Annotated in this window: 48 protein-coding genes (2 of these 48 cut by a window edge); 28 read left to right on the top strand and 20 right to left on the bottom strand. The window is 56.3% G+C overall.

The features are described 5' to 3' along the window. Positions 1 to 473, bottom strand: the 5' portion of a protein-coding gene (locus tag F3J26_RS16200) for a molybdopterin guanine dinucleotide-containing S/N-oxide reductase (protein WP_286180320.1). The gene continues 1858 nt to the left of window position 1, outside the view; 473 of the gene's 2331 nt are visible here — the first part of the coding sequence; the start codon lies at positions 471 to 473; the stop codon falls past the left edge of the window. Between the two features lie 154 nt (positions 474 to 627). Between F3J26_RS16200 and F3J26_RS16195 the strand changes: the two genes are divergently transcribed. After that, positions 628 to 1290 carry an OmpA family lipoprotein gene (locus F3J26_RS16195; protein WP_039298832.1) on the top strand — a complete coding sequence of 221 codons (663 nt, stop codon included), beginning with the start codon at positions 628 to 630 and terminating at the stop codon, positions 1288 to 1290. Between the two features lie 171 nt (positions 1291 to 1461). Here F3J26_RS16195 and bcsG read toward each other — a convergent pair whose 3' ends face one another. Genes bcsG through bcsE form a run of 3 tightly spaced genes read right to left on the bottom strand, consistent with a single transcriptional unit; the run spans position 1462 to position 4890 of the window. Next, positions 1462 to 3144, bottom strand: a complete 1683-nt coding sequence (bcsG, locus tag F3J26_RS16190) for a cellulose biosynthesis protein BcsG (RefSeq protein ID WP_166994857.1) — start codon at positions 3142 to 3144, stop codon at positions 1462 to 1464. Next, positions 3137 to 3331: a cellulose biosynthesis protein BcsF gene (gene bcsF / locus F3J26_RS16185; RefSeq protein ID WP_008460596.1), complete on the bottom strand. Its 195-nt coding sequence runs from the start codon at positions 3329 to 3331 to the stop codon at positions 3137 to 3139. Before bcsF ends, bcsG begins: the two co-directional genes overlap by 8 nt. After that, positions 3328 to 4890, bottom strand: a complete 1563-nt coding sequence (gene bcsE / locus F3J26_RS16180) for a cellulose biosynthesis protein BcsE (protein WP_166994855.1) — start codon at positions 4888 to 4890, stop codon at positions 3328 to 3330. Before bcsE ends, bcsF begins: the two co-directional genes overlap by 4 nt. A 173-nt stretch (positions 4891 to 5063) precedes the next feature. Here bcsE and bcsR point away from each other — a divergent pair, with 173 nt between their 5' ends. The 9 genes from bcsR (at position 5064) to F3J26_RS16135 (ending at position 21084) form a co-directional block, all read left to right on the top strand. Beyond that, on the top strand, positions 5064 to 5249 hold the full coding sequence (bcsR, locus tag F3J26_RS16175) for a cellulose biosynthesis protein BcsR (protein ID WP_038483072.1): 186 nt from the start codon (positions 5064 to 5066) through the stop codon (positions 5247 to 5249). 12 nt (positions 5250 to 5261) lie between these two features. Then, positions 5262 to 5996 carry a cellulose biosynthesis protein BcsQ gene (gene bcsQ / locus F3J26_RS16170; protein WP_166994853.1) on the top strand — a complete coding sequence of 245 codons (735 nt, stop codon included), beginning with the start codon at positions 5262 to 5264 and terminating at the stop codon, positions 5994 to 5996. Beyond that, positions 5993 to 8602 carry a UDP-forming cellulose synthase catalytic subunit gene (bcsA, locus tag F3J26_RS16165; RefSeq protein WP_166994851.1) on the top strand — a complete coding sequence of 870 codons (2610 nt, stop codon included), beginning with the start codon at positions 5993 to 5995 and terminating at the stop codon, positions 8600 to 8602. Before bcsQ ends, bcsA begins: the two co-directional genes overlap by 4 nt. A 139-nt stretch (positions 8603 to 8741) precedes the next feature. Then, on the top strand, positions 8742 to 11135 hold the full coding sequence (bcsB, locus tag F3J26_RS16160) for a cellulose biosynthesis cyclic di-GMP-binding regulatory protein BcsB (protein ID WP_166994848.1): 2394 nt from the start codon (positions 8742 to 8744) through the stop codon (positions 11133 to 11135). 5 nt (positions 11136 to 11140) lie between these two features. After that, a complete protein-coding gene (bcsZ, locus tag F3J26_RS16155; protein WP_008460608.1) occupies positions 11141 to 12247 on the top strand; it encodes a cellulose synthase complex periplasmic endoglucanase BcsZ in 1107 nt (368 codons plus the stop codon). Continuing rightward, complete coding sequence (bcsC, locus tag F3J26_RS16150; protein WP_166994846.1) at positions 12229 to 15726, top strand: cellulose synthase complex outer membrane protein BcsC; 3498 nt, start codon at positions 12229 to 12231, stop codon at positions 15724 to 15726. Before bcsZ ends, bcsC begins: the two co-directional genes overlap by 19 nt. Positions 15727 to 15928: 202 nt before the next feature. Then, complete coding sequence (gene hmsP, locus F3J26_RS16145; protein ID WP_205246534.1) at positions 15929 to 17914, top strand: biofilm formation regulator HmsP; 1986 nt, start codon at positions 15929 to 15931, stop codon at positions 17912 to 17914. A gap of 181 nt (positions 17915 to 18095) precedes the next feature. Next, entirely contained in the window at positions 18096 to 19382 is a 1287-nt protein-coding gene (locus tag F3J26_RS16140) for a dicarboxylate/amino acid:cation symporter (protein ID WP_008460613.1), read from the top strand. Positions 19383 to 19599: 217 nt separating this feature from the next. Beyond that, complete coding sequence (locus F3J26_RS16135) at positions 19600 to 21084, top strand: insulinase family protein (RefSeq protein WP_166994841.1); 1485 nt, start codon at positions 19600 to 19602, stop codon at positions 21082 to 21084. A gap of 104 nt (positions 21085 to 21188) precedes the next feature. Here the strand turns inward: F3J26_RS16135 and kdgK are convergent, their stop codons facing one another. Then, complete coding sequence (gene kdgK / locus F3J26_RS16130; RefSeq protein WP_166994839.1) at positions 21189 to 22121, bottom strand: 2-dehydro-3-deoxygluconokinase; 933 nt, start codon at positions 22119 to 22121, stop codon at positions 21189 to 21191. 242 nt (positions 22122 to 22363) lie between these two features. On the opposite strand from kdgK, the gene pdeH reads away from it, so the two are divergent. Continuing rightward, positions 22364 to 23137, top strand: coding sequence for a cyclic-guanylate-specific phosphodiesterase (pdeH, locus tag F3J26_RS16125; protein ID WP_166994838.1), 774 nt, complete (start codon positions 22364 to 22366; stop codon positions 23135 to 23137). Between the two features lie 65 nt (positions 23138 to 23202). Next, positions 23203 to 25269 (top strand): AsmA family protein, encoded by a 2067-nt coding sequence (locus F3J26_RS16120; protein ID WP_166994836.1) that lies wholly within the window; start codon positions 23203 to 23205, stop codon positions 25267 to 25269. 88 nt (positions 25270 to 25357) lie between these two features. On the opposite strand, the gene F3J26_RS16115 is transcribed toward F3J26_RS16120, so the two are convergent. The 4 genes from F3J26_RS16115 to F3J26_RS16100 all read right to left on the bottom strand — a co-directional run bounded on the left by F3J26_RS16115 (position 25358) and on the right by F3J26_RS16100 (position 29640). After that, entirely contained in the window at positions 25358 to 26683 is a 1326-nt protein-coding gene (locus tag F3J26_RS16115) for an MFS transporter (protein WP_039288941.1), read from the bottom strand. A 196-nt stretch (positions 26684 to 26879) separates the two neighbouring features. Further along, on the bottom strand, positions 26880 to 27536 hold the full coding sequence (locus tag F3J26_RS16110) for a DapH/DapD/GlmU-related protein (RefSeq protein ID WP_008460624.1): 657 nt from the start codon (positions 27534 to 27536) through the stop codon (positions 26880 to 26882). Positions 27537 to 27626: 90 nt separating this feature from the next. Then, positions 27627 to 28685, bottom strand: coding sequence for an inner membrane protein YhjD (gene yhjD, locus F3J26_RS16105; protein ID WP_008460626.1), 1059 nt, complete (start codon positions 28683 to 28685; stop codon positions 27627 to 27629). Between the two features lie 55 nt (positions 28686 to 28740). Beyond that, positions 28741 to 29640: a LysR family transcriptional regulator gene (locus F3J26_RS16100; protein ID WP_008460628.1), complete on the bottom strand. Its 900-nt coding sequence runs from the start codon at positions 29638 to 29640 to the stop codon at positions 28741 to 28743. A 119-nt stretch (positions 29641 to 29759) separates the two neighbouring features. Between F3J26_RS16100 and F3J26_RS16095 the strand changes: the two genes are divergently transcribed. Then, entirely contained in the window at positions 29760 to 30518 is a 759-nt protein-coding gene (locus F3J26_RS16095; RefSeq protein ID WP_166994835.1) for an SDR family oxidoreductase, read from the top strand. A 160-nt stretch (positions 30519 to 30678) separates the two neighbouring features. Here F3J26_RS16095 and yieH read toward each other — a convergent pair whose 3' ends face one another. After that, positions 30679 to 31344, bottom strand: coding sequence for a 6-phosphogluconate phosphatase (gene yieH / locus F3J26_RS16090; RefSeq protein WP_166994834.1), 666 nt, complete (start codon positions 31342 to 31344; stop codon positions 30679 to 30681). Positions 31345 to 31512: 168 nt separating this feature from the next. Here yieH and F3J26_RS16085 point away from each other — a divergent pair, with 168 nt between their 5' ends. Further along, positions 31513 to 32844, top strand: coding sequence for an NCS2 family permease (locus tag F3J26_RS16085; protein ID WP_166994833.1), 1332 nt, complete (start codon positions 31513 to 31515; stop codon positions 32842 to 32844). 59 nt (positions 32845 to 32903) lie between these two features. On the opposite strand, the gene F3J26_RS16080 is transcribed toward F3J26_RS16085, so the two are convergent. From F3J26_RS16080 to rpmH, 7 genes are all read right to left on the bottom strand, one after another. After that, positions 32904 to 33470, bottom strand: coding sequence for an NADPH-dependent FMN reductase (locus F3J26_RS16080; RefSeq protein ID WP_008460636.1), 567 nt, complete (start codon positions 33468 to 33470; stop codon positions 32904 to 32906). Between the two features lie 17 nt (positions 33471 to 33487). Beyond that, complete coding sequence (locus F3J26_RS16075; RefSeq protein ID WP_008460638.1) at positions 33488 to 34246, bottom strand: 4'-phosphopantetheinyl transferase family protein; 759 nt, start codon at positions 34244 to 34246, stop codon at positions 33488 to 33490. 319 nt (positions 34247 to 34565) lie between these two features. Beyond that, complete coding sequence (mnmE, locus tag F3J26_RS16070; RefSeq protein ID WP_008460641.1) at positions 34566 to 35930, bottom strand: tRNA uridine-5-carboxymethylaminomethyl(34) synthesis GTPase MnmE; 1365 nt, start codon at positions 35928 to 35930, stop codon at positions 34566 to 34568. Between the two features lie 77 nt (positions 35931 to 36007). Next, positions 36008 to 37651, bottom strand: coding sequence for a membrane protein insertase YidC (yidC, locus tag F3J26_RS16065; protein ID WP_166994831.1), 1644 nt, complete (start codon positions 37649 to 37651; stop codon positions 36008 to 36010). A gap of 2 nt (positions 37652 to 37653) precedes the next feature. After that, a complete protein-coding gene (yidD, locus tag F3J26_RS16060) occupies positions 37654 to 37911 on the bottom strand; it encodes a membrane protein insertion efficiency factor YidD (protein WP_071530513.1) in 258 nt (85 codons plus the stop codon). Continuing rightward, the gene (gene rnpA, locus F3J26_RS16055; protein WP_008460645.1) at positions 37875 to 38234 is read right to left on the bottom strand and encodes a ribonuclease P protein component; all 360 of its coding nucleotides are present in this window, start codon (positions 38232 to 38234) and stop codon (positions 37875 to 37877) included. The genes yidD and rnpA overlap by 37 nt, the downstream gene beginning before the upstream one ends. A gap of 17 nt (positions 38235 to 38251) precedes the next feature. After that, on the bottom strand, positions 38252 to 38392 hold the full coding sequence (gene rpmH / locus F3J26_RS16050) for a 50S ribosomal protein L34 (protein WP_003849659.1): 141 nt from the start codon (positions 38390 to 38392) through the stop codon (positions 38252 to 38254). A gap of 593 nt (positions 38393 to 38985) precedes the next feature. On the opposite strand from rpmH, the gene dnaA reads away from it, so the two are divergent. From dnaA to yidA, 6 genes are all read left to right on the top strand, one after another. Beyond that, positions 38986 to 40368 (top strand): chromosomal replication initiator protein DnaA, encoded by a 1383-nt coding sequence (gene dnaA, locus F3J26_RS16045; RefSeq protein ID WP_008460649.1) that lies wholly within the window; start codon positions 38986 to 38988, stop codon positions 40366 to 40368. A 4-nt stretch (positions 40369 to 40372) separates the two neighbouring features. Then, the gene (gene dnaN / locus F3J26_RS16040) at positions 40373 to 41473 is read left to right on the top strand and encodes a DNA polymerase III subunit beta (protein WP_008460651.1); all 1101 of its coding nucleotides are present in this window, start codon (positions 40373 to 40375) and stop codon (positions 41471 to 41473) included. Beyond that, positions 41474 to 42547, top strand: a complete 1074-nt coding sequence (gene recF / locus F3J26_RS16035) for a DNA replication/repair protein RecF (protein ID WP_039298758.1) — start codon at positions 41474 to 41476, stop codon at positions 42545 to 42547. Positions 42548 to 42575: 28 nt separating this feature from the next. Beyond that, a complete protein-coding gene (gene gyrB / locus F3J26_RS16030) occupies positions 42576 to 44990 on the top strand; it encodes a DNA topoisomerase (ATP-hydrolyzing) subunit B (protein WP_008460653.1) in 2415 nt (804 codons plus the stop codon). A 101-nt stretch (positions 44991 to 45091) separates the two neighbouring features. Then, the gene (locus tag F3J26_RS16025) at positions 45092 to 45490 is read left to right on the top strand and encodes a YidB family protein (protein WP_008460654.1); all 399 of its coding nucleotides are present in this window, start codon (positions 45092 to 45094) and stop codon (positions 45488 to 45490) included. Between the two features lie 148 nt (positions 45491 to 45638). Then, positions 45639 to 46451 (top strand): sugar-phosphatase, encoded by an 813-nt coding sequence (gene yidA, locus F3J26_RS16020; protein WP_166994828.1) that lies wholly within the window; start codon positions 45639 to 45641, stop codon positions 46449 to 46451. Between the two features lie 53 nt (positions 46452 to 46504). Here yidA and F3J26_RS16015 read toward each other — a convergent pair whose 3' ends face one another. Then, entirely contained in the window at positions 46505 to 47626 is a 1122-nt protein-coding gene (locus F3J26_RS16015; RefSeq protein WP_166994826.1) for an agmatine deiminase family protein, read from the bottom strand. Positions 47627 to 47756: 130 nt separating this feature from the next. On the opposite strand from F3J26_RS16015, the gene F3J26_RS16010 reads away from it, so the two are divergent. Together F3J26_RS16010 and F3J26_RS16005 are read left to right on the top strand one after the other, a co-directional pair. After that, positions 47757 to 48632 carry a LysR family transcriptional regulator gene (locus F3J26_RS16010; RefSeq protein WP_166994824.1) on the top strand — a complete coding sequence of 292 codons (876 nt, stop codon included), beginning with the start codon at positions 47757 to 47759 and terminating at the stop codon, positions 48630 to 48632. A 45-nt stretch (positions 48633 to 48677) separates the two neighbouring features. After that, complete coding sequence (locus F3J26_RS16005; RefSeq protein ID WP_166994964.1) at positions 48678 to 49943, top strand: YidR family protein; 1266 nt, start codon at positions 48678 to 48680, stop codon at positions 49941 to 49943. Between the two features lie 5 nt (positions 49944 to 49948). On the opposite strand, the gene F3J26_RS16000 is transcribed toward F3J26_RS16005, so the two are convergent. Continuing rightward, positions 49949 to 50281 carry a YceK/YidQ family lipoprotein gene (locus F3J26_RS16000; protein ID WP_008460661.1) on the bottom strand — a complete coding sequence of 111 codons (333 nt, stop codon included), beginning with the start codon at positions 50279 to 50281 and terminating at the stop codon, positions 49949 to 49951. 314 nt (positions 50282 to 50595) lie between these two features. Here F3J26_RS16000 and ibpA point away from each other — a divergent pair, with 314 nt between their 5' ends. From ibpA to F3J26_RS15985, 3 genes are all read left to right on the top strand, one after another. Then, a complete protein-coding gene (gene ibpA, locus F3J26_RS15995) occupies positions 50596 to 51009 on the top strand; it encodes a small heat shock chaperone IbpA (protein ID WP_008460663.1) in 414 nt (137 codons plus the stop codon). 113 nt (positions 51010 to 51122) lie between these two features. After that, a complete protein-coding gene (ibpB, locus tag F3J26_RS15990) occupies positions 51123 to 51551 on the top strand; it encodes a small heat shock chaperone IbpB (protein WP_008460665.1) in 429 nt (142 codons plus the stop codon). Between the two features lie 128 nt (positions 51552 to 51679). Beyond that, positions 51680 to 53338 (top strand): putative transporter, encoded by a 1659-nt coding sequence (locus tag F3J26_RS15985; RefSeq protein ID WP_008460667.1) that lies wholly within the window; start codon positions 51680 to 51682, stop codon positions 53336 to 53338. Here F3J26_RS15985 and F3J26_RS15980 read toward each other — a convergent pair. Further along, complete coding sequence (locus tag F3J26_RS15980; RefSeq protein ID WP_166994822.1) at positions 53333 to 54076, bottom strand: UTRA domain-containing protein; 744 nt, start codon at positions 54074 to 54076, stop codon at positions 53333 to 53335. The genes F3J26_RS15985 and F3J26_RS15980 overlap by 6 nt on opposite strands. A 224-nt stretch (positions 54077 to 54300) precedes the next feature. Here F3J26_RS15980 and F3J26_RS15975 point away from each other — a divergent pair, with 224 nt between their 5' ends. From F3J26_RS15975 to F3J26_RS15965, 3 genes are all read left to right on the top strand, one after another. Further along, positions 54301 to 55923 carry an alpha-glucoside-specific PTS transporter subunit IIBC gene (locus tag F3J26_RS15975; RefSeq protein WP_166994820.1) on the top strand — a complete coding sequence of 541 codons (1623 nt, stop codon included), beginning with the start codon at positions 54301 to 54303 and terminating at the stop codon, positions 55921 to 55923. Next, a complete protein-coding gene (locus F3J26_RS15970) occupies positions 55920 to 57242 on the top strand; it encodes a 6-phospho-alpha-glucosidase (RefSeq protein WP_166994818.1) in 1323 nt (440 codons plus the stop codon). Before F3J26_RS15975 ends, F3J26_RS15970 begins: the two co-directional genes overlap by 4 nt. Positions 57243 to 57403: 161 nt before the next feature. Beyond that, positions 57404 to 57671 carry the 5' portion of a hypothetical protein gene (locus F3J26_RS15965; RefSeq protein WP_166994816.1) on the top strand. Its footprint extends 542 nt past the window's final position, so only the first 268 of its 810 coding nucleotides appear in the window; the start codon lies at positions 57404 to 57406; the stop codon falls past the right edge of the window.

Raw genomic sequence — 57671 nt, 5'->3', positions numbered from 1 at the left:
GGCATGATCACCTGCGCAGCACCGGTGGAGTAGTCGCCGGAATGCCCGGTATAGCCGCCCGCGAGGCTCATGTAGCGCTGAAGCAGCGTGGAGGCTTTGTGCAGCACGCCGTTGGATCGCCAGCCGTAGGAACCAGAGAAAATGGCCGCCGGACCGTGGCTCTCGCGAATGCGCTTGTGCTGCTGGTGAATCAACGTCAGGGCATCATCCCAACTGATGCGGACATAGTCATCTTTACCGCGAACTCCCTGCGGCTTATCCGGAGAGGCCAGAAACCCTTTTCGGGCCATAGGAAACGCCACGCGAGCTTTGCTGTGAACCTGGTCGGGCACGGCACTTTGTAGCGAGTTTTGATGACCGGTTTCAAGCGCGCCGCGAGAGTGGTAAACCCGTTGCCCGTCGGTTTCGACCAGCATGGGGCCCCAATGTGCGGCGGTGAGGATCTGTTTACGTGCAGGCGATGTATAGGCCAATTTGGGCTCCGCGATGGCAGGTGCTGGGCTGTACGCCCGCGTATTTATGTTCACTATTCAGAATTCTTACCGGAATTTTCTACACGATTTGCCGTCATAATCAATCGCCGGGCGCATATCCGGCAAAGGATGAATAAGGATAGAAGGAAATAAGATGAAAAAACGCGTCATGATTATCGCCGCCGTCGTGTGTGGCACCTTAGCGGTTTCCGGCTGCACCACCAATCCGTACACCGGCGAAAGCCAGGCCGGAAAATCTGGCATAGGCGCCGGGATTGGCTCGCTGGTTGGGGCGGGCGTGGGGGCACTTTCGTCATCGAAGAAAGATCGCGGCAAGGGCGCGCTGATTGGCGCCGCGGCTGGTGCAGCCCTTGGAGGCGGCGTCGGTTACTACATGGATGTGCAGGAAGCTAAGCTGCGCGACAAAATGCGCGGAACCGGCGTGAGCGTGACCCGCAGCGGCGATAACATCGTGCTGAATATGCCGAACAATGTCACCTTCGACAGCAGCAGCGCCACCCTGAAACCGGCGGGTGCCAATACACTGACCGGCGTGGCGATGGTGCTGAAAGAGTACCCCAAAACGGCGGTTAACGTGGTCGGTTACACCGACAGCACCGGCAGTAACGAGCTGAATATGCGCCTGTCACAGCAGCGTGCAGACGGCGTAGGAAGCGCGTTGATTACCCAGGGCGTTGAGGCCAGTCGTATTCGCACCACCGGTGCAGGCCCGGCGAACCCGATCGCCAGCAACAGCACCGCGGATGGTAAAGCTCAAAATCGCCGCGTAGAAATTACCCTGAGTCCTTTGGGTTAACGTAATGTCCGGCAGTGGGCTTGGCAGCCTCTCGATATGACGTCTTTTTCTTTCAGGAATCCATCTCGCTGAAGATTTAGACTTATTGCAGTTGTTGCACAGTATTTTCGATTTTCGCCATAAAAAAACCGGCGCACCAGGCACCGGTTTTTGATCTTCTAAACACAAACATTATTGCGGATACGGTACCCAGTCACCCCCGCTCAGGCGGACATAAGGCTTATCCTGATACTTCAGTACCACTGCCGTTGAGTTTTCTGAAACCGGGGCAGTTTGTGGCAGATTGCTGGTGAGCGCGCTCCAGTCCACCTGGTCGGCAACAAAGTTTTTGCCGTCCACCGAGCGGGAAACCAGTTCTGAAATCGCCAGATAGCTGCTTGGCTGGTTGATTTCAATGGCATCGCCGCTGTGCGGTGCTTTCATGCCGATGAATTTCACGCCTGCCGGCACGTGGGTGATGTCAGGACTCGGGATGTCACGCAGCCCGGAAACCTGCATTTTATCGCCTTTCAACGCCGCACCGTGCTCCGGCACAATCACCACCATGACTTTGCGGTTCGACTTCTCAAGCTCGGTCAGGAAAGAATCCAGCTCATCGAACAGCTTCTGCGCCCGCGCCTTATAGTCGGCTGTTTTGCTGTTGCCTGGGTAATGGTTACCGTCGTGCAGCGGCACCAGGTTGTAGAAGGTGGCCGTGCGCGGGTTCGCGCCGTCATTTTGCTCACCCTGCAGCCAGCGCTGCAGTACGGCGGTGTCGTCGTAGATTGGCGAATTATCAAATGCCAGCAGATTGCTCGGCAGCCCGCTTTGATCCATCAGTGGGACCTGAATCCCGCCGTTTTCCCGCACTTCTTTCAGGAAGTTACCGAATACGCCGTTGTGGTCCATCATCAGTTGCTGCTTGAAGCCGAGACGGGCCAGGTCATCAAACAGATAGCATTGATTGCCGGCGGGTTCATAAAGCCCTTTGTGAGACGACTGCCCGCAGCTCGCGCGGAGCAGGCGGATAGCCGCCGGGCCGCTGTAGGAGGTCGCCGAGTTGAAGTTCTTGAACAGAATATCGAAGTGTTTCCACAGCGAGTGCGAGCTGAGGCCTACCGCCTCGATGTCGGACCATGAGAGGGAACAAATATTGATGATCAGCAGCTCAAAGGGCTGTGCGTCAGCGGGCAGTGCGTCCGGGAATTTGGTCTGCCGTTTGGCTTCGCTGGCGTAGAAGTTGTTCAGCCAGGCGGTAATATTGTCGCTTGTCGGCGGGGCCGTTTGTGCCGGGATATCACCGGAAGAAGGTGCTGCAGTATTGGCGGCGGCCGTTGACCCGGCGGTAGCGCTGGCGTTAACGGAGGCCGTTGTTTGTGAGGCGGAGGGCAGTAAAGAGATAGCCGGGCCGGCCACTGTCAACACGTTGAGCCAGACCAGGATAGCCACGACAAACACCGTGACGCGCAGCCACTGGGAGACAAAAAGCCAGGCAACCAGCAGCACAAACGCCGCGCCGATCATTTGCCAGTTAATAAAGCGGGTTACCAGGTCGAGAAGATAGTCTGCACTGAAGCCAACGACCTGGCTCCCCTGGCTCATCATGCTGTCGAGGCCGGGCAGCCAGGTATCGTGCCAGAAAAGGCCGATCCCCACGGGAAGGGCTATCCAGTTACGCAGTTTGTGCAGCTTCAGCGGCGGCAGCGGGAATAACAAAAAGGCAAGAAAGACCAGGTTCGCCAGCGGGTGAAAATTCAGGTAACCGGTCCATAGCAAACCGAACTTCAACAGGAAGTAGTAGTTCCAGCCACCCAGACCACGCCAGTACTGCAGAAAATGAGCCGGCGATTTTGCCGTTTGAGAGTGATTAGTCATGTTGATGGTCTGCCCTGGCGGAAGGTCGGCGTAGCGTCCCGGCCGGTTTAACGTAGCGTGGTTTTAAAAACATCAGCCGCACCGCGGCGGTAAAGCGGGGAAGCCAGCGATGAGCGGTATAGCCCAGCGGAAAAAAAACTATCGCGCAAAGCACGACGAGCTGAATGATGTCTGTGATGTTCATCATTGTGTCTGTTCCCTCGGGGTGTCATCCAGCAGCGTCACAGGCGTGGGCTGCCTGCGCCAGCTATGCCCTTCGTGGCTGGCATGGCGAACGCTGTTCAGGTCGAGCGTGGCGGCCAGCGGTTTTACCCATTTTTCCGGGCGCATGGCCTGCATTTGGAGTATTTCGGCGGCGATTTGGCTGTCTTCAAACCACACCATGCGGTTGGTGAAAAGGTCGTTCACCGGCAGCGGGAAAATATGGTTCAACGCGGTATCGAGATCGTTAATACGGCAGAAGGAGAGGAACAGCATCAGCCGGTTTTCTCCGATGGTCACGATATCGCCCATGCGGTTTGGACGGCATAACGTCAGCGCCTGCTCAACGCGCAGGCCCGGCACCGGGCGCAGTGCGACCATCACGCCTTTGCCATCCTCCGGCAGCAGGGCGTTGTTCATCAGCGTCCCGATACCGTTGCAGAAAACGTCCCATTTCTGATAACCGCGCAGTTTTAGCGGCTGCATCTGGTCGATGAGCACGGTAATGTCTTCCGGGACATGGCGAGTGAATTTCACACCCTGCACGCTTTCGATCATCGTCAGGCAGCGTGAAAGCGGGGCGTTCCACGGAATAATTAGCGTTGCCCCGCAGCCCAGCAGAAGTCGTTCATCGGTGGCTCGCAGGCTGGCCTGGTTTTCTCGCACGATCAGTTTCAGCGCGCTGCCGCGCTGGCGGCGGAGGGCGTGAATCTGGCGGGCGATACTGTTGATTTGGCTATTCTGGGTGAGCGAGAAAATAATTGTGGCGGCCTGTGCAGTTCGCGCGGCGTCAAACAGTTGCTCATTGTTTTCGAAGAGCTGCCAGTTTTCCGACAGGGCAGGAGCACCTTCCAGAACAGCAATGTGGCTGAGGACGCTTTTTTCATCGCTGCGCGGCTGAGGCGCGCTTTCGGCATCCTCTACAACCTGCCATGCCCCGTTTTGCCAGTGGACGTTGAGCTGCTGATCGGCAGTAACGCCTTTTTCATTACACCAAAAGGCGATGTCATAGCGATGGATATCGCTTTGCGCCCGTAGGCTGGCAAGCCCGGAAAGACTGCGATGCTCGCTGACTAATAATGAGAATTGTTTATCATTGTTATTTCCAACATTAACAAAAAGCAGACTGCACTTATTGCGTTTAGTCCATTTTCCCATTATTGCGAGCCAATGACGTAAATCCTCTGGGGAAATATTTTCCCAGACGTTATCTGAGCTTAAGAGTATAAAAAAGTAGTGTTCAGGATTAATACTGCACATGAGATCGCGGCGCAGCGCGTTGAGCCCATTGAGGGATGAGGGCATGGTAAAAAGGCGTACTTTTTCTGGCCCTTTAGTCGGATCGAGCTTTATGGCTTGCCCAGACTTTGCTGACATCGAAATGACGGCAACCTTTGCCGTCGATTGTTGTGAGACAACTGTTTGATTAACAATACTTATTGCATCATCCTGACTTTCTACGTTCAGCCACCAGACGCCGCCTGCGGGCATGTGGTTCAATTCGTTCCACAACGAACGGAAGCCAAGCGAAAATATGGGTTCCATGGCGTCCCCTGGAGATAAATTAGTATGTATGTCAGTTTACTAGCGTAAGCTGAGAAAGAAACCTACCATTGAAAATAAACAGCATCAGTTTTAGCATTGTAAAACATTTTTCGTTTTCCTGGCATTTGCCGTTATCACTGCTGACGAAACCTGACCAAGAGATGACAACTAAAATGCAAGATGAAGAGACTGGCAATGCTCAGGAAAACAAGCTTGTTTATGCCTTCCAAAATGATTTTCTGGCGCTGAGTAAAGCATTTTCACTGCCCGAAATAGATTACACCGATATATCGCAGCAGGAACAACTGGCGGCGGCAATTAAACGTTGGCCGCTGCTGGCTGAATTAACGCAACAATAGGGAGTAGGCCTGATGGCTGTCATTGGGTTGCAAGGGCTGCGTGGTGGCGTAGGGACGACGTCTATTACCGCGGCGCTTGGTTGGTCGTTGCAGCAACTTGGGGAATCGGTGCTGGTGGTGGATATCTCGCCAGATAACCTGCTGCGTCTGTTTTATAATATTGATTTCGCAGAGCCAAAGGGCTGGGCGCGGGCCATGCTGGATAACGAAGACTGGCGCAAATGTGCATGGCGCTATACCAGCCATCTCGACGTGCTGCCGTTTGGCCAGCTCAGCCCGGCTGAGCATGAAACGTTCGACACGGTGGAAAAAGCCCTTGGCAACTTCAGCCATTTTCTTGCTGACCTGAAAGCGAGTCAGCGATACCAGTGGATATTACTGGACTTGCCCCACGGCTTTAAAGCCCTGACCCGCCAGATTTTAGCGCAAACTGACAGCGTGGTGACGGTGGTTAAACCGGACACCAACTGCCATATTCGTTTGCACCAGCAGGCTTTGCCTCAAGGGGCGCATATTCTGGTGAACTATCTGCAGGTGGCCAGTCAGCTGCAGGATGATATCTACCAAATTTGGCTGCAAAGCCAGCGCACGATGATCCCCATTATTCTTCACCGGGATGAGGCGATGGCCGAAAGTGCGGCGGTAAAACAGCCTCTGGGCGAATATCGTCCGGATTCATTGATTGCCGAGGAAATCATGACGCTCGCCAACTGGTGCCTGTTGAACCTTGCAGGGAAGAAGGCATGAGTCATCTGGCCTCCTGGCTGTTACTCCCCGCTGCCAGCCAGCGGCTGGGTGAGCGTTATCGTACTTTTCGTCGCAACGGTGCCCCGATGTTCAGTGCGACGCTGGGCTGCATCGTCTTGATTCTTGCCTGGGTTTTTCTGCCGCTTGAAGGCCCCCGCTGGCAGCGCATACGCGCCGGGCATGACCAGTTCTACCCGCATATCAATCCAGACAGGCCGCGCCCGCTGGACGTGGTGCGTTACGGTATCCAAAGCCTGTGGCTGTTGCTCCGCGTCAGTAAGCAAGCCGGGCGCCCGCGGGTACGCTCTTTTGGCCGGATGCAGGCCTGGCGTGAAAGCTGGCACGGCTGGCTTGATAAACTGCCGGAAAACATTAGCAACCGGACGCAGCATCTCGATGAAAAGAAAGAATTAAGCCATATCAACCACACAGCCCGGCGGATCATTCTGGGCGTGATTGTTGTGTTTTCGGCCATTCTTGCCCTGCTTTGTATTACCCAGCCGTTTAACCCGCTGTCACAGTTTATTTTCCTGATGCTGTTGTGGGGCGTGGCCCTGATCGTTCGGCGTTTACCGGGGCGTTTCTCTGCCTTGATGCTGATTGTGCTGTCGCTCACCGTATCCTGTCGCTACATCTGGTGGCGCTACACTTCGACCCTGAACTGGAACGATCCGCTCAGCCTCGTCTTCGGTCTGGGGCTGCTGTTTGCCGAGACCTACGCCTGGCTGGTGCTGGTGATGGGGTATTTCCAGGTGGTGTGGCCGCTTAACCGCCAGCCGGTGCCGATGCCAAAAGACATAAGCACCTGGCCGGTGGTGGATATTTTTGTGCCGACCTACAACGAAGAGTTGCACGTCGTGAAGGGGACAATTTATGCCTCACTGGGCATTGACTGGCCGAAGGACAAGCTGAATATCTGGATTCTGGATGACGGCGGGCGAGACGAGTTTAAGCAGTTTGCCGATATGGTCGGGGTCAATTATATCGCCCGTCCGACGCACGAGCACGCAAAGGCGGGGAACATCAACAACGCGCTGAAGCACGCGAAGGGCGATTTTGTCGCTATCTTCGACTGCGACCACGTGCCCACACGCTCCTTCCTACAGCTAACCATGGGCTGGTTCTTCAAAGAACAATCGCTGGCGATGATGCAGACTCCGCACCATTTCTTCTCGCCCGATCCGTTCGAGCGCAACCTGGGGCGTTTCCGTAAAACGCCTAACGAAGGGACGCTGTTCTACGGCCTGGTGCAGGACGGGAACGATATGTGGGATGCCACGTTCTTCTGCGGCTCTTGTGCGGTGATTCGCCGTGGCCCGTTGGATGAAATTGGCGGTATTGCCGTTGAAACCGTGACCGAAGATGCCCACACATCGCTGCGTTTGCACCGCAGGGGCTATACCTCGGCTTACCTGCGTATTCCGCAGGCTGCGGGGCTGGCAACGGAAAGTCTTTCCGCGCACATTGGGCAGCGTATTCGCTGGGCGCGAGGGATGACGCAGATATTCCGTCTCGATAACCCGTTCTTCGGCAAGGGGCTGAAGTTTGCCCAGCGGCTCTGTTATGCCAACGCCATGTTCCATTTCCTGTCGGGGATCCCGCGGCTTATCTTCCTGACGGCACCGCTGGCGTTCCTGTTGTTACACGCCTATATCATTTACGCCCCGGCCATCATGATTGCGCTGTTTGTTTTGCCGCACATGATCCACGCCAGCCTGACCAACTCCAAAATCCAGGGTAAATATCGCCACTCTTTCTGGAGTGAAATTTACGAAACTGTGCTGGCCTGGTACATCGCTCAGCCTACGCTGGTGGCCTTGTTTAATCCGCACAAAGGGAAGTTCAACGTGACCGCAAAGGGCGGGCTGGTTGAAAACGAATATGTGGATTGGGTCATCACGCGTCCGTACCTGATTTTAGTCCTGATTAACCTGCTGGGCGTTGCCTTTGGGGCATGGCGCTTCTTCTACGGCCCGGAAAACGAAGCGCTAACGGTGGTGGTGAGTCTGCTGTGGGTGTTCTACAACTTGATAATACTGGGCGGCGCGGTGGCCGTTTCCGTGGAAAGTAAGCAGGTCCGGCGAGCGCACCGTGTTGAAATCGCCATGCCGGCCGCGCTGGCGCGTGAAGATGGTCACCTCTTCCCGTGTACCGTGCATGACTACTCAGACGGCGGGGTAGGGATCAAGATTCATGGCCCGACTCAGGTGTTGGAAGGGCAGAAAGTGAACCTGCTGTTAAAGCGTGGGGCACAGGAGTTCTTCTTCCCGGCTCAGGTGATGCGTGTCTTTGGCGATGAAGTCGGCCTGCAGCTGGCGCAGATGACCACCAAACAGCATATCGATTTTATTCAGTGTACTTTTGCCCGCGCCGATACCTGGGCGCTGTGGCAGGACAGTTTCCCTGAGGATAAACCGCTGGAAAGTCTGGTGGATATTCTCAAGCTTGGATTCCGGGGTTACCGGCACCTTGCGGAGTTCGCTCCACCGTCATTGAAGTTTGTTTTCCACGCGATCACCACGCTGGTGGACTGGATTGTGTCGTTTATTCCGCACAGCCCGACGGCCAAACCAGCAAAACGGCGGACTTTGTCTGCCCTGGCTTAACGAAATTGCTCACCAAAAGGGAAAAAGCGTGGTTTTTCCCTCTTTGTAGCCGGCAACTGAAATCACGAATTGATGTTCTCTGGTGTTTCTTCTTTCGCCTGAGGTTTGTCAACAGCTTGATTAATTTGATGATAACGCGATGAAAAGAAAAATATCCTGGTTTTATGCAGCGGCGGTAGGCATCAGCGCCCTGCCTGTTACAGTGGCAAATTCGGCTGATTCGACGCCGGCTCCGACGGTTCCTGCCGTGGCGACGGCAAATCAGGCAGTGGTTACGCCTGCGCCGGGTTCAACCGAGGCGATCGTTCCCGCGACGCCCGCTGGCAGCGCCCCGACGGTTGGGCAAGTCTTACCGGGCGTACCTGGCGCAAATGCGCCCATCGTCGCCGAAAATGTGCCCTCCCGCGATGTGAAGCTGAATTTTGCGCAAATTGCGCCGCCGCCGGGCAGCATGGTGTTGACCGGCGTGAACCCGAATGGCGGGGTAGAGTTTGGGATGCGTCGGGATGAAATCGTCTCGAAAGCGCTGCTGAACCTGGAATATACCCCTTCACCTTCGCTGCTGCCGGTGCAGTCGCAGCTTAAAGTCTATCTTAACGACGAGCTGATGGGCGTCCTGCCGGTGACCAAAGAGCAACTGGGCAAAAAGACCTTTGCACAGGTGCCGGTTGACCCGCTGTATATCACCGACTTTAACCGCGTGAGGCTGGAGTTTGTCGGCCACTACCGCGACATCTGCGAGAATCCGGCCAGCACCACGCTGTGGATGGATGTCGGTCGCAGCAGCTCGCTGGCGCTGACCTACCAGCGCCTGCCGGTTCAAAACGATCTGTCGCATTTCCCGGTGCCTTTCTTTGACTCGCGAGACGATCGCCCGCTGACGTTACCTGTCGTTTTTGCTGCCAGCCCGGATATTGAACAGCAGCGTGCCGCCGGGATTGTCGCCTCGTGGTTTGGTTCCCGTACCGCATGGCGTGGGCAGAGCTTCCCGGTGCTCTTCAATCAGTTGCCGGCCAGCAACGGGATCGTTTTTGCGACCAACGATAAGCGCCCGGACTTCCTGCGCGATCATCCTGCCGTGCAGGCGCCAACCGTTGAGATGATGACCCACCCGGATAACCCGTACGTCAAACTGCTGGTGGTGATGGGCCGTGATGATAAAGACCTCGTGCAGGCGGCAAAAGGCATTGCCCAGGGGAATATCCTGTTCCGCGGCAGTAGCGTCACCGTGGATGACGTGAAGCCCTTGCAGCCACGTGAACCTTACGATGCACCAAACTGGGTGAGAACTGACCGGCCGGTAACGCTGGGCGAGATGAAAACTTACCAGGAGCAGCTGCAGTCCAGTGGCCAGGAGCCGAGCGCCATTAGCGTGACGATGAATCTGCCGCCCGATCTCTATCTGCTGCGCAGTAACGGCATCGATCTCAACCTGAAGTATCGCTACACCGCACCGGCGATGAAAGACAGCTCGCGCATGGACATTAGCCTGAACAACCAGTTCCTGCAGTCGTTCAACCTGACGCCGAGCGAAGAGAACAATAAGCTGCTGCTGCGCCTGCCGGTGCTGCAGGGCCTGCTGGACGGCAAAACGGATGTGTCGATTCCCGCGCTGCGTCTGGGCGCCGCCAACCAGCTGCGCTTTGACTTCTCGTATATGAACCCGATGCCTGGCGGCTCGATAGAGAACTGTATTACGTTCCAGCCGGTCCAAAACCACGTCGTGGTGGAAGATGAGTCAACCATCGACTTCTCTAACTATCACCACTTTATTGCCATGCCGGATCTGCGCACCTTTGCGAATGCGGGCTTCCCGTTCAGCCGCATGGCCGATCTCTCGCAAACTATCGTGGTGGTCAGCAAAGAACCTAACCCGGCTCAGGTGACTGCGCTGCTGGACGCGCTTGGCACCATTGGTTCACAAACCGGCTTCCCTGCCGTAAACGTGGGCCTGACGGATGATGGCAGCACCATCCAGGGCAAAGATGCGGATATCATGATCATCGGCACTATTCCGCCAACGATGAAAGATGACAAACGTATCGATCTGCTGGTTGAAGCCACGCAAAGCTGGGTGAAAACCCCGGTTCGCCAGACTCCGCTGCTGAACGGCGTTTCCGATCCCAAAGATCGCGCGGCGGATACGCAAACGGAGGTCACCTCCAAAGGCGCCATGGCCGCGATCGTCGGCTTCCAGTCGCCGTATAACGACCAGCGCAGCGTCCTTGCTTTACTGGCCGACAGCCCGCGAGGTTACGAGCTGCTGAACAATGCGCTCAACGACAGCGGCAAACGGGCGGCGATTTCCGGCTCGGTAGCGGTGATTCGTGAATCCGGTGTGGATAGCCTGCGCGTCGGCGATATTTACTATGTGGGCCACCTGCCGTGGTTCGAGCGCATCTGGTACGCGCTGTCGAACCATCCGGTGCTGCTGGCTATCTTCGCCGCGATAAGCGTCGTGCTGTTGGCCTGGGTGCTGTGGCGTATCCTGCGCATCCTTAGCCGCCGCCGTATCGATCCAGAAGACGAGTAATTACGATGAAAATCAGCGCCGCACTGCTGATGGTCGGGCTGATGCTGACAACCGTTTCCGGGCAGGCCGCCTGTAGCTGGCCTGCCTGGGAGCAGTTTAAAGCCAGCTATGTCAGCGACCAGGGCCGGGTGATCGATCCCAGCGATGAGCGCAAAATCACCACTTCTGAAGGGCAGAGCTACGCGCTTTTCTTTGCCCTGGTGGCCAACGATCGGGCGATGTTCGACAAGCTGCTGCTCTGGACGGAAAACAACCTCGCTCAGGGGGCGCTGAAAGACCATCTTCCGGCCTGGCTGTGGGGCAAAAACGACAAAGATGCGTGGACGGTTTTAGACAGCAACTCCGCCTCCGATGCCGATATGTGGATTGTCTGGAGCCTGCTTGAAGCGGGGCGTTTGTGGCATGAGCCTGCCTATAGTCGCCTCGGTGAAAAGCTGCTGAAGCGCGTGGCGAAAGAGGAAGTGATTAAAATCCCGGGGCTGGGATTTTCACTGTTGCCGGGGAGAGTGGGGTTTAATCATTCTCCTGACTGGCGGCTGAATCCAAGCTACCTCCCGCCGCAGGTACTGCAGCGAATGGTGCGTTACCGCGGCCCGTGGTCGGCCATGCAGGTGGCAAACCAAAGATTACTGCTTGAAACCGCACCTAAAGGATTTTCACCCAACTGGGCCGACTGGCGTGAAGGCAAAGGCTGGCAGTTCCAGACCGACGACGCCCGCAGCGGCAGCTATGACTCAATCCGCGTCTACATGTGGATTGGCATGATGGCCGACGACGCACCGCACAAAGCCGCGCTGCTGAAGGCCTTCCAGCCCATGGCAGATATCACCATCAAACAAGGTTTGCCGCCGGAAAAAGTCGATGTGCAAACCGGCAGCGTTCAGGGCAATGGCCCAGTGGGATTCTCCGCCGCCATGCTGCCTTTTTTACAGGATAGCGAAGCGCGGGACGTGCAGCGTCAGCGGGTGAAAGATAATTTCCCCCAGGCTGATGCCTATTACAGCTATGTTTTAACGCTCTTTGGTCAGGGATGGGATCAAAATCGTTTTCGCTTCAATTCTCGGGGTGAATTAATCCCTCGCTGGGGTCAGGTATGCGCAAGTTCTCATTAAGTTTCGTCACTCTCTCATTGGGCATGGCGCTGATGCCGATGGCTCAGGCCGCGTTGACGCCCCAGCAGCAGTTGCTGGAGCAGGTGAGGATGGGTGAGGCCAGCAAACGCGAAGATATTGTGCGTCAGTCGCTGTCCAGGCTGGAGCTGATGGCACCGGACGATCCGGACGTGATTGCGGCCCGCATGCGCTACCTGCTGCGCCAGGGGGATAACGCAGGGGCGAAAGCACAGCTTGAGCGTCTGGCAAAACTGGCCCCCGGTTCCGCCGAATATAAACAGTCGCAGGTTACGATGATGCTGACCGGCGCGGATGGTCGCCAGCAGCTGCAGCAGGCCCGTTTATTAGCGACCAGCGGGCATACCGAACAGGCTATTGCCGCCTATGAAAAGCTGTTTGACGGCAATCCGCCCGAAGGGGATTTAGCGATTGAATACTGGATGCTGATGGCGAAGCGCCCGGCAACCACCAACCAGGCGATCGATAAACTGAAAGCGCTGGATGCCGCTGCGCCGGGGAACGGCGAACTGCGTGGCAATCTGGCGCGGCTGATGTTTGCCAACGGCCGCAGCGCCGAGGCTTATCAGGTGCTTGAGCAAATGGCGAAATCCAACGGCAGCCGGGAAGACGCGGCGGCTTTATGGTATGGCCAAATCAGCAACTTACCGACAGGGCCACAAAGCGTCGCGGCCCTGCAGCGTTTTCTTAATGTCTTTACCGAAGGCGATACGGTGGCCACCGCGCGTGACAGACTGGCGCAGCAGCAAAAACAGTTGTCTGACCCGGCTTTCCTCGCCCGGGCAAAAGGGCTGGAAGACGTGGGCGGTGGTCGCGGGAACCAGGCGATTCCGCAGCTGAAAGAGGCGTTAAGCTCGAAGCAAAACGATAGCGAAGTGGTTGGCGCCCTGGGGCAGGCTTATTCTCAGCAGGGAAAACGCGCCCTCGCGGTACAGCAGTTTGAGAAAGCCATTCAGATGGACCCGCAAAGCGACAACCGGGGCAAGTGGGACAGCTTGTTAAAAACCAACCGTTACTGGCTGTTGATTGAACAAGGTGATGCTCAGCTCAAAGCCAATAACCCGGATGCCGCGCTGCAGAAGTACCAGCAGGCGCAGAGGGTGGATAACACCGACAGCTACGCGGTGCTGGGCTTTGGCGATGTGGCCGTTGCCAAAAAAGATGATGCCAGCGCGGAGCGTTATTATCAGCAGGCGCTGCGCATGGATCGCGGGAACAGCAACGCGATTCGTGGCCTGGCGAACGTTTATCGGCGCCAGTCGCCGGCGCGTGCAACGGCGTATATTCAGAGCCTTTCGGCCAGCCAACGCAAAAGTATTGATGATATTGAACTTAGCCTGGCCGGCGAGCGGCTGGAGCAGCAGGCCACCGCGCTGGAAAGCCAGGGGCAGTGGGCAAAAGCGGCAGAGATCCAGCGCCAGCGGCTCAAACTCGACCCGGACAGCGTGTGGATCACCTACCGCCTGTCGAACGACCTCTATGCCGCCGGAAAACACAGCGAGGCAGACAGCCTGATGCGCGGCCTGGCCCAGCGTAAACCCGGCGACCCGGAGCAGGTCTTCGCTTACGGCCTTTATCTCTCAGGCAATAACCACAATGCGGCGGCGCTAAGCCACCTTAATACGCTGCCCAAAGCGCAGTGGACCGACAATATTCATGAGCTTGCAGACCGGCTGCAGTTTAACGAAGTCATGCAAACGGCTAACCGACTGCGGGACAGCGGCAAAGAAAAAGACGCCATTGCGCTGCTTCAGCAGCAGACGCCGTCCGATCGCGTCGACTTAACGCTGGCCGACTGGGCCGCCGAACGTGGCGATCGCCCCACGGCGAAAGCGCAGTATCAGAAAGTCCTGCAGCGTTCACCCGGCAACGAAGATGCGTTGTTAGGGTTAACCGAGGTGCTGATTGCCGAGGGGGATAAACCTCAGGCCCGCGATCTGCTGGCGAAGCTGCAGAAAGCGCCGGCGGGTGAAACACCGTCCATCAATACGCAACGCCGCGTGGCGAACGCCTGGGCTGCCCTGGGCGACAACGAAAAAGCCGCGCAAACCTACGCGCCAATTCTGGTTGCGGCGAAAAGCCAGCCGCCGTCGATGGAAAGCGCGCTGGTGATGCGTGATGCCGCGCGTTTCCAGGCCGCCAGCGGCCAGCCGCAGCAGGCGCTGGAGACTTACAAAGACGCTATGGTCTCCTCGGGGGTTACCCAGCAGCGCCCGCAGGATAACGACACCTTCACTCGCCTGACCCGCAACGATGAGAAAGACGACTGGCTGAAGCGGGCCGTGCGCAGCGATGCCGCCGATCTTTACCGCCAGCAGGATGTAAACGTGACGCTTGACCACGAATACTGGGGCTCAAGCGGCACGCCAGGTTATTCCGATCTGAAAGCACATACCACGATGCTGCAGGTGGACGCTCCGCTTAGCGACGGGCGGATGTGGTTCCGTACCGATATGGTGAATATGAATGCTGGCTCGTTCAAAGATAACGGCGGGGGTTACAACGAGCGCTGGGGCACCTGTGCGGAGCACAACTGTTTCGGCAACACAAATCAGAGTGGCAACGGCGCAAGCGTGGCCGTTGGCTGGAAAAACAATACCTGGCAAACGGACATTGGCACCACGCCGATGGGCTTTGACGTCGTGGATGTCGTGGGTGGCGTGAGCTACAGCAACGACCTCGGGCCTATTGGCTATACCGTCAATGCGCATCGTCGGCCTATCTCCAGCTCGCTGCTCTCCTTCGGCGGGCAGCGGGATCCGAATACCAATAAAGTGTGGGGTGGCGTTCGCGCTAACGGCGGCGGTATCAGCCTGAGCTACGACAAGGGCGAAGCTAACGGCGTCTGGTCCAGCCTGAGCGCGGACACGCTGACCGGTAAAAACGTGGCCGATAACTGGCGCGTGCGCTGGATGACGGGCTACTACTACAAGCTGATTAACGAGAATAATCAGCGGCTAACCGTGGGCCTGACCAATATGGTCTGGCACTACGAAAAAGACCTCAGCGACTACTTCCTCGGCCAGGGCGGCTATTACAGCCCGCAAAAATACGTGTCGTTTGCCGTGCCGGTCATCTGGCGTAAACGTACCGAAAACTGGTCCTGGGAACTGGGCGCTTCCGGCTCCTGGTCTTACTCCCACAGCAATGCGGGCCAGCGCTATCCGCTGCGTAACCTCGTGCCAAATAACACGAACCCCTACCCGGACGATCCAGAGGGCTACCCGGACCGCAATGACACCTTCTCGGGCAGCAGCAGCAATGGTTTCGGTTATACGGCCAGAGCGTTGGTTGAACGGCGGATCAACTCGCACTGGTCAATCGGTGCCGGGATTGATATTCAGCAGGCCAAGGACTACACCCCAAGCCATGCGCTGATTTTCGTGCGCTACTCCATGGCGGGCTGGCAGGGCGATATGGATATGCCGCCGCAGCCGCTGGTGCCTTACGCGGACTTCTGATTAGGTGCCACACAGGACGGCGGGTTAGCCCGCCGTTTGTGTTTTTTTACTCAGAATTAGGCGCAAAGTTGCCCATAAATGCAGAATTACCCGATTCTCCTGAGGTCAGGATTACAAAGAGCGGCAATGCAGTATACTCTGCGGGCATAAGAATATCCTGATGCCGGGCGTGGCGCAGGTTAAGCAAAAGCGGAGAGTCAGCTTGCGAGTCAGTCGTTCCCTAACGATAAAACAGATGGCGATGGTGTCAGCCGTGGCCCTGGCGTTTATTTTCATTTTTATCGTCATTCAGCTGTTCCATTTTGTGCAGCAAAACCGCTACGACACCGCCACGCAAATGGAGAAAATCGCCCACTCCGTGCGTCTTCCGCTGTCTGAGGCCATTTTGCGGGCGGATATTCCGCAGGCCGAGGCTATTCTTCAGCAGATCCAACCTTCGGGCATCATCAGCCGAGCCGACGTCGTGCTGCCCAATCAGTTCCAGGCGCTTCGCATTAGCTTTATGCCGGAGCACCAAATCCCGATGCTCATCACCCGCGTGTTTGAGCTGCCGGTGCAGATTTCCCTGCCGCTTTATTCCCTCGAACGCCCGGCAAACCCGCAGCCGCTGGCTTACCTGGTGCTACAGGCTGATTCCTGGCGCATGTACCGCATTATCATCAGCACGATTTCCACTCTGCTGACCACCTATTTGCTGCTGGCGCTGATTTTGACCGTGGCGATCAGCTGGTGCATTAACCGGCTGGTGGTGCATCCGATCCGCAAGATTAGCCGCGAGCTGAGTAACCTGAATCCTCAGCAAGCGGGTGAGCACCAGCTCACGCTGCCGCCGCTGCACCATGACGATGAGATTGGCATGCTGGTACGCAGCTATAACCGCAATCAACAGGTTGCCCAGCGTCTTCAGCAGCAAATGAACGCGTTGAGTACCCATCATCCGGTCACGGAGCTGCCAAATAAGGCGCTGCTGATGGCGCTGATTGAGCAGATGGTGGCGAACGAGAAACGCGGCGCGTTGATGTTAATCGGGAGCGAAACGCTCCAGGATGCGGCCGGCGTGCTGAACGAAGAGCAGCGCGAGATGCTGCTGTTGACGCTGGTCGAGAAAATTAAACCCGTGTTGCCGACCAACGCGGTCCTGGCCCAGCTCAGTCAGAATGATTTTGGGCTGCTGCTCTATGGCGTCAGCGACCCGTGGAATGCCATGACGCTGGCACAGAAAATCATGGAAACGCTCAACGCCCGTTTGCCCGTTCAGGCATTGCAACTGAAACCGACCGCCAGCATTGGCATTGCGATGTTCAGAGTGGGCCTCGATGCAGAACAGCTTTATCGCCGGGCGGCTTCGGCAACGCTTGCGGCTCGCCGCTTCGGGAAAAACCAAATTCAGTTCTTCGATCCCGATCAGATGGAGATAGCCCAGCAGCGCCTGACCGAAGAGCACGATATTTTGAATGCGCTTGAGAAGCATCAGTTTGCCATCTGGCTACAGCCGCAGGTGGATATGCGTGACGGGAGCGTGGTCAGTGCCGAAGTCCTGCTGCGCCAGCGCCAGGCTGACGGTAGCTGGAGCCTGCCGGAAGGGCTGATTGAGCGTATTGAAGCCTGCGGGCTGATGATTACCGTCGGTAGCTGGATCCTCGAGGAATCCTGTCGCACGCTGTCTGCCTGGCAAAGCCGGGGCGTTACGCTGCCGCTGTGCGTCAATCTCTCCGCGCTCCAGCTGCTGCATGAAGCCATGGTGCCTTCGCTCCTGGAGCTGCTCAGACGTTACCGAATCCAGCCCGGCACGCTGATTCTTGAAGTTACCGAGAGCCGCCGCATTGATGATCCACAGGCGGCGGTCAATATCCTGCGGCCGCTCCGCCAGGCCGGGGTGCGTATTGCGCTGGATGATTTTGGTATGGGTTACGCCAGCCTGCACCATCTGCACCACATGAAAGCGCTGCCGATTGACGTGCTGAAGATAGACAAAAGCTTCATCGAAGGGCTGCCGGAAGATAACGCGATGGTGGGTGTGATTATCGCGATGGCCAAAGCCCTGGATCTGAAAGTGGTGGCTGAAGGCGTGGAACAAGAAGCACAGCGCGAGTGGCTGGTGCAGCAGGGGGTTATCTATGCCCAGGGGTTCCTGTATGCCAAAGCGCGCACCCTCGAGCAGTTTGAACGTGAATTTCTTACTGCGTAAATGAAAAACAATAGTTACAAATGTTAAGAGCTGGATCGGTTCAGTTCAAGTTTTTAACAGTTCCGTTAACAAAATCGATCCAGGCCACTTCTGCGTTTTTTTTAGGGTGATATGTTGAGTGCCGCAGTCATACCGGTTCCTGAGCCGGGGCTGCGGTTACTCTCCGTTCAAGGATACTCTAATGAAAACCTCACTCTTCAAAAGTCTGTATTTTCAGGTGCTGACCGCAATTGCCATCGGCATTTTGCTGGGTCACTTTTACCCGGAATTGGGTGCCCAAATGAAACCGTTTGGCGACGCGTTCGTTAAACTGATTAAAATGATTATTGCGCCCGTCATCTTCTGCACCGTGGTGACCGGGATCGCTGGCATGGAAAGCATGAAAGCCGTAGGCCGTACCGGCGCGGTAGCGTTACTTTATTTTGAAATTGTCAGCACGATTGCGCTGATTATCGGGCTGGTTGTGGTTAACGTGCTGCAGCCAGGCGCCGGCATGAACGTGGACCCGGCGACGCTGGATGCCAAAGCGGTTGCGGTTTACGCTGAACAAGCTCAGCAGCAGGGCGTTATTGCCTTCTTGCTGGACGTGATCCCAGGTAGCGTGATTGGTGCGTTTGCCAGCGGGAATATCCTGCAGGTGCTGCTGTTTGCCGTTCTGTTTGGCTTTGCCCTGCATCGCCTGGGCCACAAGGGGCAGATGATCTTTAACGTCATCGAAAGCTTCTCTCAGGTTATCTTCGGCATCATCAACATGATCATGCGCCTGGCGCCTATCGGGGCGTTTGGGGCCATGGCGTTCACCATCGGTAAGTACGGCGTAGGTTCTCTGGTGCAGCTGGGCCAGTTGATCGTCTGCTTCTACATCACCTGCCTGCTGTTTGTGATTCTGGTCCTGGGCTCCATCGCCCGCGCGACGGGCTTTAGCATCTTCAAGTTCATTCGCTATATCAAAGAAGAGCTGCTGATTGTACTGGGGACATCGTCTTCCGAGTCCGTTCTGCCGCGTATGCTCGATAAGATGGAGAAGCTGGGCTGCCGTAAATCCGTTGTGGGCCTGGTCATTCCAACCGGCTACTCCTTCAACCTGGACGGCACCTCGATTTACCTGACAATGGCGGCGGTGTTTATCGCTCAGGCGACCAACAGCCACATGGATATCTTCCATCAGATCACGCTGTTGGTTGTGCTGCTGCTCTCTTCTAAAGGGGCTGCAGGCGTGACGGGAAGCGGCTTTATCGTGCTGGCGGCAACCATTTCTGCGGTAGGCCATCTGCCGGTTGCGGGTCTGGCGCTGATTCTGGGTATCGACCGCTTCATGTCCGAAGCGCGCGCGCTGACCAACCTGGTCGGTAACGGCGTGGCGACCGTCGTTGTCGCGAAATGGGTAAAACAGCTGGATGAAAAGCAACTTCATCAGCAGCTGGATAATCCAAAATCTGACAAAAAAGTGACCGAAGTCTCCCACTAATCCGACCAATTGCCCGCAGCGACTTGCCCTCGCTGCGGGCGACTCTGCATAATTACCTTCCTAAACATTCAACATTCTCTATTTTTCACTTTCTTACGTGACGTTTTCGCAGAAATGCGGTCAAACGGATTGGTGAAACGTCACCTATGTCGGTCTGCGGACGTCGAATGCCGCGCCGATGTGCTACTTTTAACCAGGATTGTTTTTAGGGGTTCACATGCAGGGCACCAAGATTCGACTTTTAGCTGGCGGGTTGCTATTAGCCGCAACGGCCAGCAACGTGCAGGCAGAAGCGCTCCAGCCGGACCCGGCCTGGCAACAGGGAACGCTTTCTAACGGCTTCCAGTGGCAGGTTTTGGCCACCCCCCAGCGCCCAAGTGACCGCGTTGAAATTCGCCTGATGGTGAATAGCGGTTCACTCACAGAGACCGCCCAACAAAGCGGTTACAGCCACTTTTTACCGCGCATGCTGTTGACGCAGACCGGCGGTCTGCCGACTAGCCAGGCGCGTTCGTTATGGCACCAAAGCAGCGACCCGGAGCGTCCACTTCCTCCGGCTATCGTCTCCTATGACTTCACGCTGTTTAACTTAAGCTTGCCTAATAACCGCAATGATTTGCTGAAAGAAGCGCTGACGTTTATGTCGACCAATATCGGGTCACTGGCCGTGACGCCGGCAACCGTCACCGCGGCACTGCATGTGCCGGATATGATCGCAACCTGGCCGATGAACACCAAAGACAGCTGGTGGCGCTACCGCCTGAAAGGCTCCACGCTGCTTGGCCACGATCCGGCTGATAATCTCAAGCGCCCGGTTGATGCCGCGCAGCTGAAAGCGTTTTACGACAAGTGGTACACCCCGGATGCCATGACCCTCATCGTGGTGGGTAACGTGGATAGCCGCAGCGTGGCGGAGCAAATCAACAAAACCTTTGGTGAGCTAAAAGGCAAGCGCGACACGCCTGCGCCTGTGCCAACGCTTTCCCCGCTTAACCCTGAGCCGGTGAGCCTGATGACCGACAGCGTGCGTCAGGACAGGTTGTCCCTGATGTGGGACAACAGCTGGCAGCCGATTCGTGAGTCTGCGGCGCTGCTGCGCTACTGGCGTGCCGACCTGGCCCGTGAAGCGCTGTTCTGGAATGTGCAGCAAAGCCTGAGCAAAAATGGCGTTAAAGACCTCAATCTGAGCTTTGATTGCCGCGTGCTTTATCTGCGCGCCCAGTGCGGGATCAACATTGAATCCCCGAACGATAAGCTGAACGCCAGCCTTACCAGCGTCGGGCGTGAACTGTTGAGAGTGCGCGATAAGGGGTTGTCTCAGGAAGAATTCGACGCGTTGATAGCGCAGAAAAAGAATGAGCTGACGAAGCTGTTTGCTACCTACGCGCGTACCGACACCGATGTGCTGATAAGCCAGCGTTTGCGTTCGCTGCAGAATCAGGTGGTTGATATTGCACCGGAGCAGTACCAGAAGCTCCGGCAGGACTTCCTCGACAGCCTGACCGTGTCGATGCTCAATCAGGATCTGCGTCAGCAGCTGTCTCAGGAGATGTCTATGGTGCTGCTGCAGCCTAAAGGCGAACCTGAGTACAACATGAAGGAGCTGAAAGAGACGTGGGATAAGGTGATGGTGCCGGCTGCGCCGCCGCCGGTGACGGACGATCCTAAGCCGGAAGTCTCGGATATTCCACCGGCTTCTTAGCGGTGGGATTGCCCCTCTCCCCGCAGGGGAGAGGGGGAACTTGCGCAGACATTTTCTTTTCGTCCCCTCTCCCTTCCAGGGAGAGGGTTAGGGTGAGGGTCATCTTATTGGGGCATTGCATCCAGCGGGATAATCGCCCCGCGATATTGAATCACCGTGCCCGCCGTCAAATGGCCGCGCTTCGCGGCTTCTTCTGCTGTACCCCCGGTTAACCGCACCGCCAGATAACCCGCGCTAAAGGAATCTCCTGCCGCGGTGGTGTCCACGATTTTTTCTTTTGCCAGACGAAGCGCCGGGACGTCGAGTAGATCCTCGCCGCTGACCGAGACCAGGCAAGACTCAGCGCCTCGTTTGATAACCACTTCTTCTACGCCAGCAGCATGCGTCCTGCGAATCACTTCCTCTGCCGGGACTACGCCCCATAGCGCGTCTTCGTCGTCCAGCGTCAGAAACGCAATATCCGTGCAGGCCAGCATTTGCCGATAAACACGCTGTGTCTCTTCCGGGCTGGTCCATAAGCGTGGCCGATAGTTATTGTCGAAAATGACTTTGCAGCCGTTCGCTCTGGCCTGCTTCAGCATCGCGAAAAGCTTCTCCCGGCTGGCGTTATTGAGGATGGCCAGGCTAATGCCGCTCAGGTAGAGATAATCAAACCGGGCCAGTTCCGCACATATTTCGTCTGAACGCTCGCTTTCCAGCCAGAACCGCGCCGCTGCTTCGTTACGCCAGTAGTAGAACGTCCGCTCACCGTGGCTATCGGTCTCGATGTAATACAGGCCCGGAAGGCGGTGCTCCAGGCGCTGAATCAATGCCGTGTGCAGGTGTTCCCGTTGCCAGGTGTCCAGCATTTGCTGGCTAAAACTGTCCTCGCCGAGCGCGGTGACATAATGCACTTCCAGCGCGCCTTCGCTGACCTGGCGGGCGAGGTAAACCGAGGTATTTAAGGTATCGCCTCCGAAGCCGCGATGCAGCTGGGCCCCACTTTGAGACAGTTCGATCATGCATTCGCCGATCACGGCAATTTTCTGAGTGAGCATAAGAGACCTGGCGGTTAAATGAACAAAAACGCTGTTTTTCGCATTCTCCGCCGTGGCGAAAAGTGAGTCAAACATTTTAAAACAGCGTTTTGAAAATATTTGATGTACGCCAGGTTATTGTGATTGTGACAAAAATCGCTCCGGCGCATTTTGCTGCGAAAGCGAGCATAAAGTTCTCTATTCCGACGCCGATAACCTTTCGACGAGCCATGTAGCGTTATCAGGGCAAACAGGATGTACAGATGAAGTTGAAGCAGATCACTCACCGGCTGCATACGCTTGAGGCGAGCGTTGAAAGTTTGCAGGAGCGACGATTCTGGCTGCAATGCCAGCGCCGCTACACCTTTCAGCCGATTTACAAAACAGACGGAAAATTGATGGCAGTTGAACTGCTGACGGTGGTCACGCATCCGGCTGAGGCTGACGTACGTATCCCGCCTGACCGCTATTTCTCTGCGATCCCCAGCCGCCAGCGTCTTACGGTGGTGGAAGAGCAACTGCGTCTGCTGGAAGACTGGGCGCAGACCTTCATCGGTCACGGCATACTGGCCTCGGTGAACGTCGATGGCCCCACTTTAATTGCCATGAAGCAGCATCAGCCGATTCTTGATCTGATCGCCAAACTGCCGTGGGTACGTTTTGAACTTGTGGAGCACATTAACCTGCCGCAGGCGGCAACGCTGGCCGGCATGCACGAGTTTGGCCCGCTCTGGCTTGATGATTTTGGTACTGGCCTGGCTAACTTCTCCGCGCTGAGCGAAGTCCGCTACGACTATATCAAAGTGGCGCGCGAGCTTTTCATCATGCTACGAAAAAGCGATGAAGGACGGAATTTATTTACCATGCTGCTGCAATTAATGAACCGCTACTGCAAGGGTGTGATTGTAGAAGGCATTGAAACGGTTGAAGAATGGCGAGATGTTCAATCTTCGCCTGCTTATGCGGCACAAGGTTATTTCCTGTCGCGCCCTGTCCCCTTCGAAAACCTGGAAAACGTTCTGATTCGCCTCCCCTGATGTCGTTTCGGTCACGCTGAACTATCTTTTAGTCAGGTAGACCAACATCAGGAGAGGTAAGAAGGATGACAAAAACGGGTAAAATTAGCAGCACAGTCGCCGGGATTTTCTTGTTGTTGGTTGTCGTAGCGATCGTGGCGATCGCCACGTTTGACTGGAACCGGCTGAAACCAACCATCAACCAAAAAGTCTCGACAGAGCTGAACCGCCCCTTTGCCATTCGCGGCGATTTAGGGGTGGTTTGGGCACGAAATAAAGACGAGCCCGGCTGGCGCAGCTGGGTGCCTTGGCCACACGTTCATGCCGAAGACATCCTGCTTGGTAACCCACCTGACATCCCCGAAGTCACCATGGTTCATCTGCCCAGCGTCGAGGCAACGCTTGCCCCGCTTTCGCTGTTAACCAAAACGGTTTATATCCCTTGGCTTCGCCTGGTTGAGCCGGATGTCCGTATTATCCGGCTGTCGGACAAAAACAATAACTGGACCTTTAACCTTGCCAGTGCTGGCGGCAGCGATCCCAATCAAAAACCCTCCGGCTGGTCCTTCCGGCTCGACAATATCCTGTTTGATAAAGGCCGGATCGCCGTGGACGATAAAGTGACCAAGGCGGCGCTAACGATCCTGGTTGATCCTTTGGGTAAACCGCTGCCGTTTAGCGAAGTGTCCGGCCAAAAGCCACAGGGCAAAGATGCGGCGAAAGCGGCAGATTACGTTTTCGGCCTGAAAGTGAATGGCCGCTACAACGGCCAGCCGGTGGAGGGCAGCGGTAAAATTGGCGGTATGCTGGCGCTGCGTAGCGAGGGCGATAGCGCATTCCCGGTGCAGGCAGATGTGCGTTCGGGGACATCGCGAGTGGCCTTCGTTGGCACAGTTAACGACCCGATGAAAATGGGAGGCGTCGATCTCAGGCTCAAGTTCTCCGGCGATTCCCTCGGGAATCTTTACGCGCTGACCGGCGTGCTGCTGCCGGATACGCCTCCGTTTGAAACGGACGGCCATCTGCTGGCAAAAATCGACACGGATAAAGGCTCCGTCTTCCGCTATCAGGATTTTAACGGGCGCATTGGCGACAGCGATATCCACGGTTCACTGACCTACAGCCAGGGTAAACCGCGGCCTAAACTTGAGGGCGATTTAGTCTCTAAACAGCTGCGGCTGGCCGATTTAGGGCCGCTGATTGGCGTTGATTCCGGGAAGGATGCCGAAAAGACGAAAAAAGCCAGACAGCAGCGGGGCGACAGGACGGTGCAGCCAGCCGATAAAGTGCTGCCTTACGATCGCTTTGAAACGGACAAATGGAACGTGATGGATGCCGATGTACGCTTTAAAGGGCAGCGCATTGAACACAGCGGCACGCTGCCGCTGAGCGACCTCACCACCCATGTGATCCTGAATAACGCTGACCTGCGCCTGCAGCCGCTGAAATTCGGCATGGCGGGCGGCTCCATCAATGCCAACATCCACCTTGAGGGCGATAAAAAGCCGATGCAGGGGAAAGCGGATATTCAGGCGCGTCGTCTGCAGCTGAAGCAGCTTATGCCGAAGGTTGAGTCTATGCAGAAAACGCTGGGCGAGCTGAACGGCGATGCCAATCTGAGCGGACGCGGTAACTCAGTCGCGGCGCTGATGGGCACCAGTAACGGCAGCCTGAAGCTGTTGATGAACGACGGGCTTATCAGCCGTAACCTGATGGAAATCGTTGGCCTTAACGTGGGCAACTACATTGTCGGCAAGATTTTTGGCGATGATGAGGTGCGGATCAACTGCGCCGCTGCGAACCTGGATTTACGCAACGGAATTGCGACGCCGAGAATTTTTGCCTTTGATACTGAAAATGCGCTGATTAACGTCACCGGCAGCACAAACTTTGCCAGCGAACGTCTGGATCTGACCATCGATCCGGAGAGCAAAGGGATTCGTATTATCACTCTGCGTTCTCCGCTCTATGTGCGCGGCACGTTCAAGAGCCCGGATGCGGGCGTGAAGCCGGGGCCATTGATTATTCGTGGCGCAGTGGCTGCGGCGCTTGCCACGCTGGTCACTCCGGCGGCGGCGCTGGCCGCGCTGATCTCGCCTTCTGAAGGAAGTGATAATCAGTGCCGGACGATTTTGGGGCAGATGAAGAAGTAAGGCTGCCCCTCATCTCGGCCCTCTCCCCAGAGGGGCGAGGGTGCATCGTAATCCCCTCTCCCTTTTAGGGAGAGGGTGAGGGTAAAAATTACAGCGACTGATGGCGGGTCTCTTTACTCAGCAACAACGCAATCAGCGTCAGTGCGGACATCGCCGCCAGATACACGCCGACATAGAACAGGCCATAATTAGCCTGCAGCCAGGTGGCGATATACGGTGCGACAGAGGCGCCAAGAATGGACGCGACGTTGTAAGAGAATGACGCGCCGGTGTAGCGGACTTCCGTCGGGAACATCTCCGGCAGCAGCGCACCCATCGGGCCAAAGGTCAGCCCCATCAGGCTCAGGCCAATCAGCAGGTAGGCCATCACCAGCGCCTGGTTCCCGGAACCCAGCAGCGGCGGGAAGACGAACAGCGCAAACAGAATCATCAGGCTGGTGATCACAATCATGCTCTTGCGGCGGCCAAAAGCATCCGCCAGATAGCCCGCAATCGGCACCATCACGCCAAAGCCAATCACCGCCATCATCAGCATCCACAGCACCTCATTGCGCGAGAAGCCCAGTCCCGCCGGAACGGGCGCGGTGCTGAAGGTCATGGAATAGACCGTCATGATATAGAACAGCGTATAGGTCGCCAGCATGATGAAGGTACCGAGGATCGTCGCCTTCAAATGTTTGGTCAGCAGCGTGCCCAGCGGGACTTTAACCTGCTTCCCGGCTTTGGCAATCTTCGCGAATACTGGCGTTTCATGCAGCGAAACGCGGACATAAAGCCCGATAATGACCAGAACCGCAGAGAGAATGAACGGCACGCGCCAGCCCCAGGACATGAACTGTTCGTCGGTCAGCAGCCATGAAAGCAGCAGGAAGGTGCCGTTGGCGAAGAAGAAGCCTATCGGCGCACCCAACTGCGGGAAAGAACCGTACAGCGCGCGTTTGCGCGGCGGGGCGTTCTCCGTGGCCAGCAATGCCGCGCCACCCCATTCACCGCCCAGGCCAAGACCCTGGCCAAAACGGGCCAGCGCCAGCAGAAGCGGGGCGAAGATACCGATGCTGGCATAGCCCGGCAGCAGGCCGATGACAACGGTCGAGATCCCCATCGTGAGCAGGGAAGCGACCAGCGTGACTTTGCGACCGACGCGGTCACCGAAATGGCCGAATAGCGCTGAACCAATCGGACGAGCCACAAAGGCGATGGCAAAAGTGGCGAGAGACTGTAGCGTGGCAGCCGTCGGGTCACCCTGCGGGAAGAAGATGTGCGGGAAGACAATCACCGCCGCGGTGGCATAGATATAGAAGTCGAAGAATTCGATGGCCGTGCCGACCAGCGAAGCAACAACGACTTTTCCGCGTGAGTTTACGGGCGTAGCGTCAGCCCCGGTATCGAGAGTTGTGGCAACGGATGCTTGCATAGATTTTTCTTATTTATGGCGAACGAAAGTCCATTTACGCATAGCAAAAGAAGCATTTCAACGCGCCGCACCGGGCGAAATGGCTCAAAAAACGCGCATTAAGTGGATAATTTTTAAGCCTGCCCGTAACCTTCTATGAAATGCTTCACAAAATTTTCAAAATAGAGAATAAAACTGGTTTTAGGTTAAATAAAAGTTACCAGTTAGATTTATCTGCTGAGTTGGTCGGCTTGTCCCAGCGAGCGCAAAAACTGGCTATCTCACCGGATTGAAATTCCGGCAGGTGCGCCATTAATTTCTCCAGCGGCCAGTCCCACCAGGCGATGCGCCCCAGGCTTTCAGCCACCTCCTGCGGGAAACGGCTGCGAATAGGTTTCGCTGGCACGCCGCCAACGATGGTGTACGGCGGCACATCTTTGCTGACCACCGCGCCCGCGGCCAGTACAGCGCCGTCACCTACTGTCACGCCGGGCAGGACGATAACACCGTGGCCAATCCACACGTCGTTACCAATTATCACCCGGTCCTCGCGGCGATGCGCAAAGAATGAGGTATCCCGGCCAACATCAGTGGCGTAGTACTCGGGGCAGTAGGTAAAGCGGTGCTGTGACGGGCGATCCATCGGGTGATTGGGGGCGCCAAGTCGAACGTGGTTGGCAATGGCGGTGAATTTACCGATCTCGCTGTCGGCTACGCAGCAGTGTTCCCCGAGGTAGGAGAAGTCGCCGAGGGTGCTGTATTCCAGCACGCTGTTGGCGAGTACTTCACACTGTTCGCCGATGTGTGTTTCGCGCAGGCGAACGCTGGGATCAATAACAGTTTTTTGGAGTTTGGGTACGGAGGCAGTTGTCATGGCATGTTCTCTGGTCGGAGGTTTAGACAAGTGGACCTGCTAACCTGAAGGTCGGCAGGCCACCTATCCTGACCGGCAATCATGACAGGATTATTTATGCGTTTTTCCCGGCATCCTCGGGTCGTCTTTGTATTCTGCGGTGGCAATCCAGGCCGCGCAGAACAGCGTCAGGCGGGCGAAGAAGTAGAAGAAGGCCATCAGCCCCAGCACCGAGCCAAAAGCGGCCCCGGAAGGGGAACTGACGAGCTTCGGCAGGCTGTAGGTCATGATGATTTTGATCACCTCAAAGCCGATGGCCGCAATCAGCGTGCCGCGAATGAGCGCCTTGCGGCGCGGGCGATGGCGCGGCAGACGCCAGAAGATCCAGAAGAACAGCAGATAGTTGGCAAAAATAGAAATCGCCAGGCCGACCAGATGCCAGACCGGTTTCAGCCATTCGATATCGCCCAGGTGCAGCAGGCCGATCAGCAGCGTCTGGGCCGAGCCGGAAATCGAGGTAATAGACAGGGTAACGATCAGCGCAATCAGTAGTCCAATCAATGAGATAAAATCACGCAGGTATTTTACCCAGAATTTTTCCTGATCCTGCGGGCTACGTTCCCACTTATCCCGCGACTGAGCGCGCACCGCTTCACGCAGGTTGCCCATCCAGTTAATGCCGGAGTAAAGCGCAATCAGCAGCCCGACCAGGCCAACGGTGGTGCGCTGCTGAACCGCGGTATTGATGGTGTTTTTCAGGGTGGCGGCAAGCGTCGGGTCACTGACGTTCTCAAGGATTTTGGCAAAAATGTCTTCGAGCAGCGTCGGGTGAGAGGCAAGCACATAACCGCCTGCCGCGAAGGCCACCATCATGATGGGGATCAGCGACAGAAACGAGAAGTAGGTAATGGCGGCGCCAAACTGATTCCCCAGCCGGTCGTTAAAGCGTTCTGCGGCGCGGAGCAGGTGGGCAACCATCGGCTGCCTGACCGTTTTGTTGACCGCGGATATGGTGCTGTTCACCGCGGCGTTACTGGTTTTAAGCTTCACCAGCGGTTCATTCTCTGCGGGCTCGCCTGGGGCTTCATCCTGCTGGGTTTCGATAGGTATAACAGGCTCATACTCGAGCTCGTGGGTTGGGCGTTTTTCGCGGTTATCCGGCGTCGTCATCGGGTCAATTTTCCTTTTGCTGTGGCAGGATCTTAAGGAAATTATAGTCATAACGCTAATCGACATAGGCTTTCAGTACGTCAGTGAGCCATTCCATAAACAAATGCACTCGTCGGGAGAGGTTGCGGCGATGCGGATAAAGCAGCGAAATCGGCATCGGCTCGGCGCGGTACTGAGGCAAAATTTCCACCAGAGTGCCCTCTTTGAGCTGGGTTTTCACGCCTACGCGAGGTACCTGAATGATCCCCAGCCCGGCGACACAGGCGGCCTGGTAGGTTTCCGTGCTGTTGACGGTGATCAGGCCACCGGTTTTCACCCACTGCGTTGTTTTATCCAGCCAGACTTCAAAGCCTTGTGGGCGGGTGCCGAGATTTTGAGCGTAATGCACCAGGGCATGCGAAGCCAGGTCGTCCAGGCTTTCGGGATAGCCAAAGCGGCTGAGGTAGTCGGGGCTGGCGCAGTTGATCATGGTGAATTTCCCCAGCGGCCTGGCTACCAGACCAGAGTCTTTGAGGTGACCCACGCGCACCACGCAGTCAAACCCTTCCCGGACGACATCCACCATTCTGTCGCTGCTGCTAAGCTCTAGCTCTATGCCTGGATATTGCTGCAGAAATCCCGGCAGTTTCGGGATGATCAAGCCGCGCGCCAGCGTAACGGGCATATCGATCCTGATGCGCCCGCTGACGCTGGCGGGATCGGTCTGGAACAGGCCGTCGAGTTCATCGAGGTTAGTTAACAGGTCGCGGCAGCGTTCGTAATAGACCATTCCGTCCTGGGTGAGCTGAACCCGGCGAGTGGTGCGGTGCAGCAGGCGCGTGCCGAGTGAGGTTTCCAGCGCCTGGACCTGACGAGAAACGCTGCCCTTCGGTAGCCCAAGCGTGTCCGCGGCGCGGGTAAAGCTCTCCAGCTCCGCAACCCGCACGAAAAGCTGCATTGCGTGTATTTTATCCATCGTATCACCACATTGTTGCTGAAGATGAAACAGTGATGCGCATTTGGCCATATTTATTGATTTTGTATCAGCTAATAAGCTGTATCTCAATGTCCTGACAGCCAAATAAGAGGTTTATCATGAGTCAACGTATCGCTTTAGTGACCGGCGGCAGCCGTGGTTTAGGCAAAAACGCAGCGCTGAAGCTGGCTGCACGCGGAATCGGTATTCTGCTGACCTATAATAGCCAGCGCCAGGAAGCCGAAGATGTTGTGCGCGAAATTGAGCAAAAAGGCGTGAAAGCGGCCGCAATCCAGCTCAACGTCGGTGATTCTTCTACCTTCGCTGGGTTTGTTGAGCAGGTGAAAGAAACGTTGCGCGAGGTCTGGCAGCGAAACACGTTTGATTATTTATTGAACAACGCCGGGATAGGTCTTGAAGCATCGTTTGCCGAGACCACCGAAGCGCAGTTCGATGAAATAATGAACATCCATCTTAAAGGGCCTTTTTTCCTGACTCAGGGCCTGCTGCCACTGATTAAAGACGGCGGCCGCATTCTGAATGTTTCCACCGGCCTGACCCGCTTCTCGCTGCCGGGTAAAGCCGCCTACGCCACGATGAAAGGGGCGATGGAAGTGCTGACCAAGTACCAGGCCAAAGAGCTGGGATCGCGTGGGATTGCGGTGAATATTATTGCGCCAGGCGCTATTGCCACCGATTTCAGCGGCGGTATTGTGCGCGACAACGAACACGTTTCGAAGGCGATTGCAGCACAAACCGCATTAGGGCGTGTAGGTCAGCCGGACGATATCGGCGATGCGATTGCGGCGATTCTTAGTGATGAGACGGGCTGGATGAACGCGCAGCGGATTGAGGTTTCCGGCGGGATGTTCCTTTAGTTTTTTGACCGCTCCCGGCAGGTGACCCTCACTCTAACCCTCTCTCTAAAAGGGAGAGGGGAACGACCGCCGTCTGCTTCCGTGCAATCGAGCAGCCAGAAGGAAGGGGGATATTTCCCTCTCGCTCCTTTGGGGAGAGAGCCGGGATGAGGGGCAACTTCTACGCCGTAATTTCCCAGCCGCGCGCTTTCCACAAGCCCGGTAACTCAGCCAAATCGGTAAACGTCGTCACCTTCGGATGGTCGATCGGCTTGTTATGCGGATCGGCACAGAAGTAAAACACCTCCATGCCTGCCGCAATGCCCGACTGCGCACCTGCCATAGAATCATCCACCAGAATGCAGCGCTCTACGTCCATGTTCATCTGTTCCGCCGCGTGGAACATCAGGGCCGGGTCCGGCTTCCAGCGCTGAATGTCGTAGCCGCTGTACAGGGCATCCGGGAAGTAGCCGAGCATTCCGGTCTTGCCGAGAGAGTGCTGCATTTTGCTGACCGGGCCGTTGGATACCACGCACATCGGCTTATTGATTTGCGCCAGCAGCGTGTTCGCCCCGGCGATTGCCTGAAGTTCGCTGTCAAACAGGCGGGCAACTTCGGCGCGGTAGATCACTTCCAGCTCGAGCTTAGGCAGGCTGGTGCCGTACTCAGCGTTGATGGTGTCGATAATTTCGTAGAGTTTGACGCCTTTGAAGGTCTTGAAGACATCTTCGAGCGCAAGTTGAATGCCATATTGCGCAAACATATGTACGTAGGCTTTGGAGCAGATGACCTCGCTGTCGACCAGCGTTCCATCGCAGTCAAAAAACACCGCTTCTATCCGGGACATGCCATTTCCTTTCTCTTTGGTTTAACGTTTACTTTATGCTTTTTGCGCAACGCAATCGATCCCGTTGCGGTAATTTCAGCGAAAAAAGTGGATGATTTGCGTTATCCCCCGCCAATTTTGGTATAGGATAGCGGCGTATTTTTTCCTCTTTTAGTTCGGAAACCGATAATGAGCCAACCACAGTCCACTCCGGAAACAACCCCGGGGCTGCTCGAACGCGCGTTCAAATTACGCGAACACGGTACTAACGCCCGCACCGAGGTGATCGCCGGGTTCACCACCTTCCTGACGATGGTGTACATTGTTTTTGTTAACCCGCAGATCCTTGGCGCGGCCGGGATGGATACCCAGGCGGTATTCGTCACCACCTGCCTGATAGCCGCCTTTGGCAGCATCCTGATGGGGCTTTTTGCCAACCTGCCGGTGGCACTGGCACCGGCGATGGGCCTGAATGCCTTTTTCGCCTTCGTGGTCGTCGGCGCGATGGGTCTGTCCTGGCAAGTCGGCATGGGCGCGATTTTCTGGGGCGCCGTAGGCCTGCTGCTGCTGACCCTCTTCCGCGTTCGCTACTGGATGATTGCGAATATCCCGCTTGGCCTGCGCGTTGGCATTACCAGCGGTATTGGCCTGTTTATCGGCATGATGGGGCTGAAAAATGCCGGGATCATCGTGGCCAACAAAGAGACGCTGGTCAGCATCGGGAACCTGACTTCCCACAGCGTGCTGCTGGGGGCGTTGGGCTTCTTTATCATTGCGATTCTCGCTTCCCGTAATATTCACGCGGCGGTGCTGGTTTCTATCGTGGTAACCACGCTGCTGGGCTGGCTGCTGGGCGACGTGCAATACCACGGCATCGTGTCTGCGCCGCCGAGCGTGAGCAGCGTTGTCGGGCAGGTGGATTTAGCCGGGTCGCTGAATCTGGGCCTTGCAGGCGTGATCTTCTCCTTCATGCTGGTGAACCTGTTTGACTCCTCCGGCACCCTGATTGGCGTCACGGACAAAGCCGGGTTAACCGACGAGAAGGGCAAGTTCCCGCGCATGAAGCAGGCGCTGTTCGTGGACAGTATCTCTTCCGTGACCGGCTCGTTCTTCGGGACTTCTTCCGTTACTGCCTACATCGAAAGCTCATCCGGCGTTTCCGTCGGGGGCCGCACCGGCCTGACCGCGATTGTGGTTGGCCTGCTGTTCCTGCTGGTTATCTTCCTGTCACCGCTGGCGGGCATGGTGCCTGCGTACGCGGCCGCCGGGGCGCTGATTTACGTTGGCGTGCTGATGACCTCCAGCCTGGCCCGCGTGAAGTGGGATGACCTGACCGAAGCGGTACCGGCGTTTGTTACCGCGGTGATGATGCCGTTCAGCTTCTCGATTACTGAAGGTATTGCGCTGGGCTTTATTTCCTACTGTGTCATGAAGCTGGGCACCGGCCGCTGGCGCGAGCTGAGCCCGTGCGTGATCATCGTGGCGCTGCTGTTTGTGCTGAAAATTGTGTTCGTTGATTAAAGCCAGACGCTAAAAACAACAACGCCAGTCATGCGACTGGCGTTTTTTTTGGCCTGGAATCAGGCTTTAACGCGCTTGATATAATCGCCAAAGGCGGTGAGCTGCCCGGTCAGATGGTCGAGCGTGCTTTGATCCACCACTTCGCCACTCTGCGGGTCGACTTTGTTCTGAATCACGCCGCCCATAAACTCAGGCTTGTTCATCACCATCGCGTCCAGGAAAACGAGGATCTGGCGCAGGTGATACTGGCAGCGCGCGCCGCCGATAGCGCCCATGGAGCTGGTTTGAATCAGCACTGGCTTGCCGGCGAGCGGCTGTTCAGGCAGGCGAGAAAGCCAGTCGATGGCGTTTTTCAGGCCACCCGGCACGGAATAGTTGTATTCCGGCGTCACAATCACCACGCCATCAGCCTGGCGGATTTGTGCGGCAATGGCTTCCACGCTCTGCGGGAAACCGTCTTCTTGCTGGATATCGGCATCGTACAGCGGGATATCGCCGATGGAAGGCAGGGCATCTATCTGCATGCCTGCCGGGGCGATGTTCGGCAGCGTACGGGCGACCATCGCGTTAAATGAACCCTTACGCAGGCTCCCCAGTAAAGTCACTATCTTCAACGAATCAGACATTGGTACTCCTTTATGTGTCAGGACGTTCGGGAAAATGTGTTATGCGGCGTTGCTGCCTCTGATGATATACCCGTCAGGCGAATGATGCGCGCCTGAGCGCTTCGGCTGCGAGCTTCGGCATCCGGCAGGGCGTTCCAGCCCTGTTGGCCGTCGAATTCCCACAGCTTCAGGCGCTCCACGCCTGGCGCCACGGCACAGCCCCAGATGAGGATATCTTCCGCATCGCTGATAGCTTCAATATGCGGCTCGTTTATGACGCGCAGACGACCAGAACCTGGCAATAATTGTAGTGTGCTGAGGCTGGTCTGGGGATTGTCCGTTAGTTTCAGGACGCTGCGCCGCAGCGTATGCAGCTGGGTTCTGGCTTCGTTGGGATCGTTTTGGTTATTGATCCAGGTCATTTCGCTGCTGCTGGACTGAGACGGTGGCACAACCGGGGACGGGGCCTGGAAACTGCGGCGAAGCTCCATGTCCAGCCCGCAGCGCCCTTCGGTTGCCAGCAGCACGCCCACCATGTTACCGGCGTAGGCGATGCTGAAATCCGGCAGTTCGGCGTCGGCAAAGCGCGGGCGACCTGCGGTAGACGTAATGATTTGCGGCAGGCGCTGGGTACCGTACAGCATAAACATCATCTCTGCGACCAGCGTACGCGACGCGAGATAGCGCGTGCGGCGATGTTCTGGCATCAGGCTGGCGGCGTTAAGAATTTCGTCGTTCAGTCGGGGTGAAGTGAGGTTGGGAGGGTTCAGAGCCCATCTTGCAAAATGCGTCGCCATTTGTCGCTCCTTGATAATGGTCAGTCGATGTCATGCTGTTTCGGGTGGCTGAAACAGCGCTCCGCGTCCGATCCTGAATCTTGTCAGGGATCGAAGAGTAGTCTCTGGCTCAATGCGCTGTCATTGATGCTCTCCAATAGCATGAACTATTTTTTGAGCAATATATTATATATTCAATTCTGGGAAAATTCTTAGTGGTTTGCGTAAGTGGAGCACTTAAAAATGTCGTTCTGAAGACATCGTCTTGAAATGATGAAGTATTTTAAATATGAGGAAAATGCCCCGCATTCTGAAGTGTGACGCGGGGCGGCGGTAAGGGTTATTTCCCGATACAGAAGCTAGAGAAGATGCGCCCTAACAGGTCGTCAGAGCTAAATTCGCCGGTGATTTCACTTAAGTTCTGCTGCGCCAGGCGCAGCTCTTCTGCCAGCAATTCTCCGGCCCAGGCACCCAGCAGCTGGGCTTTGCCCTGTTGCAGGTGTTCAGCGGCTTGCTCAAGCGCCTGCAGGTGACGGCGGCGGGCGAGGAAGCCGCCTTCCATGTTGGTTTCGAAGCCCATGCTCTCTTTCAGATGCGCGCGCAGCACGTCAACACCTTCCCCGGTACGGGCGGAAAGACGAACAAGTGAGTGACCATTTACTTCGCTCAGGCCAAGCGTTTCGCCGGTGACGTCCGCTTTATTGCGCACCACGGTAATCGGCAAACGCTCCGGCAGACGGGCGATGAAATCAGGCCAAATCGCCGCCGGGTCAACGGCGTCGGTGGTGGTGCCGTCCACCATGAACAACACGCGATCCGCCTGCTCAATCTCTTTCCAGGCACGTTCAATCCCGATGCGTTCAACTTCATCGCTGGCTTCGCGCAGGCCCGCAGTATCGATGATATGCAGCGGCATTCCGTCGATGTGGATATGTTCGCGCAGGACGTCACGCGTGGTGCCGGCGATATCGGTGACGATAGCCGCTTCACGCCCGGCCAGCGCATTCAACAGGCTGGATTTACCGGCGTTTGGACGCCCGGCAATAACGACTTTCATGCCTTCACGCAGCAGGCTGCCCTGGCGGGCTTCGGCGCGTACCGCGTCAAGATCGCCAATGACCCGATGCAGCTGGGCTTCGATTTTACCGTCGGAGAGGAAGTCGATCTCTTCATCCGGGAAATCGATAGCCGCTTCCACGTAAATACGCAGGTGAGTCAGCGCTTCCACCAGGTGGTTAATACGCGCGGAGAAAGCCCCCTGCAGCGAATTAAGCGCTGAACGAGCGGCCTGCTCGGAACTGGCATCGATCAGGTCGGCAATCGCCTCTGCCTGCGCCAGGTCGAGCTTATCGTTCAGGAAAGCGCGTTCTGAAAACTCACCGGGGTTGGCGATGCGTAAACCCGGCAGCGCCAGAATGCGTTTTAGCAGCAGGTCGAGGATGACCGGGCCGCCGTGCCCCTGCAGTTCGAGAACATCTTCACCGGTAAAGGAATTCGGGCCAGGAAACCACAGTGCAATGCCCTGATCCAGCGCGCTACCGTCGGCATCGCGAAAGGGAAGGTAATCCGCGTAGCGCGGCTTCGGCAGCTTACCGAGCACCGCCTCTGCGACCTCGCGCGCCTGGCGGCCGGAAATACGCAGGATGCCTACGCCGCCACGCCCCGGCGGAGTAGCCTGGGCAATGATAGTGTCATGATTGCTCATCGTTTATCTCAGACCTTGAATCAAAAAGAAAAAGGCGGTCAATCGACCGCCTTTCGTAAGCTTAACGCCAAATATTATCAGGTCTTTTTCTTGTCGCGGCTATGCAGGCCACGCTTTTCCAGACCGCGATAAATCAGCTGCTGCTGAAGGATGGTCACCAGGTTGCTGACGATATAGTACAGCACCAGACCTGACGGGAACCACAGGAAGAACACGGTGAAGATGACCGGCATAAAGGTCATGATCTTCTGCTGCATCGGGTCGGTTACGGTGGTCGGCGACATCTTCTGGATGAAGAACATCGTGGCGCCCATCAGAATCGGCAGGATGTAGTATGGGTCCTGTGCAGACAGGTCGTGGATCCACAGTGCAAACGGCGCGTGGCGCAGTTCAACGGAGCCCATCAGCATGTAGTACAGCGCCAGGAAGATTGGCATCTGGATGATCAGCGGGAAGCAGCCGCCCAGCGGGTTAACCTTCTCAGCTTTGTACAGCGCCATCATTTCCTGGCTCATACGCTGCTTGTCGTCACCGATACGCTCACGCATGGCCGCCAGTTTTGGCTGCAGCATACGCATTTTGGCCATCGAGGTGTACTGCGCTTTGGTCAGCGGGTACATGATGCCACGAACGATAAAGGTGATAACGATAATGGAGAAGCCCCAGTTACCGATGAAGCTGTGGATAAATTTCAACAGTTTAAACAGCGGCTGAGAGATGAACCACAGCCAGCCGTAATCTACGGTCAGGTCAAGGTGTGGCGCAACGGCTGCCATTTTGTCCTGAATTTCCGGACCTACCCATAGGGTGCTGCCCATCTGAGCGGTCTGGCCTGGCTGGACTACCTGAGAAGCAGATTTGTAGCCAATCGCCGCAACGTCGTTGCTCAGCTTGGTGGTGTAGAAGTTGTTCGCGCCCTGAGTATGCGGCACCCATGCGGTAGCAAAGTACTGCTGCAGCATCGCCACCCAACCGCTGTTGGCGTTGACGTTCAGGTTTTCACCGTCAGCGATGTTGTCGAACTTAACTTTTTCGTATTTCGCGTCCGGGGTGGAGTACGCTGCACCACGGAAGGTATGCAGCGCAAAGTTGCTGCTGCCGGTATCGCGGTGAGAAGGCAGGTTGATGGACTGCTTCAGCTGACCAAAGGTTGCCAGCTCCAGCGGTTTTTCGCCCACGTTCTTCACGTTGTAGTCCACACCGACAGAGAACTCACCGCGTTTCAGGGTGAAGGTCTTGGTGAAGGTGTTGCCAGCGGCGTCGGTAAACGTCATCGGGACAACCAGTTCGTTCTGGCCATCCGCCAGTGCGAAGGTATCGGCAGTGACGTTATACAGCGGACGATCGCCGTTCGCCGGGTTATCCGGGCCATCACGACCGGTCAGGCCGCTCTGCGCCTGGTAGATAAATTCAGGCGTGGTTTCCAGCAGTTGGAACGGCTCTGAGGATTTCAGCTCTTTCGGGTAGGTTGGCAACAGCGCTTGTTCTACATCACCACCGCGGGTGTTGATGGTCAGTTCAAGAACGTCAGTTTTAACCGTAATGAGTTTTCCCTGGCCACTGGCCGGCACACCCTGGTTAGCGGCGTTACCCTGGCTGTTCGTGGTCTGCGTGGTCTGCTGCACCTGAGGTTGAGGAGCGTGGTCCTGCTCCCAGGCTTGCCAGATCATGAAAGACACGAACAACAAAGCGATGAGAAAAAGATTGCGTTGCGAATCCATCGTTAGTGTTCTCTGGTATCAAAAGGTCCGGGCGGAACGGGATCGTCTCCACCAGGGTTCAAAGGGTGGCATTTTAGTACGCGTTTCATCGTTAACCAACTGCCTTTTAACACTCCAAACCTGCGCAAGGCCTCAATTCCGTAGTGAGAACAGGTTGGGGTGAAACGGCAATGCGGCCCGAGAAGCGGACTAATCAGGCGTTGATAGACCCTGATAAGGGCTATCAGGACCCGCGAGCCTGGCGACAATGGCGGCGCCATAACTTTTCCAATGCTTCCGATAAAGCCTGGTTATCCAGATCGGCAACCCCTTTCTTCGCTACTACCACGAAATCCATTGCTGGCAGTTCGTGCTGACGCAGACGGAAGCTTTCACGCGTCAGACGTTTAATCCGATTGCGTTCGTGGGCGCGTTTTACGTTTTTTTTAGCGACGGTGAGACCGATGCGGGGATGCCCCAGCGAATTAAGGCGGCCGAGAATGGTGATTTGCGGCGTGCCAGCCCGTTGTGGCTGCTGGAAGACGAATGTGAAATGATGGGGAGTTAACAAGCGTAACTCCCTGGGAAAAGCTAGCTTAACCACGCAGGGGTTAGCTTTTATTACTTAGAAACGGTCAGACGAGAACGGCCTTTAGCACGACGACGTGCCAGAACCTGACGACCATTTTTAGTAGCCATACGAGCACGGAAGCCGTGAGAACGGTTGCGCTTCAGTACAGACGGTTGAAAAGTGCGTTTCATGGCGATTTCTACCTAAACTATTAAATTTCACTGGATTTGCGTAATGCCCAACAGGGTCTGCGAACGACTTACGCTTCAGTGTGGCTGATTAAAGAGGCCGGATTGTAATAATTGTACACTCCGGAGTCAATTCAATTCCCTTACTGCTGCGCCCTTTTTGACCCCGAAAAGAGGCCCGGATCTCCGCTGAATGACAGCGGCATTACGCGACGGGTTGAGAATTATACGGGCTTACCGTGAAAGCGCAAGGATCCACGAGGATCTTCATCAGATCTCTTTAGCGATATTTGTGCGCTAGTCATTAAATTTTCCAATATGAGACGGTTATACGCTGCACGTGTGGCAGGATCGATTACACTTAACCCGCTCAAAACTTCCCTGTGGATAATTCGTGAAGAATCTGTGAGAAACAGAAGATCTCTGCCGCGCTTTAGGCTATGATCCGCGGTCCCGATCGTGATCCAGCCTTCACCGGGGAAACCGCAAATAGCGGTTCGCGCGCCTCCCACAGCCTGAGAGCGCGTGTCAACAATCATGAATGTATAACTTTCAGTCTTCGTCTTTTTATCGACTTTGTTCGAGTGGAGTCCGCCGTGTCACTTTCGCTTTGGCAGCAGTGTCTTGCCCGATTGCAGGATGAGTTACCAGCCACAGAATTCAGTATGTGGATACGCCCCCTACAGGCGGAACTGAGCGATAACACGCTGGCTTTGTACGCGCCTAATCGTTTCGTGCTCGACTGGGTGCGGGATAAATATTTAAATAATATCAATGGGTTGCTCAACGATTTTTGCGGCAGCGATGCACCTTTATTACGCTTCGAAGTTGGCAGCAAACCCGTGACTCAGCCCGTTGCCGCTATGGCAACCGCGGCGGCCCCTGCCCAGGTTGCACGCGCTGCAGCGCCGATGCGCCCAAGCTGGGATAACATGCCTGCGCCTGCTGAGCCGTCCTACCGTTCTAACGTTAACCTGAAACACACCTTTGATAACTTCGTTGAAGGTAAATCGAACCAGCTGGCTCGCGCGGCAGCACGCCAGGTGGCCGATAACCCAGGCGGCGCGTATAACCCGCTCTTCCTTTATGGCGGCACCGGTTTAGGTAAAACGCACCTTTTACATGCGGTGGGTAACGGCATCATGGCCCGCAAGCCGAATGCCAAAGTGGTGTACATGCACTCTGAGCGTTTTGTTCAGGACATGGTTAAAGCACTGCAGAATAACGCCATCGAAGAGTTCAAACGCTACTACCGTTCGGTGGATGCACTGCTTATCGATGACATCCAGTTTTTTGCCAATAAAGAACGTTCACAGGAAGAGTTTTTCCACACCTTTAATGCCCTGCTGGAAGGGAATCAACAGATCATTCTGACGTCGGATCGCTATCCAAAAGAGATCAACGGCGTGGAGGATCGTTTGAAATCCCGTTTCGGCTGGGGGCTGACGGTGGCGATCGAGCCGCCGGAGCTTGAAACCCGTGTGGCGATCCTGATGAAAAAGGCCGACGAGAACGATATCCGTCTGCCGGGCGAAGTGGCCTTCTTTATTGCCAAGCGACTGCGCTCCAACGTCCGCGAGCTGGAAGGGGCGCTGAACCGCGTGATTGCCAACGCCAACTTTACCGGCCGGGCGATTACCATCGACTTCGTGCGTGAAGCGCTGCGCGACCTGCTTGCGCTTCAGGAGAAGCTGGTCACCATCGATAATATTCAGAAAACGGTGGCCGAGTATTATAAAATTAAGGTCGCTGACTTGCTGTCCAAGCGTCGCTCCCGTTCCGTTGCCCGTCCGCGCCAGATGGCGATGGCGCTGGCAAAAGAGCTGACCAACCATAGCCTGCCGGAAATTGGCGATGCTTTTGGTGGACGCGACCACACCACGGTTTTACATGCCTGCCGCAAGATTGAGCAGCTGCGTGAAGAAAGCCACGATATTAAAGAAGATTTCTCCAATTTAATCAGAACATTATCTTCGTGACGCTATGAAATTTACCGTTGAACGTGAACATTTATTAAAACCGCTGCAGCAGGTAAGTGGCCCCCTCGGAGGCCGCCCGACTCTGCCTATCCTGGGCAACCTGCTGCTGCAGGTGGCTGAAGGTGCACTCTCTTTAACCGGTACCGATCTGGAAATGGAGATGGTGGCGCGCGTGGCGCTGGTACAGCCTCATGAACCTGGGGCTACGACCGTACCGGCACGTAAATTCTTCGATATCTGCCGTGGCCTGCCGGAAGGGGCTGAAATTGCGGTACAGCTGGAGGGCGACCGCATGCTGGTTCGCTCCGGGCGTAGCCGCTTTTCGCTTTCCACGCTGCCGGCGGCAGACTTCCCGAACCTGGACGACTGGCAGAGCGAGGTAGAATTTACCCTGCCGCAGGCGACCATGAAGCGCCTGATCGAAGCCACGCAGTTCTCTATGGCGCATCAGGACGTTCGTTATTACCTGAACGGCATGCTGTTCGAAACCGAAGGCGAAGACCTGCGTACCGTCGCAACGGACGGCCACCGCCTGGCGGTTTGTTCGATGCCGGTTGGTCAACCTTTGCCTAATCATTCGGTTATCGTGCCCCGTAAAGGTGTGATTGAGCTGATGCGTATGCTCGACGGCGGTGAAACCCCGCTGCACGTACAAATCGGCAGCAATAACATTCGCGCTCACGTCGGCGACTTCATCTTTACCTCCAAGCTGGTGGATGGCCGCTTCCCGGACTACCGTCGCGTGCTGCCGAAGAACCCGGATAAACACCTCGATGCAGGCTGCGACCTGTTGAAGCAGGCGTTTGCCCGTGCGGCGATTTTGTCGAACGAGAAATTCCGCGGCGTGCGCCTGTTCGTCAGCGAGAACCAGCTGAAAATCACGGCAAACAACCCCGAGCAGGAAGAAGCAGAAGAGATTCTGGACGTTTCCTACGACGGTACCGAGATGGAAATCGGCTTCAACGTCAGCTATGTGCTGGACGTGCTGAACGCCCTGAAGTGTGAGAACGTCCGCATTCTGCTGACCGACTCCGTTTCCAGCGTGCAGATTGAAGACGCGGCCAGCCAGGCGGCGGCCTATGTTGTTATGCCAATGAGACTGTAGATGTCACTTACGCGTTTGCTGATTAAAGACTTTCGCAACATCGAAAACGCGGATCTCGCTCTTTCTCCTGGCTTTAATTTTCTGGTCGGTGCTAACGGCAGCGGCAAAACCAGCGTGCTTGAGGCGATTTATACCCTCGGGCACGGTCGTGCTTTTCGCAGCCTGAAAATTGAACGCGTGATCCGCCATGAGCAGGACGCTTTTGTTTTGCACGGGCGGCTTCAGGACGGTGAAAGGGAAACCTCAATCGGCCTGACCAAAGACCGCACCGGCGACAGCAAAGTACGTATTGACGGCAGCGACGGCCACAAAATCGCCGAACTGGCGATGATGATGCCGATGCAGCTGATTACCCCCGAGGGGTTTACTTTGCTGGGCGGCGGCCCCAAATACCGTAGAGCTTTCCTTGATTGGGGCTGCTTTCACAATGAACCTGGCTTTTTTGTGGCCTGGAGTAACCTCAAACGCCTGCTGAAGCAACGTAACGCCGCGTTGCGCCAGGTGACACGCTACGCGCAGCTGCGCCCGTGGGATCAGGAGCTGATTCCGCTGGCCGAGCAAATCAGCCGCTGGCGCGCCGACTACAGCGCCGCCATTGCGGAAGATATGGCCGATACCTGCGCACAGTTTTTACCGGAATTTGCCCTGAGCTTCTCTTTCCAGCGCGGCTGGGAGAAAGAGAGCGACTATAGCGAAGTGCTGGAGCGCAATTTCGAACGCGACCGGATGCTGACCTATACCGCGCACGGCCCACATAAAGCGGATTTTCGGATTCGTGCCGACGGGGCGCCGGTGGAAGACACGCTCTCGCGCGGGCAGCTTAAATTACTGATGTGCGCCTTACGACTGGCGCAGGGTGAGTTTCTCACCCGGCAGAACGGGCGGCGTTGCCTGTATCTGATAGATGATTTTGCCTCTGAACTGGATGACGCCAGGCGCGGCCTGTTGGCCAGCCGGTTAAAGGCCACGGAGTCACAAGTTTTTGTTAGCGCGATCAGCGCCGAACATGTGATGGATATGGCGGACAAAAATTCAAAGATGTTCGCCGTGGATCAGGGTAAAATAGCGGATTAACCCAAGATTAAATGAGCGAGAAACGTTGATGTCGAATTCTTATGACTCCTCCAGTATCAAAGTCCTTAAGGGGCTGGATGCGGTACGTAAGCGCCCGGGCATGTATATCGGCGATACGGATGACGGCACCGGTCTGCACCACATGGTATTTGAGGTCGTGGATAACGCTATCGACGAAGCGCTCGCGGGCCACTGTAAAGACATCGTGGTCACTATCCACGCGGATAACTCCGTCTCGGTAACCGATGATGGCCGTGGTATTCCTACCGGTATTCACCCGGAAGAGGGGGTTTCTGCCGCGCAGGTTATCATGACCGTACTGCACGCTGGCGGTAAGTTTGATGACAACTCCTATAAGGTGTCCGGCGGCCTGCACGGCGTAGGCGTCTCGGTGGTTAACGCCCTGTCCCAGAAGCTTGAGCTGGTCATTCGCCGCGAAGGTAAAGTGCATCAGCAAACCTACATCCACGGTGAGCCTCAGGCTCCGCTGGCAGTGACCGGTGACGCCGATGTGACCGGGACTCAGGTGCGTTTCTGGCCGAGCCATGAAACCTTCACCAACGTAACCGAATTCGAATACGAAATCCTGGCTAAGCGCCTGCGCGAGCTGTCGTTCCTGAACTCTGGCGTGTCTATCCGCCTGATCGACAAGCGCGACGGTAAGCAGGATCACTTCCACTACGAAGGCGGCATCAAGGCGTTTGTTGAGTACCTCAACAAGAACAAAACCCCGATTCACCCGAACGTGTTCTATTTCAGTACTGAAAAAGACGGTATCGGCGTGGAAGTGGCGCTGCAGTGGAACGACGGTTTCCAGGAAAACATCTACTGCTTTACCAACAACATTCCTCAGCGCGACGGCGGGACTCACCTTGCGGGCTTCCGCGCGGCGATGACCCGTACCCTGAACGCCTACATGGACAAAGAAGGCTACAGCAAAAAAGCCAAAGTCAGCGCCACCGGTGACGATGCGCGTGAAGGCCTGATTGCCGTCGTTTCCGTGAAAGTGCCGGATCCTAAATTCTCTTCCCAGACCAAAGACAAGCTGGTTTCTTCGGAAGTGAAATCCGCAGTTGAGCAGCAGATGAACGAACTGCTGGCCGAATACCTGCTGGAAAACCCGTCTGACGCGAAAATCGTTGTCGGCAAAATTATTGATGCGGCGCGCGCTCGTGAAGCTGCACGTCGCGCACGTGAAATGACCCGCCGTAAAGGCGCGCTCGACCTGGCTGGCCTGCCTGGTAAGCTGGCGGACTGCCAGGAACGCGACCCGGCGCTGTCTGAACTGTACCTTGTGGAAGGGGACTCTGCGGGCGGCTCTGCAAAACAGGGGCGTAACCGTAAGAACCAGGCGATCCTGCCGCTGAAAGGTAAAATCCTTAACGTTGAGAAGGCGCGCTTCGACAAGATGCTCTCTTCTCAGGAAGTGGCGACGCTTATCACCGCGCTGGGCTGCGGCATTGGCCGTGACGAATACAACCCGGACAAGCTGCGCTACCACAGCATCATCATCATGACCGATGCGGACGTCGACGGTTCCCACATTCGTACGCTGCTGCTGACCTTCTTCTACCGTCAGATGCCTGAAATTGTTGAGCGCGGCCACGTCTATATTGCACAGCCGCCGCTGTACAAAGTGAAGAAAGGCAAGCAAGAACAGTACATCAAAGACGATGAAGCGATGGACCAGTACCAAATCGCTATCGCCCTTGACGGTGCGACTCTGCACACCAACGCAAGTGCACCTGCGCTGGCCGGTGAACCACTCGAGAAGCTGGTGGCGGAATACAACACCGCGCAGAAAATGATTGGCCGCATGGAGCGCCGTTATCCACGCAACCTGCTGAACAACCTCGTTTATCACCCAACGCTGCAGGTGGCCGACCTGGCCGACGAAGCGAAAGTGACGCAGTGGATTTCTGCGCTGACCGTGACGCTGAACGAAAAAGAGCAGCACGGCAGCACCTGGAAATACGATATTCACCATAACAGCGAGCTGAACGTGTTTGAGCCGATTGTACGCGTGCGTACTCACGGCGTGGACACTGACTACGTGCTGGAAAAAGAGTTTGTGGAAGGGGGCGAATATGGCCGTCTTTGCGCTCTCGGTGAGAAGCTGCGTGGCCTGATTGAGGAAGATGCGTTTATCGAACGCGGCGAACGCCGTCAGCCGGTAACCAGCTTCGAGCAGGCGCTGGAGTGGCTGCAGAAAGAGTCCCGCCGTGGTCTGGCAATCCAGCGCTATAAAGGCCTGGGCGAGATGAACCCGGATCAGCTGTGGGAAACCACCATGGATCCTGACAGCCGTCGCATGCTGCGCGTGACCGTTAAAGACGCGATTGCTGCGGACCAGCTGTTCACCACCCTGATGGGCGATGCGGTTGAACCACGCCGTGCGTTTATCGAAGAGAACGCCCTGAAAGCGGCGAACATCGATATCTAAGGCCTGCCCAGCCAGACTAAAAAGCCGTGCTTTCAGCACGGCTTTTTTTATGGGCGCTATACTTTCCGGTGTCGATTTTCTACATCACAGAGGGAAACCCCATGGGACTTTTTGATCAGGTTGCGGGCTCGCTGCTGAACGGTGACGCCGGTAAATATCAGGCCATTCTAAGCTGGGTAGAACAGCAGGGCGGTATTCAGGCGCTGCTGGACAAGCTGCGCCAGGGCGGCTTAAGCGAAATCGTCTCCTCGTGGCTCAGCAGCAACAGTACAAATCAGCCGCTGAGCGGCGACCAGATAACTCAGGCCCTGGGTTCGCCGTCCGTAGCCGCGCTGGGGGAAAAACTGGGCGTGGATACCGGCTCGGCTTCCGCTTTACTGGCGGAATACCTGCCGAAGGTGATCGACGCGCTGTCGCCAAACGGTGAAGTGACGCCGGAAGCCCATAACGACTTGCTGAGTGCTGGCGTTAACCTGTTGAAAGGTAAGTTGTTCAGCTGACCTTTTTGTTGGCCCCGGCTGTATGTCCGGGGCTTTTAAAAGAGGAGTTTGCCTGCCGCCTCTCATCCCCCTTTTCCCCGGAGTTTGCTGCTGTTTTTTGAGCGGAATCGCGTTAGCATGAGGTAAATCCATTACCTCTGAAGATCTCATGACCATAAAACTGATTGCAATTGATATGGATGGCACGCTGCTGCTGCCAGACCACACTATCTCTCCGGCGGTAAAACAGGCCGTTGCGGCGGCGCGCGAGCGCGGCGTGAACGTCGTGATCTGTACCGGTCGTCCGTTTGCTGGCGTTGAAAGCTACCTGCGTGAGCTGCAGATGGATAAGCCCGGCGACTACTGCATCACTTACAACGGCGCGCTGGTGCAGAAGGCAAGCAACGGCAGCACCGTCGCCCAGACGGCGCTGAACTATGACGATTATCGTTTCCTGGAAAACCTGTCCCGCGAAGTGGGCTCACACTTCCATGCGCTGGATCGTCATACCCTTTACACCGCGAACCGCGATATCAGCTACTACACGGTGCATGAGTCCTTTATCGCCAGTATTCCTTTGGTGTTCTGCGAAGCGGAAAACATGGATAAAAACGGCGAGTTCCTGAAAGTCATGATGATTGACGAGCCGGCTATTCTCGATGAGGCCATCACCCGAATCCCGGCCGACGTCTTTGAGCGGTATACGCTACTGAAAAGCTCGCCTTACTTCCTGGAAATCCTCGACAAGCGTGTCAACAAAGGCACCGGCGTGAAGTCACTGGCGGAGAAACTGGGCATTAAGCCGGAAGAAGTGATGACCATTGGCGACCAGGAAAACGACATCGCAATGCTGGAATACGCCGGTATGGGCGTGGCGATGGACAACGCGACCGACAAAGTGAAAGCCGTCAGCAACTTCGTCACCAAATCCAACCTGGAAGACGGCGTGGCCTACGCTATCGAGAAGTTTGTGCTGAATTAACCGGCTCTTATCTCGTCTGCTGGAGAGGGGAGCGCCAGGTGCGCTCCCTTTTGTTATTTCACTGCGGGTAACTGATTTGTTACACAGTGAATCCCTCCGCCTCCGGCGGCAATTGCGTCGATGTTAAGCTGCACAACCTCACGCTTAGGGTAAAGCGTCGACAGCAAACTAAGCGCCGCTTCGTCCGTCTCTTCATCGCCAAACTCCGGGGCGATAATCGCGCCGTTAATCACGAAGTAATTGATGTACCCGGCGGCAAAGTCCGGGTTTCCTTCGCTGAAGCGGCTTGCGCGTGGGACCTGCGGTGGTGTGACGGTGTGAACCTGTAGCCTGCGGCCCTCGGCGTCAGTGGCCTGCCTGAGGATGTCCAGGTGCGTCTGCGTCACTTTGTGGTCCCAGGAATCCGGGTCGGGATCGAGGTTGGCGATCACTACGCCGGGCTCAACAAAACGGGCGTAAAAATCGACGTGGGCATCGGTAATATCTTTGCCTTTGATGCCCGGCAGCCAGATGATTTTTTTCAGGCCAAGCTGTGTTTTCAGCTCCTGCTCTACCCGGTCGCGGCTCCAGCCCGGATTGCGGTTGGCGTTTACCCAACTGCTTTCGGTCATGATGCCGGTGCCGTGCCCGTCCACTTCAATCCCGCCACCTTCGCCCGTCAGCGCGCTGCGGATGAACGGCGCTGCACCGTATTTTTCGGCCATAAATGCCGCCAGCTTCGTGTCTTTGCTGTGCCGCTGCTTATTGCCCCAGCCGTTGAAGTTAAAGCCCACGGCGGCGAGTTTGCCTGCCGATGAAGTGACAAAGCACGCGCCGGTATCCCGCATCCAGATGTCGTCCAGCTCGGTCACCACGTAAGTGACGTTGTGGCTGCCGCATTTTTCCTCCGCCAGCGCGCGTTCGTGCTCCCGGCAAAATACCGTCAGCGGCTGGTAACCGGCGATGGCGTGCGCGATGCGCCCCAGGGCATCCTGCACGTCAGGGGTAAAATCTTTCCAGATGGCGCGCTGAGCGCCAAACGCGATAAATGCACGTTGCTGCGGTTCTCCTTCGTCAGGCATACGCCAGCCCGGGCTAACGGCCGCGAAGGCAGAAACAGGCAGCCCGAGAGAACCCGCCATACCCATCCCGGCCAGCACCGAGGCACATTTAATAAATTCACGACGCGTTGACATACCGGACTCCCGTATAGCTGTTTTAACGTAAGAAATTCTGCTCAGTATTACAGATGGATATTTCATCACTGGCTGAATTCGGCTTCCAACGATATATTTAGCGGACATCTGATTAGCCTGGCTTATCGACATGTTAAAACACTGGCCACCGTTAAATGCCCTGCGTGGGTTTGAAGCCGCCGCGCGTCTGGGAAGCTTTCACCAGGCTGCGTCTGAACTGCATCTGACCCAGTCGGCCATCAGCCAGCAAATCCGCAGCCTGGAGGTTTACCTGGAGCAGCCGCTGTTCTTTCGCAGCGGGCGCAGCGTCAGCCTGACGGACGCCGGCCAGGATCTCTACAGCACCGCGCAGGTCATGCTGCAACAGCTGGCGGTGGGTATTCGTCGGCTCGATCAGTACCGCAAGCCGAATCAGCTTATCGTGAACACCACGCCCGCTTTCGCCAGGCACTGGCTGTTGCCTAATCTGGCGGACTTTAATCGCCGGTATCCGCAGACCGATCTTTGGCTGTTCACCAGCTTCGACCCGCCGGATATGGCCAGCGAAACCGTAGATGTGGCTATCCGGGATGACCTCAGCCAGCAGGCAGAGTGTCTTTTCGAGGTGTTGTACAAGGATAGACTTTATCCGGCCAGCCATCCCGCCGTGCAGGATTTGCCGGTAGAGCAGCGACTAACGCTGCACGGCGAACGCGAGATGAGCTGGGAGCACTGGAGCGTGGCTGGCGGGGTGGACGTCGGCCAGCAAAGCCAGGGGATGAATTTCTCCGATCCTGGATTGTTGCTTGACGCCGCCGCAGACGGGCTGGGTATTGCGCTTGTCAGCCAGCTGCTGGCAGAAAGAAAAAGGGAAATTGAGCAACTTCGCCCGCTGGTGGAGCAAACCGTGCGCGGCGCTGACTGGGCGTGGCTTATCCATCGTGAAAGCGAAAATGACCCGTTAACCCGCCAGTTTTGCGCGTGGCTCCGGGGCAGGTTGCCTGGCAAAGTGGAAAGGCCTGGCTAATTCTTTTACCCTGAGGCGTACTCAGCGCTTCAGGGCAAAATCGTGATCAAACAACTCACCTTCGCACCGCGTCATCATCAGCTTACCAACGTTAACTCCTGGACGCCGGACAGCCAGTGGCTGGCCTTCGACGTTCGGCCTTCGGGAGCCTCTTTTACCGGCACAACCATCGAGCGAGTTAATATCCAGAACGGTGACGTCGAGGTGGTTTATCGCGCCCCTGAAGGCGCCCACGTTGGCGTGGTGACCGTGAACCCACGGCAGCCGGAGCGCTACGTTTTTATCCATGGCCCGGAAAACCCGGACGTCGACTGGCACTATGACTTCCACCACCGCCGTGGCGTGGTTGTGGCGCAGGGTGAGGCCAGCAATCTTGATGCAATGGACATTACCTCGCCCTATACCCCAGGCGCGCTGCGCGGCGGCAGCCATGTTCACGTCTGGAGCCCGGACGGCAGCCGCTTGAGCTTCACCTACAACGACCACGTTATGCACGAGCTTGATGCGCGCCTTGACCTGCGTAACGTCGGCGTCGCGCTGCCGTTTGGCCCCGTGACGCCGCCTAAACAGCATCCACGAGAATACGGCGGGAGCCATTATTGCGTGCTGGTGAGCCGCACGACGGCAGAGCCAGAGCCCGGCAGCGATGAGATTAACCGTGCCTACGAAGAAGGATGGGTCGGGGAACATGGCTACCGGAAGCCAGACGGCAGCGTTCAACGCTGGGCGCTGGCGTTTATCGGCGATACCCGGTTAGCAAACGGTGAGAAGGTGCCCGAGCTGTTTATCGTGGACCTTCCCAATGAGCCGCAGGCTTACCAGCAGGCCGGAAGTGAACCGCTGTGTGGCACCGCCACGACGCTGCCAGCGCCGCCAAAAAGCGTGATGCAACGTCGGCTGACCTTTACCCATCAGCGCCGTTATCCGGGTCTGGTGAATCAGCCCCGGCACTGGATCCGCAGCAGCCCGGACGGCAGCCAGCTTGCCTTCCTGATGCGCGACGACAGCGGCGTGGTGCAGCTTTGGGTGATATCCCCGAACGGCGGTGAGCCCCGGCAGGTTACCCACGGTGAGCACGACATTCAGTCGGCCTTTAACTGGCATCCTTCAGGTAAAGCTCTTGGGTTTGTGCAGCAGGGGCGTGTGGTGCTGTGTGACGCGCAAAGCGGGGTCATTACGCCATTAAGTTCGGCAGAGGGCGAAGCACCTTCTGGCGATGCCATCGTCTTCTCCCCGAACGGCAAGCAGGTTGCCTGGATGCAGGACGTCGACGGTTTCCGTCAGTTATGGAGCGCGGAAACCGGCCTGTAAATGATTCAGTGAGGCAGTTCTGCCGGTGGGATAACGGCGTTAGTGGCCAGATTCTGTTGCTCGCTGGCTTCCACACGCGATCTCACCGAATTGTCCTTGCGGAACATATCCCACGGCAGCAGCACCGTGTCGAGCACGGCGGTAAACGGCAGGTCCAGCGCAACCAGCGGCTTGATTGCCCAACTGGTGTCGTCGTCGCCAAGCGTTGCCGCACTGGCTCGTGTACCAGGATACAAGCCTTCTTTGCCGCCGCTGTGTGACATCATACTTGAGCAGCCGGTCAGTAATAACAGCCCGCTGCTAATCACCAGAGTTGGAAACCAGTTTCTCATTATCATTTTGCTGTCATCTTCAATGGTTGGCGGAGTACCAGCCCCAGCGGAGTTATAACACCCGCCCGTGATTTAAAAATGTTCCTCGTTCCGCTCTGCGGCGGCTATCGCATATTTTTAACCTTTTATGCTGTTTGCCAGTCTAAGTAAGGAAAGCCATTCACGCAAAAAATTTGCGTTCAGGCGCCTTGAAAAATTTTAAGCAAGCCACATTTTAGTAGGGTAACCAGAGAGAGTACGCCGATTGGGTACTCAGGTTCATGGCCTGTCCAAAGGGAAGGCTTTTACATCTTACTCGCTGATTTCAGGAGCTTTTTATTATGCGTAACTTCGATCTTTCTCCGCTGTACCGTTCCGCCATTGGTTTTGACCGTCTGTTTAATCTGCTGGAAAGCAACCAGAGCCAAAGTAACGGCGGCTACCCTCCGTACAACGTTGAATTAGTGGACGAAAACCACTATCGCATTGCTATCGCCGTCGCCGGTTTCGCAGAAAGCGAACTTGAGATCACTGCCCAGGATAACTTGCTTATCGTCAAAGGGGCGCACGCGGGCGAGCAGCAAGAGCGGACTTACCTCTACCAGGGCATTGCCGAACGCAACTTCGAGCGCAAATTCCAGCTGGCGGAAAACATCCACGTTCGTGGCGCGAACCTGGTCAACGGCCTGCTGTACATCAGCCTGGAACGTGAAATTCCTGAATCGATGAAGCCTCGCCGCATCGAAATCAACTAATTCATGGGGTCGCGCCGTGCGCGGCCCGTCATCAAGCTGGCTTGCCGTCAGGGAGCCAATGCCCGTTCGCATGCGGGCAGGTTATTTCTTGCTTCAAAGAAGGAGAAAACACTATGCGTAACTACGATTTATCCCCACTTCTGCGTCAATGGATCGGCTTCGATAAACTGGCCAACGCGCTGCAGTCCAGCGGTGAAAGCCAGGGCTTCCCGCCGTACAACATCGAAAAAAGCGACGATAACCATTACCGCATCACGCTGGCTTTGGCCGGTTTCCGCCAGGAAGATCTTGATATCGAGCTGGAAGGCACCCGCCTGAGCGTGAAGGGCACCCCGGTTAAACCGGAAAAAGAGACCAACTGGCTGCATCAGGGGCTGGTGACTCAGCCGTTCAGCCTGAGCTTTACCCTGGCTGAGCATATGCAGGTCTCAGGGGCAACGTTCACCAACGGCTTGCTGCACATTGACCTGGTGCGGGACATCCCGGAAGCGGTTGCTCCGCAGCGGATCGCCATTAGCGAACGCCCGGCGCTGAATAGCTAAATAATTTTCCCATATGAAGTATTAAGGCCCCTGAAAACGGGGCCTTTTTTGTGCTCCGCACCCCATTATCCTCCCCATAGCTCTGCCAGAATCCTTAGTAACAATAATGTTATTCACAGGGATTATATATGAGTGGAATAGCGTTAACCGTCAGCATGCTGGCGCTGGTTGCCGTCGTGGGATTGTGGATCGGTAATATCAAGATCCGCGGGGTGGGCTTCGGGATCGGAGGCGTGCTGTTTGGCGGCATTATTGTCGGCCACTTTGTCAATCAGGCCGGGATTGGCCTGAACGGCGATATGCTGCACTTTATCCAGGAATTTGGGCTGATCCTGTTTGTTTACACGATAGGCATCCAGGTCGGACCCGGCTTCTTCTCATCCCTGCGCGTTTCCGGCTTGCGGCTAAATTTGTTCGCTATTCTTATCGTTGTGCTCGGTGCGTTGGTCACTGCCGTGGTCTACAAGCTGTTTGATGTGCCGCTGCCGGTGGTATTGGGGATCTTCTCCGGTGCCGTTACGAACACGCCAGCGCTGGGGGCCGGGCAGCAGATCCTGACCGATCTCGGCACGCCGGGGCAATTGGTTGACCAAATGGGGATGAGCTACGCGATGGCCTATCCGTTTGGGATTTGCGGCATCCTGCTGACCATGTGGCTGTTACGCATGGCCTTTCGCGTCAGCGTTGACAAAGAAGCTCAGCAGTTTGAAGCCAACAGCGGCCAAAATCACGCCCAGCTGCACACCATGAATATCTGCGTCGCCAACCCAAACCTGAACGGTCTGGCGATTCAGGACATCCCTATTCTTAACAGCGACGAAATAATATGCTCCCGCCTCAAGCGCGGAGAGCTGCTGATGGTGCCTTCTCCAGGCACCCTCGTTCAGACTGGCGACCTGCTGCACCTCGTTGGGGCAGAAAAAGATCTGCACAAAGCGCTGCTGGTGATCGGCAACGAAGTGGATACTTCGCTTTCCACGCGAGGCACGGATCTGCGGGTTGAGCGCGTCGTGGTGACCAACGAAAAGGTTCTGGGCAAGAAGATCCGCGATCTGCATCTGAAGCAGAAATATGACGTGGTGATATCTCGCCTTAACCGCGCCGGGGTCGAGCTGGTGGCCAGCAGCAACGCCAGCCTGCAGTTCGGCGACATCCTCAACCTGGTCGGACGCCCTCAATCGATCGACGCGGTGGCCGCAGAGGTCGGTAACGCGCAGCATAAGCTGCAGCAGGTGCAAATGCTGCCGGTGTTTATCGGCATCGGGCTTGGCGTGTTGCTGGGCTCCATTCCGCTGTTTATCCCCGGTTTCCCGGCGGCGCTGCGCCTTGGCCTGGCTGGTGGGCCGCTGATTATGGCGCTGATCCTCGGGCGCATCGGCAGTATCGGCAAGCTTTACTGGTTTATGCCGCCGAGTGCGAACCTGGCGCTGCGTGAGCTGGGTATCGTCCTGTTTCTGGCGGTGGTCGGGCTCAAGTCCGGCGGGGATTTTATCGACACGCTGCTGGTGGGCGACGGCGTAAGCTGGATTGGCTACGGCATTCTGATCACCGCGGTGCCGCTGATTACCGTCGGCCTGCTTGCTCGCCTGCTGGTGAAGATGAACTACCTGACGCTGTGCGGCATGCTGGCGGGCTCGATGACAGACCCACCTGCGCTGGCCTTTGCCAACGGGCTGCATGCGACCAGTGGAGCCGCCGCGCTTTCTTACGCTACGGTTTACCCGCTGGTGATGTTCCTGCGCATTATTACTCCCCAACTGCTGGCGCTGCTGTTCTGGGGACTATAGCTCTCCGCCGCCCGACTGGCCGGGCGGCACCCTCGAATGATCCCGGCGTAAGTGGTAATCCACCTGATATTCGCTGGCATTTCTGAACATCACCGAATAGTTAAGAAACTCGCCTTTATCGCTGTAGGAGAGCGAGGTGATGCGCAAAATCGGTGTCGCCTCCGCGATGTTCAGCAGTTTTGCCGTTTTTGCGTCGGCGAGTACCGGCGTCAGCGTTTCATAGTTGCCGCTGATGACTATCTGGCATTCATCTTCGATATAGCTGAATTTTGACCCCTCAAGGTGGGCCAGGGACAGGTTGCGAAAGAGTTTGACCGGCATATAGCTGTCTTCCACCATCAGCGGCTTGCCGCTCACGGCGCGCACGCGGCGGGAGTAATAGATTTTTTCGTCGATCTTAATGCGCAGCAGGCTGGCTATCGCCGGGGGCGCGGGCATCACGTTAAATTCCAGCACCTCGCTCAGCACCTCTTTGCCCTGGCTGCGCATCACTTCCACAAAACCCGTCAGGTTAGTGGTTTCGTGGTGAACGTCTTTTTTTGTCACCCAGGTGCCGCTGCCCTGGCGGCGATTAACCAGACCCCAGCCCACAAGCAAATCCACCGCTTTACGAATCGTCATGCGCGACACGCCAAATTCTTCAGCCAGCTTCTTTTCCCCAGGCAGGGGGCTGCCTAGGGTGTAGTCGGCAGAATTAAGCCGCAGCCGTAGCCTGTCGGCAATTGATTTGTAGATCATAGCTGGACATCTCCAGGCTTTATCACGCCGTTATATGTCGGTTAATTGTCTAGTTTTAACTCTAAAAGTAGACAACTTTGGCCAAATAAAAACCATGAATACGATCACGAATCGCTGCGCCTGACGCGGCGAGCCACCGCCCGCGCTCATATCCTCAGCCTCAGGCCAACTAAAAAAATAAGGCCGCCTCTTACTCTACGAAGTTGTTACATGAGGATTTAAAAATGCTCAGTCAAATACAACGTTTTGGTGGTGCAATGTTTACCCCGGTTCTGCTGTTCCCCTTCGCCGGGATCGTGGTCGGGCTTGCCATCATGCTGCGCAACCCGCTGTTTGTTGGCGAAGCGCTCACCGCACCAGACACTCTGTTTGCACAAATTGTTCATATCATCGAGGAAGGCGGCTGGACGGTGTTCCGCAATATGCCGCTGATTTTTGCCGTGGGTTTGCCCATCGGCCTGGCAAAACAGGCCCAGGGGCGAGCTTGCCTGGCGGTGCTGGTGAGCTTCTTAACCTGGAACTACTTCATCAATGCGATGGGGATGACGTGGGGGCACTACTTCGGCGTCGACTTTAGCCTCGACCCTACGGCAGGCAGCGGCCTGACGATGATGGCCGGGATTAAAACGCTCGACACCAGCATCATCGGGGCGATTGTTATCTCCGGCATCGTCACCGCGATTCACAACCGTTATTTCGATAAGCCGCTGCCGGTGTTCCTCGGTATTTTCCAGGGCAGCTCTTTTGTGGTGATTATGGCCTTCCTGGTGATGATCCCCTGCGCCTGGCTGACGCTGCTCGGCTGGCCAAAAGTGCAGCTCGGCATCGAATCGCTGCAGGCGTTTTTACGCAGTGCCGGGGCGCTGGGGGTCTGGGTATACACCTTCCTTGAACGTATTCTGATCCCTACCGGGCTGCACCACTTCGTCTATGGCCCGTTCATCTTCGGCCCGGCGGCGGTTGAAGGCGGCATTCAGGTGTACTGGGCGCAGCATTTGCAGGAGTTCAGCCAGAGCACTGCCTCGCTGAAATCTCTGTTCCCGGAAGGCGGCTTCGCCCTGCACGGCAACTCGAAGGTTTTCGGTTCGGTGGGTATCGCGCTGGCGCTCTACTACACCGCCTCGCCGCAGAACCGCGTGAAGGTTGCCGGGCTGCTGATACCCGCGACGCTGACAGCCATGCTGGTCGGCATCACTGAACCGCTGGAATTTACCTTCCTGTTTATCTCTCCGCTGCTGTTCGCTGTTCACGCCTTCCTGGCCGCCTCAATGGCAACGGTGATGTACATGGCGGGCGTGGTGGGCAACATGGGCGGCGGCCTGCTGGACCAGTTCCTGCCGCAAAACTGGATCCCCATGTTCCATAACCACGCCTCGATGGTCTTTACCCAGATAGGCATCGGCATCGCCTTTACCGGCGTCTACTTCGTGGTTTTCCGTGCCCTGATTCTGCGTTTCAACCTGAAAACGCCGGGCCGGGAAGACAGCGAGATCAAACTCTACAGCAAGGCCGACTACCAGGCGGCACGGCAGCAAACCAGTGCGGCAGTCAGTCAGGATGCAAAACACGGGCAGGCGCATGGCTTCCTGCAGGCGCTCGGCGGCGCGGCGAATATCGCCAGCCTGAATAACTGCGCGACTCGTCTGCGTATCACGCTCGGTGACATGGCTCTGACCGAAGCCGACGAAGTGTTCAAAGCCCTTGGCGCCCACGGCGTGGTGCGCAGCGGCAACGGCATTCAGGTGATTGTCGGGCTGCATGTTCCGCAAATTCGCGACCAGATTGAAACCCTTATCAAAGAGCAAACTTCAGACGAACACCCATCCATGACGGAGGCAGTATCATGAAAAAATTCTCGGTAGTTGTAGCAGGTGGCGGCAGTACTTTTACCCCTGGCATCGTGCTGATGCTGTTGGCTAACCAGACCCGTTTCCCGCTGCGGGCGCTGAAGTTCTACGATAACGACGGCGCACGCCAGGAAACTATCGCCGAAGCCTGCAAAATCATCCTGAAAGAGCAGGCCCCGGATATCTACTTCAGCTATACCACCGACCCGCAGGAAGCGTTCAGTGACGTGGATTTTGTGATGGCGCACATTCGCGTGGGCAAATATCCGATGCGTGAAAAAGACGAGAAAATCCCGCTTCGCCACGGCGTACTCGGCCAGGAAACCTGCGGCCCGGGCGGGATAGCCTACGGCATGCGCTCCATCGGCGGCGTGCTGGAGCTGGTGGATTATATGGAAAAATATTCGCCGAACGCTTGGATGTTGAACTACTCCAACCCGGCAGCCATTGTGGCGGAAGCGACCCGCCGCCTGCGTCCAGACTCAAAAATCCTGAATATCTGCGATATGCCTATCGGCATCGAAAGCCGCATGGCGCAGATTGTGGGTCTGAAGGATCGCAAAGAGATGAAGGTGCGTTACTACGGCCTGAACCACTTTGGCTGGTGGACCCACGTAGAAGATAAAGACGGCAATGACTTGATGCCGAAAATTCGCGAACATGTGGCTAAATATGGCTATGTGCCGCCAAAAGATGAGCATGGCACCGAAGCAAGCTGGAACGACACGTTTGCCAAAGCAAAAGATGTCTGGGGGCTTGATCCGGACACGCTGCCGAACACCTACCTGAAGTACTATTTGTATCCGGATTACGTGGTGCAGCACTCCAACCCGGAGCGCACCAGGGCGAATGAGGTAATGGATCACCGCGAGAAGCATGTGTTTGGTTCCTGCAACGCCATTATTAGCGCCGGGAAATCCTCTGCAGGTGAGCTGGAAATTGACGAACATGCCTCTTACATCGTCGATCTTGCAACGGCCATTGCCTTTAATACCCAGGAGCGGATGCTGCTGATTGTGCCGAATAACGGGGCAATCAATAACTTCGACCCGGAAGCCATGGTGGAAATCCCTTGTCTGGTGGGCAAAGACGGGCCGGAGCCGCTGGTCGTGGGGAACATCCCTCAGTTCCAGAAAGGATTGATGAGCCAGCAGGTCGCCGTTGAAAAACTGGTCGTGGATGCCTGGGAGCACCGCTCTTATCAGAAACTGTGGCAGGCGATCACCCTGTCGAAAACCGTGCCGAGCGCCTCCGTTGCCAAAGCGATTCTTGATGATTTGATTGAAGCGAACAAAGACTACTGGCCTGAATTGAAATAAGTTTTCTCAGGCTTTTACGAAGCGCGGCGGAGACGTCGCGCTTTTTTATGGCGATGCTTCCCAGATTGCCTTCTCCAGTCTGGACATTTTTTGTACCCGGCGATAAAGTTGTTAGGGTTATTAAGGTTAGGTTGGTTAGTTGGGTTATTTTGGGGGGCGCAATGGTATCAAGGCAAACCGGACGTATTGAGAAGAAAAAAGACCGGGTGCTGTTTGACAGCGAGAGCGTGAAACTCACGCTTGCAAGAGGCGTTCGCGAGCCAAACAGCAAGCGCGAAGCCGGGCTGACCCTGCAGCTTGCGCTTCGCGGTGGCGTTTCCGGGCTGGAAGCGCTGCATACCCAACTCACTCATCTGCTAGAGGCAACCGAAGAGCTACAAACGCAGCAGCAGGCGCTGGAGCTTAATGACGGTTATGAAAAGCTGGTGG

Origin of the sequence: Enterobacter sp. Ap-867 (assembly GCF_011752855.1) — a bacterium.
GTDB lineage: Bacteria > Pseudomonadota > Gammaproteobacteria > Enterobacterales > Enterobacteriaceae > Cedecea.
The sequence above is the reverse complement of the archived record's forward strand: the minus strand, read 5'-3'. Positions and strand labels throughout refer to the sequence as shown.

What these genes read in the sequence shown, in the direction of transcription:
- yidD (WP_071530513.1), bottom strand. Translation starts at nt 37,911, where the DNA reads ATGGCGCCGCCATTGTCGCCAGGCTCGCGGGTCCTGATAGCCCTTATC.
- bcsF (WP_008460596.1), bottom strand. Translation starts at nt 3,331, where the DNA reads ATGATGAACATCACAGACATCATTCAGCTCGTCGTGCTTTGCGCGATA.
- F3J26_RS15980 (WP_166994822.1), bottom strand. Translation starts at nt 54,076, where the DNA reads ATGATCTACAAATCAATTGCCGACAGGCTACGGCTGCGGCTTAATTCT.
- F3J26_RS16100 (WP_008460628.1), bottom strand. Translation starts at nt 29,640, where the DNA reads ATGGATAAAATACACGCAATGCAGCTTTTCGTGCGGGTTGCGGAGCTG.
- mnmE (WP_008460641.1), bottom strand. Translation starts at nt 35,930, where the DNA reads ATGAGCAATCATGACACTATCATTGCCCAGGCTACTCCGCCGGGGCGT.
- recF (WP_039298758.1), top strand. Translation starts at nt 41,474, where the DNA reads ATGTCACTTACGCGTTTGCTGATTAAAGACTTTCGCAACATCGAAAAC.
- kdgK (WP_166994839.1), bottom strand. Translation starts at nt 22,121, where the DNA reads ATGCTCACTCAGAAAATTGCCGTGATCGGCGAATGCATGATCGAACTG.
- bcsG (WP_166994857.1), bottom strand. Translation starts at nt 3,144, where the DNA reads ATGACTAATCACTCTCAAACGGCAAAATCGCCGGCTCATTTTCTGCAG.
- ibpA (WP_008460663.1), top strand. Translation starts at nt 50,596, where the DNA reads ATGCGTAACTTCGATCTTTCTCCGCTGTACCGTTCCGCCATTGGTTTT.
- F3J26_RS15975 (WP_166994820.1), top strand. Translation starts at nt 54,301, where the DNA reads ATGCTCAGTCAAATACAACGTTTTGGTGGTGCAATGTTTACCCCGGTT.
- yieH (WP_166994834.1), bottom strand. Translation starts at nt 31,344, where the DNA reads ATGTCCCGGATAGAAGCGGTGTTTTTTGACTGCGATGGAACGCTGGTC.
- F3J26_RS15970 (WP_166994818.1), top strand. Translation starts at nt 55,920, where the DNA reads ATGAAAAAATTCTCGGTAGTTGTAGCAGGTGGCGGCAGTACTTTTACC.
- F3J26_RS16115 (WP_039288941.1), bottom strand. Translation starts at nt 26,683, where the DNA reads ATGCAAGCATCCGTTGCCACAACTCTCGATACCGGGGCTGACGCTACG.
- F3J26_RS16120 (WP_166994836.1), top strand. Translation starts at nt 23,203, where the DNA reads ATGACAAAAACGGGTAAAATTAGCAGCACAGTCGCCGGGATTTTCTTG.
- bcsZ (WP_008460608.1), top strand. Translation starts at nt 11,141, where the DNA reads ATGAAAATCAGCGCCGCACTGCTGATGGTCGGGCTGATGCTGACAACC.
- rpmH (WP_003849659.1), bottom strand. Translation starts at nt 38,392, where the DNA reads ATGAAACGCACTTTTCAACCGTCTGTACTGAAGCGCAACCGTTCTCAC.
- F3J26_RS16195 (WP_039298832.1), top strand. Translation starts at nt 628, where the DNA reads ATGAAAAAACGCGTCATGATTATCGCCGCCGTCGTGTGTGGCACCTTA.
- F3J26_RS16010 (WP_166994824.1), top strand. Translation starts at nt 47,757, where the DNA reads ATGTTAAAACACTGGCCACCGTTAAATGCCCTGCGTGGGTTTGAAGCC.
- bcsA (WP_166994851.1), top strand. Translation starts at nt 5,993, where the DNA reads ATGAGTCATCTGGCCTCCTGGCTGTTACTCCCCGCTGCCAGCCAGCGG.
- gyrB (WP_008460653.1), top strand. Translation starts at nt 42,576, where the DNA reads ATGTCGAATTCTTATGACTCCTCCAGTATCAAAGTCCTTAAGGGGCTG.
- F3J26_RS16080 (WP_008460636.1), bottom strand. Translation starts at nt 33,470, where the DNA reads ATGTCTGATTCGTTGAAGATAGTGACTTTACTGGGGAGCCTGCGTAAG.
- F3J26_RS16000 (WP_008460661.1), bottom strand. Translation starts at nt 50,281, where the DNA reads ATGATAATGAGAAACTGGTTTCCAACTCTGGTGATTAGCAGCGGGCTG.
- bcsR (WP_038483072.1), top strand. Translation starts at nt 5,064, where the DNA reads ATGCAAGATGAAGAGACTGGCAATGCTCAGGAAAACAAGCTTGTTTAT.
- bcsC (WP_166994846.1), top strand. Translation starts at nt 12,229, where the DNA reads ATGCGCAAGTTCTCATTAAGTTTCGTCACTCTCTCATTGGGCATGGCG.
- F3J26_RS15985 (WP_008460667.1), top strand. Translation starts at nt 51,680, where the DNA reads ATGAGTGGAATAGCGTTAACCGTCAGCATGCTGGCGCTGGTTGCCGTC.
- F3J26_RS16140 (WP_008460613.1), top strand. Translation starts at nt 18,096, where the DNA reads ATGAAAACCTCACTCTTCAAAAGTCTGTATTTTCAGGTGCTGACCGCA.
- ibpB (WP_008460665.1), top strand. Translation starts at nt 51,123, where the DNA reads ATGCGTAACTACGATTTATCCCCACTTCTGCGTCAATGGATCGGCTTC.
- F3J26_RS16095 (WP_166994835.1), top strand. Translation starts at nt 29,760, where the DNA reads ATGAGTCAACGTATCGCTTTAGTGACCGGCGGCAGCCGTGGTTTAGGC.
- F3J26_RS16075 (WP_008460638.1), bottom strand. Translation starts at nt 34,246, where the DNA reads ATGGCGACGCATTTTGCAAGATGGGCTCTGAACCCTCCCAACCTCACT.
- bcsE (WP_166994855.1), bottom strand. Translation starts at nt 4,890, where the DNA reads ATGGAACCCATATTTTCGCTTGGCTTCCGTTCGTTGTGGAACGAATTG.
- yidC (WP_166994831.1), bottom strand. Translation starts at nt 37,651, where the DNA reads ATGGATTCGCAACGCAATCTTTTTCTCATCGCTTTGTTGTTCGTGTCT.
- F3J26_RS16085 (WP_166994833.1), top strand. Translation starts at nt 31,513, where the DNA reads ATGAGCCAACCACAGTCCACTCCGGAAACAACCCCGGGGCTGCTCGAA.
- bcsB (WP_166994848.1), top strand. Translation starts at nt 8,742, where the DNA reads ATGAAAAGAAAAATATCCTGGTTTTATGCAGCGGCGGTAGGCATCAGC.
- pdeH (WP_166994838.1), top strand. Translation starts at nt 22,364, where the DNA reads ATGAAGTTGAAGCAGATCACTCACCGGCTGCATACGCTTGAGGCGAGC.
- F3J26_RS16135 (WP_166994841.1), top strand. Translation starts at nt 19,600, where the DNA reads ATGCAGGGCACCAAGATTCGACTTTTAGCTGGCGGGTTGCTATTAGCC.
- F3J26_RS16110 (WP_008460624.1), bottom strand. Translation starts at nt 27,536, where the DNA reads ATGACAACTGCCTCCGTACCCAAACTCCAAAAAACTGTTATTGATCCC.
- yhjD (WP_008460626.1), bottom strand. Translation starts at nt 28,685, where the DNA reads ATGACGACGCCGGATAACCGCGAAAAACGCCCAACCCACGAGCTCGAG.
- F3J26_RS16025 (WP_008460654.1), top strand. Translation starts at nt 45,092, where the DNA reads ATGGGACTTTTTGATCAGGTTGCGGGCTCGCTGCTGAACGGTGACGCC.
- dnaN (WP_008460651.1), top strand. Translation starts at nt 40,373, where the DNA reads ATGAAATTTACCGTTGAACGTGAACATTTATTAAAACCGCTGCAGCAG.
- yidA (WP_166994828.1), top strand. Translation starts at nt 45,639, where the DNA reads ATGACCATAAAACTGATTGCAATTGATATGGATGGCACGCTGCTGCTG.
- bcsQ (WP_166994853.1), top strand. Translation starts at nt 5,262, where the DNA reads ATGGCTGTCATTGGGTTGCAAGGGCTGCGTGGTGGCGTAGGGACGACG.
- F3J26_RS16015 (WP_166994826.1), bottom strand. Translation starts at nt 47,626, where the DNA reads ATGTCAACGCGTCGTGAATTTATTAAATGTGCCTCGGTGCTGGCCGGG.